The 53,716-nt window shown below is 60.2% G+C and carries 60 protein-coding genes and 1 pseudogene (1 of these 61 cut by a window edge); 23 read left to right on the top strand and 38 right to left on the bottom strand.

The window, feature by feature from the left end; genetic code table 11:
- Nucleotides 1-8, bottom strand: partial view of an RsmB/NOP family class I SAM-dependent RNA methyltransferase gene (locus B9Z49_RS00295; RefSeq protein ID WP_108351452.1) — the 5' end (the start) only. The gene continues 1,291 nt to the left of window position 1, outside the view; 8 of the gene's 1,299 nt are visible here — the first part of the coding sequence; its start codon is at nt 6-8; its stop codon lies beyond the left edge, outside the window.
- A gap of 54 nt (nt 9-62) precedes the next feature.
- Between B9Z49_RS00295 and B9Z49_RS00290 the strand changes: the two genes are divergently transcribed.
- Nucleotides 63-299 carry a DUF1653 domain-containing protein gene (locus B9Z49_RS00290; protein ID WP_108351451.1) on the top strand — a complete coding sequence of 79 codons (237 nt, stop codon included), beginning with the start codon at nt 63-65 and terminating at the stop codon, nt 297-299.
- Here B9Z49_RS00290 and purN read toward each other — a convergent pair.
- A complete protein-coding gene (purN, locus tag B9Z49_RS00285) occupies nt 269-871 on the bottom strand; it encodes a phosphoribosylglycinamide formyltransferase (RefSeq protein WP_108351450.1) in 603 nt (200 codons plus the stop codon). The genes B9Z49_RS00290 and purN overlap by 31 nt on opposite strands.
- A 153-nt stretch (nt 872-1,024) precedes the next feature.
- On the opposite strand from purN, the gene B9Z49_RS00280 reads away from it, so the two are divergent.
- Both B9Z49_RS00280 and B9Z49_RS00275 read left to right on the top strand, forming a co-directional pair.
- On the top strand, nt 1,025-2,206 hold the full coding sequence (locus B9Z49_RS00280) for an acyl-CoA dehydrogenase family protein (protein WP_108351449.1): 1,182 nt from the start codon (nt 1,025-1,027) through the stop codon (nt 2,204-2,206).
- A 10-nt stretch (nt 2,207-2,216) separates the two neighbouring features.
- On the top strand, nt 2,217-3,332 hold the full coding sequence (locus tag B9Z49_RS00275; protein WP_108351448.1) for an acyl-CoA dehydrogenase family protein: 1,116 nt from the start codon (nt 2,217-2,219) through the stop codon (nt 3,330-3,332).
- Between the two features lie 188 nt (nt 3,333-3,520).
- Here the strand turns inward: B9Z49_RS00275 and B9Z49_RS00270 are convergent, their stop codons facing one another.
- From B9Z49_RS00270 to B9Z49_RS00255, 5 genes are all read right to left on the bottom strand, one after another.
- Complete coding sequence (locus B9Z49_RS00270; RefSeq protein WP_108351447.1) at nt 3,521-3,814, bottom strand: BrnA antitoxin family protein; 294 nt, start codon at nt 3,812-3,814, stop codon at nt 3,521-3,523.
- Entirely contained in the window at nt 3,783-3,923 is a 141-nt protein-coding gene (locus tag B9Z49_RS22430) for a BrnT family toxin (protein WP_304598581.1), read from the bottom strand. Before B9Z49_RS22430 ends, B9Z49_RS00270 begins: the two co-directional genes overlap by 32 nt.
- A gap of 6 nt (nt 3,924-3,929) precedes the next feature.
- The gene (locus tag B9Z49_RS22115) at nt 3,930-4,070 is read right to left on the bottom strand and encodes a hypothetical protein (protein ID WP_233254446.1); all 141 of its coding nucleotides are present in this window, start codon (nt 4,068-4,070) and stop codon (nt 3,930-3,932) included.
- A gap of 63 nt (nt 4,071-4,133) precedes the next feature.
- Nucleotides 4,134-5,051, bottom strand: coding sequence for a DNA ligase (locus B9Z49_RS00260; RefSeq protein ID WP_233254445.1), 918 nt, complete (start codon nt 5,049-5,051; stop codon nt 4,134-4,136).
- Nucleotides 5,052-5,183: 132 nt separating this feature from the next.
- Nucleotides 5,184-5,741, bottom strand: coding sequence for an HNH endonuclease (locus tag B9Z49_RS00255; RefSeq protein WP_108351682.1), 558 nt, complete (start codon nt 5,739-5,741; stop codon nt 5,184-5,186).
- A 180-nt stretch (nt 5,742-5,921) separates the two neighbouring features.
- On the opposite strand from B9Z49_RS00255, the gene B9Z49_RS00250 reads away from it, so the two are divergent.
- From B9Z49_RS00250 to B9Z49_RS00235, 4 genes are all read left to right on the top strand, one after another.
- Entirely contained in the window at nt 5,922-6,959 is a 1,038-nt protein-coding gene (locus B9Z49_RS00250) for a bifunctional riboflavin kinase/FAD synthetase (RefSeq protein WP_108351446.1), read from the top strand.
- A gap of 133 nt (nt 6,960-7,092) precedes the next feature.
- Nucleotides 7,093-9,984, top strand: coding sequence for an isoleucine--tRNA ligase (ileS, locus tag B9Z49_RS00245; RefSeq protein WP_108351445.1), 2,892 nt, complete (start codon nt 7,093-7,095; stop codon nt 9,982-9,984).
- Between the two features lie 28 nt (nt 9,985-10,012).
- Nucleotides 10,013-10,513 carry a signal peptidase II gene (gene lspA / locus B9Z49_RS00240; protein ID WP_108351681.1) on the top strand — a complete coding sequence of 167 codons (501 nt, stop codon included), beginning with the start codon at nt 10,013-10,015 and terminating at the stop codon, nt 10,511-10,513.
- Nucleotides 10,514-10,639: 126 nt separating this feature from the next.
- Nucleotides 10,640-11,788 carry an aminotransferase class V-fold PLP-dependent enzyme gene (locus B9Z49_RS00235; RefSeq protein ID WP_108351444.1) on the top strand — a complete coding sequence of 383 codons (1,149 nt, stop codon included), beginning with the start codon at nt 10,640-10,642 and terminating at the stop codon, nt 11,786-11,788.
- Between the two features lie 111 nt (nt 11,789-11,899).
- Here B9Z49_RS00235 and B9Z49_RS00230 read toward each other — a convergent pair whose 3' ends face one another.
- The gene (locus B9Z49_RS00230; protein WP_108351443.1) at nt 11,900-12,883 is read right to left on the bottom strand and encodes a quinone oxidoreductase; all 984 of its coding nucleotides are present in this window, start codon (nt 12,881-12,883) and stop codon (nt 11,900-11,902) included.
- 132 nt (nt 12,884-13,015) lie between these two features.
- On the opposite strand from B9Z49_RS00230, the gene B9Z49_RS00225 reads away from it, so the two are divergent.
- The 5 genes and pseudogenes from B9Z49_RS00225 (at nt 13,016) to B9Z49_RS00205 (ending at nt 16,450) form a co-directional block, all read left to right on the top strand.
- Entirely contained in the window at nt 13,016-13,915 is a 900-nt protein-coding gene (locus tag B9Z49_RS00225; protein WP_108351442.1) for a DMT family transporter, read from the top strand.
- Between the two features lie 63 nt (nt 13,916-13,978).
- Nucleotides 13,979-14,074: pseudogene (locus tag B9Z49_RS22110) on the top strand (integrase); the annotation flags it as partial.
- A 100-nt stretch (nt 14,075-14,174) separates the two neighbouring features.
- On the top strand, nt 14,175-14,552 hold the full coding sequence (locus B9Z49_RS00215; RefSeq protein ID WP_108351441.1) for a type II toxin-antitoxin system RelE/ParE family toxin: 378 nt from the start codon (nt 14,175-14,177) through the stop codon (nt 14,550-14,552).
- Nucleotides 14,542-14,865, top strand: coding sequence for a DNA-binding transcriptional regulator (locus B9Z49_RS00210; RefSeq protein ID WP_108351440.1), 324 nt, complete (start codon nt 14,542-14,544; stop codon nt 14,863-14,865). Before B9Z49_RS00215 ends, B9Z49_RS00210 begins: the two co-directional genes overlap by 11 nt.
- Nucleotides 14,866-15,124: 259 nt before the next feature.
- Nucleotides 15,125-16,450 carry an NAD(P)/FAD-dependent oxidoreductase gene (locus B9Z49_RS00205; protein WP_108351439.1) on the top strand — a complete coding sequence of 442 codons (1,326 nt, stop codon included), beginning with the start codon at nt 15,125-15,127 and terminating at the stop codon, nt 16,448-16,450.
- Between the two features lie 16 nt (nt 16,451-16,466).
- On the opposite strand, the gene B9Z49_RS00200 is transcribed toward B9Z49_RS00205, so the two are convergent.
- The 10 genes from B9Z49_RS00200 to B9Z49_RS00155 all read right to left on the bottom strand — a co-directional run bounded on the left by B9Z49_RS00200 (nt 16,467) and on the right by B9Z49_RS00155 (nt 26,755).
- Nucleotides 16,467-17,267, bottom strand: coding sequence for an SDR family oxidoreductase (locus B9Z49_RS00200; RefSeq protein WP_108351438.1), 801 nt, complete (start codon nt 17,265-17,267; stop codon nt 16,467-16,469).
- 68 nt (nt 17,268-17,335) lie between these two features.
- Nucleotides 17,336-18,241 carry a DMT family transporter gene (locus B9Z49_RS00195; protein WP_108351437.1) on the bottom strand — a complete coding sequence of 302 codons (906 nt, stop codon included), beginning with the start codon at nt 18,239-18,241 and terminating at the stop codon, nt 17,336-17,338.
- Entirely contained in the window at nt 18,241-19,863 is a 1,623-nt protein-coding gene (locus B9Z49_RS00190; protein WP_108351436.1) for a gamma-glutamyltransferase family protein, read from the bottom strand. The genes B9Z49_RS00195 and B9Z49_RS00190 overlap by 1 nt, the downstream gene beginning before the upstream one ends.
- Before the next feature lies 1 nt (nt 19,864).
- Complete coding sequence (locus B9Z49_RS00185; RefSeq protein WP_108351435.1) at nt 19,865-20,839, bottom strand: tripartite tricarboxylate transporter substrate binding protein; 975 nt, start codon at nt 20,837-20,839, stop codon at nt 19,865-19,867.
- Nucleotides 20,840-21,026: 187 nt separating this feature from the next.
- Nucleotides 21,027-22,538 carry a tripartite tricarboxylate transporter permease gene (locus tag B9Z49_RS00180; RefSeq protein ID WP_108351434.1) on the bottom strand — a complete coding sequence of 504 codons (1,512 nt, stop codon included), beginning with the start codon at nt 22,536-22,538 and terminating at the stop codon, nt 21,027-21,029.
- A gap of 12 nt (nt 22,539-22,550) precedes the next feature.
- Nucleotides 22,551-23,039, bottom strand: a complete 489-nt coding sequence (locus tag B9Z49_RS00175; RefSeq protein ID WP_108351433.1) for a tripartite tricarboxylate transporter TctB family protein — start codon at nt 23,037-23,039, stop codon at nt 22,551-22,553.
- A gap of 146 nt (nt 23,040-23,185) precedes the next feature.
- A complete protein-coding gene (locus B9Z49_RS00170) occupies nt 23,186-23,944 on the bottom strand; it encodes a spermidine synthase (protein WP_108351432.1) in 759 nt (252 codons plus the stop codon).
- Nucleotides 23,941-24,780, bottom strand: a complete 840-nt coding sequence (locus B9Z49_RS00165; RefSeq protein WP_108351431.1) for a TatD family hydrolase — start codon at nt 24,778-24,780, stop codon at nt 23,941-23,943. Before B9Z49_RS00165 ends, B9Z49_RS00170 begins: the two co-directional genes overlap by 4 nt.
- Nucleotides 24,781-24,795: 15 nt before the next feature.
- Nucleotides 24,796-25,494, bottom strand: coding sequence for a lipoprotein-releasing ABC transporter ATP-binding protein LolD (gene lolD / locus B9Z49_RS00160; RefSeq protein ID WP_108351430.1), 699 nt, complete (start codon nt 25,492-25,494; stop codon nt 24,796-24,798).
- On the bottom strand, nt 25,487-26,755 hold the full coding sequence (locus tag B9Z49_RS00155) for a lipoprotein-releasing ABC transporter permease subunit (RefSeq protein ID WP_108351429.1): 1,269 nt from the start codon (nt 26,753-26,755) through the stop codon (nt 25,487-25,489). The genes lolD and B9Z49_RS00155 overlap by 8 nt, the downstream gene beginning before the upstream one ends.
- Nucleotides 26,756-26,942: 187 nt before the next feature.
- Between B9Z49_RS00155 and B9Z49_RS00150 the strand changes: the two genes are divergently transcribed.
- Genes B9Z49_RS00150 through recJ form a run of 3 tightly spaced genes read left to right on the top strand, consistent with a single transcriptional unit; the run spans nt 26,943 to nt 30,425 of the window.
- Nucleotides 26,943-27,641, top strand: a complete 699-nt coding sequence (locus tag B9Z49_RS00150; RefSeq protein WP_108351428.1) for a DUF2076 domain-containing protein — start codon at nt 26,943-26,945, stop codon at nt 27,639-27,641.
- Nucleotides 27,642-27,662: 21 nt separating this feature from the next.
- A complete protein-coding gene (locus tag B9Z49_RS00145; protein WP_108351427.1) occupies nt 27,663-28,613 on the top strand; it encodes a hypothetical protein in 951 nt (316 codons plus the stop codon).
- Between the two features lie 18 nt (nt 28,614-28,631).
- On the top strand, nt 28,632-30,425 hold the full coding sequence (gene recJ / locus B9Z49_RS00140) for a single-stranded-DNA-specific exonuclease RecJ (protein WP_108351426.1): 1,794 nt from the start codon (nt 28,632-28,634) through the stop codon (nt 30,423-30,425).
- A 3-nt stretch (nt 30,426-30,428) separates the two neighbouring features.
- Here the strand turns inward: recJ and coaD are convergent, their stop codons facing one another.
- Nucleotides 30,429-30,947 carry a pantetheine-phosphate adenylyltransferase gene (gene coaD, locus B9Z49_RS00135; RefSeq protein WP_108351425.1) on the bottom strand — a complete coding sequence of 173 codons (519 nt, stop codon included), beginning with the start codon at nt 30,945-30,947 and terminating at the stop codon, nt 30,429-30,431.
- Nucleotides 30,944-31,642: a 16S rRNA (guanine(966)-N(2))-methyltransferase RsmD gene (rsmD, locus tag B9Z49_RS00130; protein WP_108351424.1), complete on the bottom strand. Its 699-nt coding sequence runs from the start codon at nt 31,640-31,642 to the stop codon at nt 30,944-30,946. The genes coaD and rsmD overlap by 4 nt, the downstream gene beginning before the upstream one ends.
- A 240-nt stretch (nt 31,643-31,882) precedes the next feature.
- On the opposite strand from rsmD, the gene B9Z49_RS00125 reads away from it, so the two are divergent.
- Nucleotides 31,883-32,419, top strand: a complete 537-nt coding sequence (locus B9Z49_RS00125; RefSeq protein ID WP_108351423.1) for a hemerythrin domain-containing protein — start codon at nt 31,883-31,885, stop codon at nt 32,417-32,419.
- 18 nt (nt 32,420-32,437) lie between these two features.
- Here the strand turns inward: B9Z49_RS00125 and B9Z49_RS00120 are convergent, their stop codons facing one another.
- Nucleotides 32,438-33,832 carry a pitrilysin family protein gene (locus B9Z49_RS00120; protein ID WP_199224948.1) on the bottom strand — a complete coding sequence of 465 codons (1,395 nt, stop codon included), beginning with the start codon at nt 33,830-33,832 and terminating at the stop codon, nt 32,438-32,440.
- 14 nt (nt 33,833-33,846) lie between these two features.
- A complete protein-coding gene (locus B9Z49_RS00115) occupies nt 33,847-35,289 on the bottom strand; it encodes a pitrilysin family protein (protein ID WP_108351422.1) in 1,443 nt (480 codons plus the stop codon).
- A gap of 28 nt (nt 35,290-35,317) precedes the next feature.
- Here B9Z49_RS00115 and ftsY point away from each other — a divergent pair, with 28 nt between their 5' ends.
- From ftsY to B9Z49_RS00100, 3 genes are all read left to right on the top strand, one after another.
- On the top strand, nt 35,318-36,376 hold the full coding sequence (gene ftsY, locus B9Z49_RS00110) for a signal recognition particle-docking protein FtsY (RefSeq protein WP_108351679.1): 1,059 nt from the start codon (nt 35,318-35,320) through the stop codon (nt 36,374-36,376).
- Nucleotides 36,377-36,532: 156 nt separating this feature from the next.
- Nucleotides 36,533-37,465 (top strand): RNA polymerase sigma factor RpoH, encoded by a 933-nt coding sequence (rpoH, locus tag B9Z49_RS00105; protein ID WP_108351421.1) that lies wholly within the window; start codon nt 36,533-36,535, stop codon nt 37,463-37,465.
- Nucleotides 37,466-37,573: 108 nt separating this feature from the next.
- Nucleotides 37,574-38,602, top strand: coding sequence for a tripartite tricarboxylate transporter substrate binding protein (locus B9Z49_RS00100; protein WP_108351420.1), 1,029 nt, complete (start codon nt 37,574-37,576; stop codon nt 38,600-38,602).
- 56 nt (nt 38,603-38,658) lie between these two features.
- Here the strand turns inward: B9Z49_RS00100 and B9Z49_RS00095 are convergent, their stop codons facing one another.
- From B9Z49_RS00095 to B9Z49_RS00075, 5 genes are read right to left on the bottom strand one after another with little or no spacing between them, the layout of a single operon-like run.
- Nucleotides 38,659-39,267 (bottom strand): SCO family protein, encoded by a 609-nt coding sequence (locus B9Z49_RS00095; RefSeq protein ID WP_108351419.1) that lies wholly within the window; start codon nt 39,265-39,267, stop codon nt 38,659-38,661.
- Between the two features lie 10 nt (nt 39,268-39,277).
- Nucleotides 39,278-40,174 (bottom strand): heme o synthase, encoded by an 897-nt coding sequence (gene cyoE, locus B9Z49_RS00090; protein WP_108351418.1) that lies wholly within the window; start codon nt 40,172-40,174, stop codon nt 39,278-39,280.
- Nucleotides 40,171-41,301: a heme A synthase gene (locus B9Z49_RS00085; RefSeq protein WP_108351417.1), complete on the bottom strand. Its 1,131-nt coding sequence runs from the start codon at nt 41,299-41,301 to the stop codon at nt 40,171-40,173. Before B9Z49_RS00085 ends, cyoE begins: the two co-directional genes overlap by 4 nt.
- 3 nt (nt 41,302-41,304) lie before the next feature.
- Nucleotides 41,305-42,018: a hypothetical protein gene (locus B9Z49_RS00080; protein ID WP_108351416.1), complete on the bottom strand. Its 714-nt coding sequence runs from the start codon at nt 42,016-42,018 to the stop codon at nt 41,305-41,307.
- Nucleotides 41,969-42,712 carry an SURF1 family protein gene (locus B9Z49_RS00075; protein WP_108351415.1) on the bottom strand — a complete coding sequence of 248 codons (744 nt, stop codon included), beginning with the start codon at nt 42,710-42,712 and terminating at the stop codon, nt 41,969-41,971. The genes B9Z49_RS00080 and B9Z49_RS00075 overlap by 50 nt, the downstream gene beginning before the upstream one ends.
- A 14-nt stretch (nt 42,713-42,726) precedes the next feature.
- On the opposite strand from B9Z49_RS00075, the gene B9Z49_RS00070 reads away from it, so the two are divergent.
- On the top strand, nt 42,727-42,960 hold the full coding sequence (locus B9Z49_RS00070; RefSeq protein WP_108351414.1) for a twin transmembrane helix small protein: 234 nt from the start codon (nt 42,727-42,729) through the stop codon (nt 42,958-42,960).
- A 116-nt stretch (nt 42,961-43,076) separates the two neighbouring features.
- Here the strand turns inward: B9Z49_RS00070 and B9Z49_RS00065 are convergent, their stop codons facing one another.
- The 8 genes from B9Z49_RS00065 to B9Z49_RS00035 form a co-directional block, all read right to left on the bottom strand.
- On the bottom strand, nt 43,077-43,958 hold the full coding sequence (locus B9Z49_RS00065) for a cytochrome c oxidase subunit 3 (protein ID WP_108351413.1): 882 nt from the start codon (nt 43,956-43,958) through the stop codon (nt 43,077-43,079).
- A 42-nt stretch (nt 43,959-44,000) separates the two neighbouring features.
- Nucleotides 44,001-44,216, bottom strand: coding sequence for a DUF2970 domain-containing protein (locus B9Z49_RS00060; RefSeq protein ID WP_108351412.1), 216 nt, complete (start codon nt 44,214-44,216; stop codon nt 44,001-44,003).
- The gene (locus B9Z49_RS00055) at nt 44,213-44,842 is read right to left on the bottom strand and encodes a cytochrome c oxidase assembly protein (RefSeq protein ID WP_108351411.1); all 630 of its coding nucleotides are present in this window, start codon (nt 44,840-44,842) and stop codon (nt 44,213-44,215) included. Before B9Z49_RS00055 ends, B9Z49_RS00060 begins: the two co-directional genes overlap by 4 nt.
- A gap of 10 nt (nt 44,843-44,852) precedes the next feature.
- Nucleotides 44,853-44,963 carry a cytochrome oxidase small assembly protein gene (locus B9Z49_RS22105; protein WP_233254444.1) on the bottom strand — a complete coding sequence of 37 codons (111 nt, stop codon included), beginning with the start codon at nt 44,961-44,963 and terminating at the stop codon, nt 44,853-44,855.
- Nucleotides 44,964-44,974: 11 nt separating this feature from the next.
- Nucleotides 44,975-46,591, bottom strand: coding sequence for a cytochrome c oxidase subunit I (gene ctaD / locus B9Z49_RS00050; protein ID WP_108351410.1), 1,617 nt, complete (start codon nt 46,589-46,591; stop codon nt 44,975-44,977).
- A gap of 32 nt (nt 46,592-46,623) precedes the next feature.
- Nucleotides 46,624-47,796: a cytochrome c oxidase subunit II gene (gene coxB / locus B9Z49_RS00045; protein WP_108351409.1), complete on the bottom strand. Its 1,173-nt coding sequence runs from the start codon at nt 47,794-47,796 to the stop codon at nt 46,624-46,626.
- A gap of 75 nt (nt 47,797-47,871) precedes the next feature.
- The gene (locus B9Z49_RS00040; protein WP_108351408.1) at nt 47,872-48,348 is read right to left on the bottom strand and encodes a DUF2244 domain-containing protein; all 477 of its coding nucleotides are present in this window, start codon (nt 48,346-48,348) and stop codon (nt 47,872-47,874) included.
- 96 nt (nt 48,349-48,444) lie between these two features.
- Nucleotides 48,445-49,362 (bottom strand): biotin synthase, encoded by a 918-nt coding sequence (locus tag B9Z49_RS00035; protein ID WP_108351407.1) that lies wholly within the window; start codon nt 49,360-49,362, stop codon nt 48,445-48,447.
- Between the two features lie 89 nt (nt 49,363-49,451).
- Here B9Z49_RS00035 and B9Z49_RS00030 point away from each other — a divergent pair, with 89 nt between their 5' ends.
- Both B9Z49_RS00030 and trmL read left to right on the top strand, forming a co-directional pair.
- Nucleotides 49,452-50,198, top strand: coding sequence for a ComF family protein (locus B9Z49_RS00030; protein ID WP_108351406.1), 747 nt, complete (start codon nt 49,452-49,454; stop codon nt 50,196-50,198).
- Nucleotides 50,199-50,220: 22 nt separating this feature from the next.
- Nucleotides 50,221-50,718, top strand: coding sequence for a tRNA (uridine(34)/cytosine(34)/5-carboxymethylaminomethyluridine(34)-2'-O)-methyltransferase TrmL (gene trmL / locus B9Z49_RS00025; protein ID WP_108351405.1), 498 nt, complete (start codon nt 50,221-50,223; stop codon nt 50,716-50,718).
- On the opposite strand, the gene B9Z49_RS00020 is transcribed toward trmL, so the two are convergent.
- Together B9Z49_RS00020 and B9Z49_RS00015 are read right to left on the bottom strand one after the other, a co-directional pair.
- The gene (locus B9Z49_RS00020; protein WP_108351404.1) at nt 50,709-51,164 is read right to left on the bottom strand and encodes a MaoC family dehydratase; all 456 of its coding nucleotides are present in this window, start codon (nt 51,162-51,164) and stop codon (nt 50,709-50,711) included. The genes trmL and B9Z49_RS00020 overlap by 10 nt on opposite strands.
- 70 nt (nt 51,165-51,234) lie before the next feature.
- Entirely contained in the window at nt 51,235-51,846 is a 612-nt protein-coding gene (locus B9Z49_RS00015; RefSeq protein ID WP_108351403.1) for a hypothetical protein, read from the bottom strand.
- A gap of 386 nt (nt 51,847-52,232) precedes the next feature.
- Between B9Z49_RS00015 and uppS the strand changes: the two genes are divergently transcribed.
- The gene (gene uppS / locus B9Z49_RS00010; protein ID WP_108351402.1) at nt 52,233-52,952 is read left to right on the top strand and encodes a polyprenyl diphosphate synthase; all 720 of its coding nucleotides are present in this window, start codon (nt 52,233-52,235) and stop codon (nt 52,950-52,952) included.
- A 19-nt stretch (nt 52,953-52,971) separates the two neighbouring features.
- On the opposite strand, the gene B9Z49_RS00005 is transcribed toward uppS, so the two are convergent.
- Nucleotides 52,972-53,520, bottom strand: a complete 549-nt coding sequence (locus B9Z49_RS00005) for a transcription termination/antitermination protein NusG (protein WP_108351401.1) — start codon at nt 53,518-53,520, stop codon at nt 52,972-52,974.
- Between the last annotated feature and the right edge of the window lie 196 nt (nt 53,521-53,716).

The raw sequence follows: 53,716 nt of genomic DNA, 5'->3' as shown, positions 1-53,716 counted from the left end.
GGATGCATAGGGGTGCATTGTCCCATCCCCGACCCTTGTGACAGACACACATCAGGAAAGACATGTCAGAACCACTGCCACCGATGATCGAAACACCCAAAGGCCTTTACCGCCACTACAAGGGTGGTCAATACCGCGTGCTGGGCACTGTGCGCCACAGCGAAGATTTGCAGCCCATGACGCTTTACCAGGCCTTGTATGGCGAGCAAGGCCTGTGGGTGCGCCCCGCCGCCATGTTTGCCGATGTGGCCGAATTCAACGGAAAATTTCAGCCCCGATTTGAACGCATTGGCGATTGAGCCAAAAACTCAGCGACCGCTTGCGGGTAAATCAAGTGCTCCTGAGTGAGCACCCGAGCTGCCAGTGACTCGGCGGTGTCTTTCGGCAGCACAGGCACCACGGCCTGCGCCAAGATGGCGCCATGGTCGAGCTCGGCCGTGACCTGGTGCACCGTGGCCCCTGCAAAACGGCAACCGGCATCGATCGCCCGCTGGTGGGTATTCAAGCCGGGAAAAGCGGGCAACAAAGACGGATGGATGTTGAGCAAGCGCCCGGCATAGTGCGCCACAAACCCGGGGGTCAGGATGCGCATGAAGCCCGCCAGCACCACCACAGCAGGCGCGTAGCGGTCGATTTCAGCCATCAGGGCCGCATCAAACGCTTCGCGGCTGGCAAAGGTCTTGTGGTCCAGCACCTGCGTCGCGATGCCGTGGTCTTGGGCAAAAGCCAGGCCTTGGGCATCGGCCCGGTTGCTCAGCACGGCGGCCACTCGGGCGTTCAAGAGTTGGCCCCAGCGGCCCTGCTCTGCCGCTCGCACGATGGCGGCCAAGTTGGAGCCCGAGCCCGAAATCAAAATGACAATGTTTCTCATGAAGGGCAGGATTATCCCTGCTCACTAAAAGTCTCTTGGCTTTTGTCGCACCAAGGACAAGCCGAATCGGTCTGCGCATGATAAAAAGCACGGTCGTTTGATTTTGCTTGAACTGCACTCAAAAATACCCACCCCCAACGGAGAGATTTCCCCATGGATTTGGCATTCACCCCCGACGAACTCGCGTTCCGCGACGAGATCCGCACCTGGGTCAAGGGCAACTTGCCCGCCGACATTTCGCAAAAAGTGCACGCCGCCATGCGCCTGACCCGCGAGGACATGCAGCGCTGGGCCAAGATTTTGGGCAAAAAAGGCTGGCTGGGCTGGGGCTGGCCCACAGAGTTTGGCGGCCCCGGCTGGACCGCCGTGCAAAAGCATTTGTTCGAAGAAGAATGCGCCTTGGCGGGTGCCCCCCGCGTGGTGCCTTTTGGCCCGGTGATGGTGGCCCCGGTGATCATGGCTTTTGGCAATGCCGAACAGCAACAACGCTTTTTGCCCGGCATCGCCAGCGGCGAAGTCTGGTGGAGCCAGGGCTACAGCGAGCCGGGCTCCGGCTCTGACCTCGCGTCGCTGAAGACCCGCGCTGAGCGCGTGGGCGACAAATACATCGTGAACGGCCAGAAAACCTGGACCACCCTCGGCCAATACGGCGAGTGGATCTTCTGCCTGGTGCGCACCAGCACCGAGGGCAAGCCCCAAACCGGCATCTCGTTCCTGTTGATCGACATGAAGTCGCCCGGCATCACCGTGCGCCCCATCAAGCTGCTGGACGGCGAGTGCGAAGTCAACGAAGTCTGGTTTGACAACGTCGAAGTGCCCGCCGAGAACCTGGTGGGCGAGGAAAACAAGGGGTGGAACTACGCCAAGCACCTGCTGGCCCACGAGCGCACCAACATCGCTGACGTGAACCGTGCCAAACGCGAGCTCGAGCGCTTGAAGCGCATCGCCAAAGCCGAAGGCGTGTACGACGACATGCGCTTCCGCGACGAAATCGCCAAGCTCGAAGTGGACATCGTGGCCCTCGAAATGCTGGTCCTGCGTGTCCTGTCCGCCGAAAAGTCCGGCAAGAACTCGCTCGACATTGCGGGTCTTTTGAAGATCAAAGGCAGCGAAATTCAGCAGCGCTACACCGAGCTGATGATGCAGGCCGCAGGTCCTTTTGCCCTGCCCTTCATCTTCGAAGCCATGGACGCCGGCTGGCAAGGCAACTTCCCTGGCGGCGTGGTGGCCAATGCGCCCCTGGCGGCCAACTACTTCAACATGCGCAAGACCACCATTTATGGCGGCAGCAACGAAGTGCAACGCAACATCGTCGCCCAGACAGTTCTGGGTTAAGGAGACACACATGGATTTCGATTTTTCTGACGACCAAGAACAACTGCGCGACGCGGTGCGCAAATGGGTGGACAAGGGCTATGACTTTGACCGCCGCCGCGCCATCGTGGCCGCTGGCGGTTTTGACAGAGCCGCTTACGGCGAAATGGCCGAGTTGGGCCTGACGGGCCTTTATGTGAGCGAAGAGCACGGCGGTATGGGCATGGGCCCCACCGAAGCCATGGTCACCATGGAAGAACTCGGACGCGGCATCGTGCTCGAACCCCTGACCCAGACCCTGATCTGCAGCGCCACCCTGCAAACCCACGCCCCTGCAGCCCTGCAAGCGGCCTGGTTGCCCCGCATGGCCGCAGGCGAAGCCATCGTCGTGTTGGCGCAGCAAGAGCGCGGTGCCCGTTACCAACTGAACCGCTGCGCCGCTCAGGCCAGCGAATCTGGCGGCACATGGACCGTGAGCGGTACCAAGAGCGTTGTGGCCGTGGGCGACCAGGCCGACGCCTTCGTGGTGCCCGCCACCGTGAACGGCCAGATCGCCCTGTTTTTGGTCGAGCGCAGCGCCAGCGGCGTGAGCACCCAGGCCTACGGCACACAAGACGGCTCACGCGCCGCCGAAGTGGTGATGAGCCAAGCCCCCGCGCAGCTGATCACCCTGAACGGCCTGACCGCTTTGGAAGAGGCCGTGGACATCGGCATCGCCTGCACCTGCGCCGAAGCCGTTGGGGTGATGGACAAAACCCTGGCCATCACCGTGGACTACATGAACACCCGCAAGCAGTTCGGTGTGAACATCGCCAGCTTCCAGGCCCTGCGCCACCGCGTGGCCGACATGAAGATGCAGCTGGAGCTGGGCCGCTCGATGAGCTACTACGCCAGCCTGAAGTTGCACGCGCCCGCCGACGAGCGCCGCCGCGCCTTGGCGCGCGCCAAGTACCAGCTGGGCGTGTCCATGCGCTTCATCGGCCAGCAAGCGGTGCAGCTGCACGGCGGCATTGCCGTCACGGACGAGTACATCGTGAGCCACTACTTCAAGAAATTGACGCAGCTGGACATGAGCTTTGGCGACACCCTGCACCAGTTGGGCGAAGTGTCAGCCCGCATGCAGGAGACGGCAGGCGTGTTCGCCTGAGGCGAACCAGGAACCCAAGCAAGGCGGGAGGGCGGCGCGGGTCGGGCGATGTGGCAAAGCGAAGCGCCTCTGAGCCCGAAACGCGCCGCCCTCTCGCCTGGTGGCTCAACACCAGAATCGTCTGAATGAGCAGCCCAACAAGAAGGCCCCGAGAGGGGCCTTTTTTGTTGCTCAAAACTTCCTGCTGGTTACACCGCAGAGTGGGCTCGCACCCAGTCACGCATGGCGTCATTCATTCGGGTCTGCCAGCCCTTGCCGGTGGACCGGAAAGCTTCCAGCACATCGGCATCAAAGCGGATGGTGATGCGTTCTTTGACGACCTCAGATCGTGGTCGCCCGCGTGGCTTGAGCATCGCCTGTGCGGCCTGGGTTCCAAACAGCTCGGGCAACACTTCTGATGCAGGGCGGGCGCGGGCAAAGTCTGCATCCGTCCATTCGGGGTTGTCGGAATCAACCCGTTCTGGATTTGGGCGTTTTGGCATATCTCTTGACCTCTCTCGAATTGGCCTTGCGCAGACTGATGACATGCACCTTGCCTTCGCGCGGCGTAAATACAACGGCGTGCAACCGCCCCCCAATGAACCCCAGCACCTGAAATCACCGCTCTCCGTAGGCTTTTCGGGTGTCTTCCTCCATCAGCGCATGGGCCCAGTCAAGCTGCTCGACAAGCTCAAACGGCAAACCACGGCTTGCCATATTGGCGGCATTTTTGGCTGGATCGAATCCAATCTTCACCATTTTATTGTATGCACATTAAATCAAGGTTGCAAGTTCTTAGAAGTTCCGAATACCCTTGATGGCTCACTCCAACTCGCGCACCCGCAAGAAAGACGCAAAACGCGGCAAGCCCGAGGGCGTGCGATCGCGGTAACGGTAAGTAACCCACGCCCCCAAGGGTGGCGGGTTGCGGCGCTGGGCATCGCTCAGGCCAGATCCCAGGGCAAAACGCTGGCCCGACGGCATTTGAACCAGCAAAGCCCCTGTCATGCCCAGCAAACGCCCTTTGCCCGGCTGGTGGCCCACCACCAGACCCTCTTCGTCCTGCTCGGGTTTGTGCTTGAACAGCGCGTCGGTGCGGCCGGGCTGCCACAGGGCATCGGCGCGGTGCAGCATCAGCCCCTCGCCGCCTTGGCGCACCGTCTCCTGCAACAAAGCCTGCAAAGCGCGGGCGTCGTTCACCTCGCGCTGCGCGACCGGCATCAGCCAAGGCTGCTGCGCTTGCGCCAACGTGGTTTGCACAAAAGCCACCCGCTGCGCAAACGGGGCGGAATGACCGGGGGCGTCAAACACCAGGTACTTCACAGCCCGCCAGGCCTCGTCGTCGGGCTCGGCTTGCCGCACCACGCCAGAGAGCCGGTCAAAAGCCCCCCGCGCCGTCCACAACTCACCGTCAAGCGCGACCCGGGGCAATGCCGACAAAAACCAGGCAGGGGCTGCGATGGCGCGGCCACTGCGAAAGCGCAAAACGCGCCCATCCCAAACGGCCCTGACGCCGTCGAATTTTTCGCTGACCCAAAAACCTTGTGGGGATCGGCCAGCGGGCCACGGCATGGCCAGCTGAACGCCGCTGTGCCCGCCGGAGTCCACGGGCTGCACGACCTGAGCGCCAACACGTGGCATCAGCCAAGGCGACAAAAGCAGCGCCGACACACTGGCGCGTCGGCTCAGGCCTGGCGTGCTTGCAAGGTACTGGCGCAAGGCCAGGGGTGGGTGAGGCATGGCGGGTCTCCCTGATGGCCCCATCACCGAATCCATGCCTTAAAGGCATGCCGATATGGGTTCTTTTGTTTTCAGGGATGGATGATGCAGCGCTTTGCTGGCCAGCGCAAGCGGCGTCGCGAGGCTGCCAGCTCAGGCCATCAATCGCGAGCTCTTGGGCACATGTGCCATCAAAAACGCCATCTGGTCACTCAAAATGCGGCGGTTGCGCAAGATGAAGTCTTCCCACAGGCTGGGCACATAGGGCGCGTAGAGCAGCGGCATGTTGGCTTGCTCTGGCGTACGGCTGCTTTTGCGGTGGTTGCAGGAGCGGCAGGCCGTGACCACGTTCATCCAATGGTCGGGCCCTTTTTGACTCACGGGAACAATGTGCTCACGGGTGAGCACCGATTCGTGAAAATGCCCGCCGCAATACGCGCAGACGTTGCGGTCCCGCACAAACAATTTTGGATTGGTCAAGCCCGAAACCAGGTCAAACGGGTTGATGCGGGGCACGCCCTGGGTGCCAATGATGCTGTTGACGGTGATGATGGATTGCTGGCCGGTGAGCGCGTTGTGCCCCCCATGGAACACGGCCAGTTGCTGGCCCGCTTCCCAACGCACCTCGTCGGCGGCGTAATGGGTCACGGCTTGCTCCAGCGTGATCCACGATTGCGGCAAGCCTTGGGCCGAGAGTTTCAAAACCTTCACAGACGCCTCCATCCAACAGTTCAAAAACCACTGACACGAAAAGTTCCGTCTCGATCGGACCTTATGCCTTGGGGTACAAGGATGAAGGGATCGGGCTCGGTCACAATATACCCTCTTACATTGACAATACCGTGAAAGCTGGCGCTTGAGTCAGATCAGCGGCAGGACATCACGAGCGACATGAAGGTTTACCGAGGCTTCCACCATCCCGATCTGGCCCCCGCTTGCGCTTTGACCATCGGCAACTTTGACGGCGTGCACCGGGGTCACCAGGCCATGCTGGCCCTGCTGCGCAGCGAAGCGGCCCATCGGGGCGTGCCCAGCTGTGTGATGACCTTCGAACCCCACCCGCGCGACTACTTTGCCAAGGCCCTCCACCAGCCCGATTTGGCCCCGGCCCGCATCGCCACGATGCGCGACAAACTGCAAGAGCTTGAGCGCTGCGGCGTGGACCAAGTGGTGGTGGTGCCCTTTGACGCCCGGCTGGCCAGCCAATCGCCCCAAGACTTCATTGAGCAGGTGCTGGTGCGCGGCCTGGGCGTGCGCTATGTGCTGGTGGGTGACGATTTCCGCTTTGGCGCCAAGCGCGCGGGCGACTACGCCATGCTTGACACTGCCGGACAAAGTCTCGGCTTTGATGTGGCTCGCATGAACAGCTACGAGGTGCGCGGCCTGCGCGTGTCCAGCTCGGCCGTGCGCGAGGCGCTGGCCAAAGGCGACCTGCCCGCAGTGCAGGCCCTGCTCGGCCGCCCCTACAGCATCAGTGGCCATGTGGTGCACGGGCGCAAGCTGGGCCGCGAGTTGGCGGCCACTGCCCAAGGCGCAGGAGACGGCTTTCGCACGCTGAATTTGCGCTTTACGCACCACAAGCCTGCCGCCAGCGGCATTTTTGTCGTCCAAGTGCATGGCCTGGCCGATCAGCCCTTGAGGGGCGTGGCCAATCTGGGCATCCGCCCCTCTTTGGACCCTCATGATGTCAACGGCGGGCGCGTGCTGCTGGAGACGCACGCCTTCGACTGGCCTGCCCATCTGGGGGCCGAGGGGGGCTACGGTAAAATCATCCGGGTGGACTTGCTGCATAAATTACACGACGAGCTCAAATACGACGGTCTGGACGCCCTGACAAAGGGCATTGCCAAAGACTGCGACGACGCACAAGCGTGGTTTGCGTCCCGCCATGGTGAAACCAGCCGCCAAACCACCCGCGACCGAATTTGACGCTCTGGCCCTCGTTTGCTGCCCTTCGACAGGCTCAGGGCGAACGACCTCAACGGCCCACCCCCTCTTGATCTCTCCGAACGGCTCAGCCGCTCGGGCTGAGCTTGTCGAAGCCCTCTCGACTTGACGCACCATGACAGACAAAACCCAAAACCCCGACACCCGCATCAACATGATGGACACCCCGTTTCCGATGCGCGGCGACCTGCCCAAGCGCGAGCCGGGCTGGGTGAGCGAGTGGAACGACGGCGGCCTCTACAAAAAACTGCGCGCCGCCCGCCAAGGCGCCCCGCTGTTCGTGCTGCACGACGGCCCGCCTTACGCCAACGGCAAACTGCACATCGGCCACGCACTGAACAAAGTTCTCAAAGACATGATCGTCAAGTCCAAGCAATTGGCGGGCTTTGACGCGCAATACATTCCCGGCTGGGACTGCCACGGCCTGCCGATCGAAAACGCGATCGAAAAACTGCATGGCCGCAAGCTGTCCAGAGACGACATGCAAGCCAAGAGCCGCGCCTTTGCCACCGAGCAAATCGGCCAACAGCGCGAAGACTTCAAGCGCCTGGGCGTGCTGGGCGACTGGGAGCGCCCTTACCGCACCATGGACTTCGCCAACGAAGCCGGTGAAATCCGCGCCTTTAAGCGCGTGATTGAGCGTGGCTTTGTTTACCGCGGCCTCAAACCCGTTTACTGGTGCTTTGACTGCGGCTCGTCGCTGGCCGAATTCGAGATCGAATACGCCGACAAAAAGAGCGACACGCTGGACGTGGCCTTTGAAGCCGACAACACCGCCGCACTGGCTGCCGCCTTTGGCCTGCCCAAACTGCCTGGCGAGGGCAGCAAGAAAGCATTTGCCGTCATCTGGACCACCACCGCTTGGACGATTCCCGCCAACCAAGCGCTCAACGCCCACCCCGAGTTGGAATATGCCCTGGTGGACACGCCCCGTGGCGTGCTGCTGCTGGCTGCCAGTTTGGTCGAAAAATGCCTGGAGCGCTACCAATTGCAAGGCACCGTGATCGCCACCGCAGTGGGCGAGAAGTTGCGCGGCTTGGTTTTCCGCCACCCGCTGCACGACACCGTGAGCGCTGACGAAGGTGGCCCATACAGCTACCGCCGCCCATCGCCCCTGTATCTGGCCGAGTACGTGACCGCCACCGACGGCACCGGCATCGTGCACTCGTCCCCCGCCTACGGCGTGGACGACTTCAACTCCTGCATCGCCAACGGCCTGGCCTATGACGACATCCTGAACCCGGTGCAAGGCAATGGCGTGTACGCCGAAGAGCTGCCTTTCTTCGGCGGCCAGCACATCTGGAAAGCCTGTGCCCGCGTGATCGAGGTGCTGGGCCAAAGCGACCGCCTGATGGCCACGGTGGAAATCACCCACAGCTACCCGCACTGCTGGCGTCATAAAACCCCCGTCATCTACCGTGCTGCCGCTCAGTGGTTTGTGCGGATGGACGAGGGCGAGGGCGTGTTCACTCAAGACAAAGCGCCCAAGACCCTGCGCCAGTTGGCGCTCGACGCGATCGAGCAAACGCAGTTCTACCCCGAGAACGGCAAGACCCGCCTGCGCGACATGATCGCCAACCGGCCCGACTGGTGCATCTCGCGCCAGCGCTCTTGGGGCGTGCCGGTGCCGTTCTTCCTGCACAAGGACTCGGGCGAACTGCACCCCAACACCATGGCAATCCTTGACCAAGCCGCTGACATTGTTGAAAAAGGCGGCATCGAAGCCTGGAGCCGCGTGACAGTGGAAGAAATCTTGGGCGCATCCGACGCCCCCAGCTACACCAAAAGCACCGACATTCTGGAAGTCTGGTTCGACTCGGGCTCCACCTTTCAGCATGTGCTGCGCGGCAGCCACAAAGACGCTTACGGCGTGCCGCCCTTCCATGCCGAAGGTCCTGAGGCAGACCTGTATTTGGAAGGCCACGACCAGCACCGCGGCTGGTTCCACAGCTCGCTGCTGCTGGGCTGCGCCTTGTATGGCCGCGCACCTTACCGGGGTCTGCTGACCCACGGCTTTGCCACCGACGGCCAAGGCCGCAAGATGAGCAAGTCGCTGGGCAACACGGTGGACCCGCAAACCATCACCTCCAAAATGGGCGCAGAAATTGTGCGCCTGTGGGTGGCCAGCACCGACTACTCGGGCGACCTTAACATCGACGAAAAAATCCTGGCCCGCGTGGTGGACTCGTACCGCCGCATCCGCAACACACTGCGCTTCTTGATGGCCAACGTGAGCGACTTTGACCCGGCCACAGACACTGTGTCCGACGACCAACTGCTGGAGATCGACCGTTTTGCGCTGGCCCGCGCGGCGCAGCTGCAAGCAGATATCCGCGCTCACTTTGACGTCTACGAATTCCACCCTGTCGTCAGCAAGCTGCAAATTTATTGCTCGGAAGACCTGGGCGCGTTTTATCTGGACGTGCTCAAAGACCGCCTGTACACCACAGCGCCCAAATCCTTGGCTCGCCGCAGCGCCCAAACCGCTTTGTGGCGCATCACCCATGGCATGCTGCGCTGGATGGCGCCGTTCCTGTCGTTCACGGCCGAAGAAGCTTGGGGCACTTTCGGCACGTCGGAATCCATCTTCCTGGAAACCTTCAGCGACTTCGGCTCGGCCGATGCAGCACAAAACATCGCCCTTTTGGCCAAGTGGAGCCGCATCCGCGAAATCCGCGATCTGGTGAACAAAGACATCGAAAACCTGCGTGCAGACGGCCAAGTGGGCGCGTCGTTGCAAGCCGAGATCACCTTGACCGCGCCATCTGCTGACCACGCCCTGCTGGAAAGTTTGGGGGTGGACATCAAGTTCGTATTCATCACTTCCAAAGTGACTTTGCAAGCAGGCGACACCCTGGCCGTGCAAGTGACCGCCAGCCAGGCAACCAAATGCGAGCGCTGCTGGCACTACGCAGACGACGTGGGCCACAACGCCAACCACCCCACCATTTGTGGCCGCTGCGTGAGCAACCTGCATGGCCCTGGCGAAACACGCCAAGTGGCCTGAACCCGCCGCACCCACAGGACGCACACCCATGGCCAACAAATTCAAAACCAGCAACCGCCCCAGCCTGTGGGTCTGGCTGGGCATTGCCCTCTTGGTGCTGCTGATCGACCAGTTCACCAAGGTGCTGGTACTGGGCGCTTTTCAGTTGGGCGACAGCACGCCCATCACCTCGTTTTTCAATTTGGTGCGGGTGCACAACCACGGCGCGGCCTTCTCCTTCCTGGCGGGTGCGGGCGGTTGGCAGCGCTGGTTTTTCACAGGCATCGGCGTGGCAGCGGCCATTTTCATGGTCTGGATGCTGCGCTCGCACGCCGGTCAAAAACTCTTCAGCCTGGCCATTTCCCTCATCCTGGGCGGTGCCATTGGCAACGTGGTGGACCGTCTGCTGCACGGCTACGTGGTCGACTTTCTCGACTTTTACTGGGGTGCTTGGCACTTCCCGGCCTTCAACGTGGCCGATGCGGGCATCAGCGTTGGCGCGGCCTTGCTGATCCTGGACGAAATATTACGGGTCCGGCGCGGACGCTGAAACCTTCAATCACCACCAACAGGGGCATGGGCTGGGTGTGATACGCACCCGGCCTATGCCCCTAACCCACAGAACCGCCATCTCGGTTATGCTCTCGCCCCTGACTCAAAAACAAGGAGACACCCCATGCCCGGCTTGTTACCCCACATTGACCCCGATGGTCTGCTCGAATTTTCGGTGGTCTACACCGACCGCGCCCTGAACCACATGTCCAAGCGTTTTGGGGGCGTGATGACCGACATCTCGCGCATGCTCAAAACCGTCTATGGTGCTCACTCGGTCGCTTTGGTCCCGGGCAGCGGCACCTTTGGCATGGAGTCGGTGGCACGCCAGTTCGCCACCCACCAACATGTCATGGTGATTCGCAATGGCTGGTTCAGCTACCGCTGGACACAAATTTTTGACATGGGCCAGATCCCCAAGAGCCACAGCGTGCTCAAGGCCCGCCGTGTCTCCGCGGGCTCCCAAGCTGCGTGGGCGCCTGCCCCGATCGAAGAAGTCAAAGCTGCCATTGCTGCAGAAAAACCTGCGCTGGTGTTTGCTCCGCACGTCGAAACGTCCGCTGGCATGATCCTGCCCGACGACTACTTGAAAGCCGTGTCCGATGCCGTACACGCGGTGGGTGGCTTGTTTGTGCTGGACTGCATCGCCTCGGGCGCCATGTGGGTCGACATGAAAGCCACAGGCGTGGATGTACTGATCAGCGCCCCCCAAAAAGGCTGGAGCAGCTCGCCTTGCTGCGCCATGGTCATGCTGAGCGAGCGCGCCCGCCAAGCGATCGACAGCACCACCAGCACCACCTTCGCCATGGACCTGAAAAAGTGGCTGCAAGTGATGGAGACCTATGAAGGCAATGGTCACATGTACCACACCACTTTGCCCACCGATGCGCTGCAGCGCTTGCAAGAGACCATGCTGGAGACCGAGGCCTATGGTTTTGACAAAGTGCGCGACGAACAAATGGCGCTGGGTCGCCAAGTGCGCGATCTGCTGCTGACGCACGGTTTTCCCAGTGTGGCAGCACCCGGCTTTGAAGCCCCCGGCGTGGTGGTCAGCTACACCACCGACCCCGAGATCCAAAGCAGCAAGAAATTCTTGGCGCTGGGCCTGCAAACCGCCGCCGGCGTGCCCCTACAGTGCGACGAGCCTGCCGACTTCCGCACCTTCCGCATGGGCTTGTTTGGTCTGGACAAATGGCATCAAGTGCCCCGCACTTTGCAGCACCTGAGCGATGCGCTGGAGACCATCGCGCCCAAGGCCAAGCTGGCGGCCTGAGAAGTTATTTAAATTAGGAGCCCACCCCGTGGGGGATGGGCGTGGCTCACTCCCTTGAAATCCATCGCCCACAGGGTGGGCTCCTACGAAATCAGCCCAATCAACTGGCTGTTACAAAGTGATGATGGTGCAACCCGTGGTCTTGCGTGCTTCCAGCGCGGTGTGGGCGTCTTGGATGCTGGCCAACGGGAAAGTTTGCTCGATGTGGATCTTGACCTTGCCGCTGGTCACGGCCTCGAACAAATCGTCGGCCATTTCCTGCGTGTTTTCACGCGTGGTGATGTGGCTGAAAAGGGTCTGTCTGGTCACATAGATGGAGCCCTTGTTACCCAGCATTCCAGGCGCAAACGGGGGCACAGGACCGGAGGCATTGCCAAAGCTGGCCAGCAGTCCAAACGGTGCCAGGCAGTCGAGTGACTTGTCCCAAGTGTCTTTGCCCACCGAGTCGTAAACCACCTTCACGCCTTTGCCGCCGGTGATTTCTTTGACCTTGACCTGGAAATCATCGGTGGAGTAGTTGATGCAGAACTCCGCGCCATTGGCCAGGGCCAAAGCGCACTTGGCATCGCTGCCAGCCGTGCCGATCAAGCGAAGGCCCAAGGCCTTGGCCCACTGGCAAGCGATCAGGCCCACACCACCGGCTGCGGCGTGGAAAAGTACGAAGTCACCGGCCTTCAGGCCACCTTGGGGCTGCGTGCGCTTGAGCAGGTACTGCGCCGTCAAGCCCTTGAGCATCATGGCAGCGCCGGTCTCAAAGGAGATCGCATCGGGCAGTTTGCACACGCACTTGGCGGGCATCACGCGCACTTCGCAGTAGCTACCGGGAGGCTGGCTGGCATAGGCAGCGCGGTCGCCCACCTTGAGGTGCGTCACGCCCTCGCCCACGGCTTCGACCACACCCGAGGCTTCCATGCCCAACTTGAGCGGCATGGGCAGCTGGTACAGGCCGCTGCGCTGGTACACGTCAATGAAGTTCAGGCCGATGGCCTTGTGGCGGATACGGATCTCACCGGAGCCGGGTTCGCCCACGGCGACATCCACCAGTTTCATAACTTCGGGACCACCGTGTTGGTCAATCTGGACTGCAAGGCTCATGGAAATCTCCTGTGGGTATGATATTTTGGAACCTGCCACTTTGCCACGAATCTTGTCCCCCAGCCGGGAACAGGGACGGTGGCGGGACAGTTTGGCGACAGCGGGAAAACCCGAGTGCCGCTACATTGCCGCATGACCCAAAAACTCTCGCCTGTGACCGCTTTGCTGCTGACGGTCCCACCTTTGCTGTGGGCGGGCAATGCCGTGGTGGGTCGTCTGGTCAGCGATTTGGTGCCGCCCATCACGCTCAACTTTTTACGTTGGGCCGTGGCCTTGTTCATTTTGTTGCCACTGGCGGGCTGGGTTTTGCGGCGCAGCAGCGGAATGTGGCAGCACTGGCAGCGTTTTGCCCTGCTCAGTTTGCTGGGCGTGGGCTGCTACAACGCGCTGCAATACCTGGCGCTGCAAACCTCCACCCCGCTGAATGTGACCTTGGTGGCGGCCAGTGGCCCGGTCTGGATGCTGGGCATTGGGGCGCTGTTTTTTCAGGCGCCGGTGCGGCGCGCCCAGGTGTATGGGGCGGTGCTCTCGATTCTTGGCGTGCTGGTGGTGTTGTCGCGGGGCGACTGGGCACAGCTCATGGCGGTGCGTTTGGTGGTGGGCGATTTGTTCATCTTATTGGCCACCGCTTGTTGGTCTTGGTACAGCTGGTTGCTCAGCAGACGTGACGAGCCCGAAGCCATCCGCAACGACTGGGCAGCCTTTTTGCTTGCGCAGGTGGTGTTCGGTCTGGCCTGGTCGGGCTTGTTTGCGGGCATGGAATGGGGCTTGACCGATGCCCACATCCGCTGGGGCTGGCCCCTGATCGCTGCGCTGGCCTTTGTGGCCGTGGGCCCGGCGGTGCTGGCCTACCGCTGCTGGGGCCTGGGCATCCAAAGGGCGGGGCCTGCGGTGGCTGGCTTTTTTGCCAACCTCACCCCGCTGTTTGCGGCCATCTTCTCAGCCGCCTTTTTGGGCGAGCTGCCGCAGCTGTACCACGTGGCAGCGTTCGCGCTGATTGTGGGTGGGATTGTGGTGTCGGCCAGGCCATAAGCCACAAGGGTTAAGCGCAGCTGCTAAGGAAACTGCTTAAATTGATGCAGGCTACGAGCATGGGTCCGGGTCTGGTTTCAGCTTGAGCATCGCACCAGGGAGTTGGCGTTGTTTGATTTGGGTTTAGACATCAAACTGCGCTCATGCGACCTGGCCTCCTCGAACATGGGCAACACTTAGACTGCGGATCAGAGGCTATCTGACCCAAATCAATGGCAGCACCATTGACAATTTATGCCACCAAGTGGCACAATTTTCCATGAGACGTGTTTTTAAAACCCGCTACTTCGCTCGTTGGATGCGCAAAACTGAGCTCAGCGATGAAACGCTCTGCTCTGCAGTGGACGAAATGGCTCAAGGATTGATCGATGCAGACCTTGGCGGTGGGGTCGTCAAAAAACGCGTGGGACTTTCTGGTCGTGGCAAACGAGGGGGAGCCAGAATACTGGTCGCGACCAACAAGGGAAACCGATGGTTTTTTGTGTTCGGATTCGAAAAAAATGAACGTGCCAGCCTATCGGATGATGAATTAGAAGCATTGAAAGACCTGGCCGAGCAGCTATTGGCGAGGACTGGAAAACAATTGGCTGAGGCGTTGAATGATGGATCCATAAGTGAGATATGCCATGACCACTAAATCTAAGGCCAAAAGCCAAATTTTTGAAGCCGTCCACGAAACAGCCAGCGATCTTCATCGCCTTGGCTTCATTGATAAACGCAAAATGCGCAAATTTGACGTGCTTTGTCTGGACCCCATACCCGCATACGACAGTGAAAAAATTCGCGCTCTGAGGGATCATCTTCAGTTGAGCCAAGCTGTTTTGGCTTCGGTGTTGAACACCAGTATTTCGACCGTGCGAAAGTGGGAGATTGGCGACAAGCACCCAAGCGGCCCCTCACTGAAATTGCTTAACCTGCTTGATCGCAAAGGCTTGGAAGCGCTGATTTGATGGGTTGGGATGAACTAACTAAGAGGGGAATTTGTAACTGAAGGCCCCAACGCGGTCGCTGCGCTGACTCTTTCAACTTAAGAAGCCGTGGCAACCGATAAGAAATGCCCCTTTCATGGAAATTCTGGACATTCCAGGCGCTGTCTTATTTTTTTCCTTCAAAATAATAGGAATGACCTTTCATTGAATGTTTCTCAGCAGTGGCTTTGCGGCGTTTGAATGGGCGAACTGAACTTATTGCAAAAACGCGGGCTGAAACATGAGCAAACAACACAAAATCGTCATCGTCGGCGGCGGCGCTGGGGGACTGGAACTCGCGACCCGACTGGGACATGCCTATGGCCGAAACCAGCGTGCAGTTGTCACCCTGGTCGATAAAAACCGCACGCACATTTGGAAACCCAAGCTGCATGAAATCGCATCGGGCAGCATGGACCTCGGCGACCACGAAGTGGATTACATGGCCCAAGCCCATTGGCATCACTTTACTTTTCGCATTGGTGAACTCGCGGGGCTTGACCGGTCTCATAAAACCATTGAACTTGCGCCTTATTTGGACGAGGATGGCATCGCCGTCACACCCACTCAGCGCATCAACTACGACACGCTGGTGATTTGCATCGGCAGCTTGAGCAATGACTTTGGCACCCAGGGCGTCAAAGAGTACGCGCTGAAGTTGGAAACACAACACGACGCCAAGTCATTCCATTCCAAGATGGTCAATGCGTGCATCCGCGCGCACCACCAATCAGAAGTCATCCACAAACGTCAATTGCATGTGGCCATCATCGGCGCGGGTGCCACGGGCGTCGAGTTGGCCGCAGAGCTGCACCGCACCACGCGCGAGGTGGTGGCGTTTGGCTTGGACCGCATTGACGTGGACAAGGACATCAAAGTCAGCTTGATCGAGGCGGCCGACCGAATATTGCCGGCTTTGCAGCCACGCATGTCTCAAGCCACAGAGAAACTCCTCTCCCATTTGGGTGTCCAAGTACTCACCAGTTCCAAGGTGATGGAAGTCACGCCCACCGGCATTCGCTTGGCCGATGGACGCGAGATCGAATCTGAATTGGTAGTGTGGGCCGCAGGCGTGAAAGCACCTGATTTTTTGAAAGACTTCAGCGGTCTTGAAACCAACCGCATCAACCAGTTGGTCGTCTTCGATACGCTGCAAACCACGCGCGACCCCGATGTTTTTGCGTTGGGTGACTGCGCCGCTTGCCCCTGCTCTGATGCCGATGGCGGCCGGGCTGGCTTTGTGCCCCCGCGTGCGCAAGCAGCGCATCAGCAGGCTACGCACATGTTTCAGCAAATCAAACGCCGCATGGCCCATCAGCCTCTGAAAGCCTACCGTTACAGAGACTTTGGCTCATTGGTGTCGCTGGGCAAGTTCACAACGGTAGGCAACATGATGGGCGGCTTGACAGGCAAGAGTCTGATGATCGAAGGCTACTTTGCCAAGCTCATGTACCTGTCTTTGTACAAATTGCATGAGCTGGCCATTCACGGCTTCATCAAAACCACACTCTTTACCCTGTCGCGCTTGATCACCAAACAAACCAACCCGACGGTGAAGCTGCATTGAGCCCACCTGACCCGCATCAATACGTGCCCGGATAAGCCCCACCGTCGGCCAACACGTTTTGGCCGGTCATGTACGCCGCATGCTGGCTGCACAAAAAGGCGCAAATCGCTCCAAACTCTTGCGGATTGCCGTAGCGACCAGCGGGAATTTGCGCTTGCTGGATCACGCGCAGCTCTTCCACCGTCTTGCCGACTTTTTGCGCCATGGCCGGCAAGGTCGAGCGGATGCGGTCGGTGTCGAATTTGCCGGGTAATAAGTTGTTGATGGTCACGCCCTGCCCCGCGATTTTGCTGCGCGATGTGCCGGCCACAAAACCGGTCAGTCCACTGCGGGCGCCATTGGACAAGCCCAGCACATCGATGGGCGATTTCACCGAGCTGGAGGTGATGTTGACGATGCGGCCAAAGCCGCGTGCGGCCATGCGGTCCACGGTGGCCTTGATGAGTTCAATGGGCGTGAGCATGTTGGCGTCAATGGCCTTGATCCAGGCGTCGCGGTCCCAGTCACGGAAATCGCCAGGGGGCGGGCCGCCGGCATTGGTGACCACGATGTCGTAATCTTTGCCGGGGCCACCGGGCACGTTCCAGATGGCTTCGCGCCCGGCTTCGGTGGTGATGTCTTGCGCCACAGCGATCAATTTCACCTTGCCGCCTGTTTCGGCGCGCAAATCGTCAACAGCCTTGTTTAGCACCTCGGCACCGCGTGCCACCATGACCACGTTCACGCCGTCGAGCGCCAAGGCCCGTGCGCAACCCCAGCCCAAGCCTTTGCTCGCGCCACCCACCAATGCCCATTTGCCTGCAATGCCCAAGTCCATGTCAATCTCCTAAAGTTGATGCGATGTGGCCCTTTGGCCGCATCACGATGTACGGCCCCATGGCCGCGCTACGTGGCACGGCCCACCGGCCGCGTGACCCAAAACACACCGCTCAAAACCAGAGCGGTTCCCGCGATGACCCATGCGTTAAAAGGTTCGCCCAAAATCCACACGCCCATCAGCAAGGTGGACATGGGGCCGATCATGCCGGTTTGCGCCGTCAGGCCAGGCCCGATGCGCTCAATGGCCATCATGACCAGAAGCACCGGCAAAGCCGTACACGCCACCGCATTGAGCAGCGACAGCCAAAGCACCTGTTCGTGCACATGCGATACATCCAAAGGCCTGAGCAAGGCAAATTGAAGCAGGCAAAAACCACAAGCGGCCGTGCTGGCCCAACCCGCCAAGCGCAAAGAGCCCAAACGCTTGACCAGCTGGCCGCTATAGGTCAGGTACACCGCGTAGGTCACGGCGCTCAAAAACACCAAGAGCGCGCCCAAAGCGGCATTCGTGCCCGCCAGACTCAGCTCGTGTCCAAATACCACCAACACACCCGAGTAGCTGATGGCCATGGCCACCGCTTGCCGTTGTGCAATGCGCTTTTTGTACAGAAACCAACCCAGCACCAGCACCAGCGTGGGGTTGAGGTAAAGGATCAATCGCTCGAGCGAAGCGCTGATGTACTCCAGCCCCCAAAAGTCCAGAAAGCTCGACAGGTAATAACCACAAAACCCCAAACCCAGCACCCCCAGCCAATCCTGCCGCTCCAGGGGCGCTTTGTCCCGGCCTGCCCACCAGGCCATCAGCGCAAACATGGGCAGCGCCATCAGCATGCGCAGCATGAGCAAGGTCACGGCGTCCACGCCATAGCGGTAAGCCAGCTTGACGATGATGGCTTTGCCGCTGAAGGCAATCGAGCCTGCAGCGGCCAGCAAAAGACCTGCGGTGAGTTGCGACGGGGGATTGCCCGACATCAAAAGCCGACAGCTTGGCCGTCACGGCGCGGGTCGCTGGCGGCTTGGTAGCCCTCTACAGCGGGATCGCCCATGCGCCAAATGAACTGGCCTGCGCCAAAGTCCTGGTAAGAATCGTTGATGACGTCCAACTGATGGCCGCGTGCGATCAACTCTTGCACGGTCTGGCCATTCATCGCGGCTTCGACGTTGATGTTCAGACCCGTGTTGAAGCGCCAGCGCGGTGCATCGCAGGCGGTTTGTGGGTTCTGGCCGTAGTCGAGCATGCGCACCAGGGTTTGCATGTGGCCCTGAGGTTGCATGTTGCCGCCCATCACGCCGTAGCTCATCACAGGCTGACCGTCTTTGGTGAGGAAAGCCGGGATGATGGTCTGAAACGGCCGCTTGCCGGGCAGGACCAGGTTGGCGGGGTTGGGGCCCTGCAAGTCGGTGCTGAAACCATGGCCCCGGTTTTGCAGGCTGATGCCATAAGTGGGCTCGACCACGCCCGAGCCAAAACCCATGTAGTTGCTCTGGATGAAGCTGATCATCATGCCGTTTTCATCGGCGGCCGTCAGGTAAATCGTGCCACCCTTGACCGGGTTGCCCGCCTTGAAGTCTTGCGCCTTTTTCATGTCAATCAGTTTGGCGCGGCTGGCCAGATAGGCCGGGTCCAGCATCTGCTCAGGTGGCAACTCCATGAAGCGCGGGTCGGCCACATAACGGTACACATCGGCAAAGGCCAGCTTCATGGCCTCGATCTGCAGGTGCTGCGAATCGGCGCTGTCCACCTTGTGGCTGGCCAGGTCAAAGTTGGACAAAATGCCCAAAGCGATCAATGCGGCAATGCCTTGGCCGTTGGGTGGGATCTCGTGCAGGGTGTAGCCCCGATAGTCTTGCGCCATGGGCTTGACCCACTCGGGCTTGTAATCGGCCAGGTCTTTGGCGGTGATGCTGCCGCCGTTGTTCTTGGCAAACTTTTCAATGGCTTCGGCAATTTCGCCGCCATACAGTGCCTGGCCTTTGGTGGCAGCAATGGCCCTGAGGCCACGCGCTGCGTTTTTGAACTGAAACAACTCGCCCACCTGCGGCGCACGTCCCCAGGGCAAAAAGCTCTGCGCAAATCCCGGTTCCGACTGCAGCTCGGGCGTGGCGGCTTCCCATTTTTGCTGCACCACCACCGGAATCAAATAACCGCGCTCGGCCACCTCGATCGCAGGCTCCAGCAAATCGGCGAAGGGCAGCTTGCCAAAACGCTCACTCAAGGCCACCCAACCCGCGACCGCGCCGGGCACGCTGACCGAGTCAAAGCCGCGCTTGGGCGGTGTTTTGGCATCGGCCCCGTACTTGCGGTGGAAGTAATCGGGCGTCCAGGTGGCCGGGGCCGGGCCGGAAGCGTTCAGGCCATGCAGCGCTTTGCCGTCCCAAAGGATGGCAAAGGCGTCGGAGCCCAGGCCATTGCTGACCGGCTCGGTCAAGGTGATGACGGCCGCAGCGGCAATGGCGGCATCGACCGCATTGCCCCCCTTGAGCATCATGCGCAGGCCTGCCTGCGCAGCCAAGGGGTGCGAAGTGGACACAATGTTGCGTGCAAACAGCGGCAGGCGGGTGCTGGTGTAGGGGAATTGGTAGTCGAAGTTCATGTCAGTCCAATGTGATTTTTCGCTCGGTGATGATTTTTTTCCATTTGGCCGATTCACTGGCCAGCATGGTGGTGAACTGGGCGGGCGTGCCGCCCACTGGCTCGATGCCAAAGCGCTGGAGCTTGTCCATCACCTCAGGGTCTTGCAGCACCTGGTTGGCTGCGGTGTTGACACGACTGACCACCTCGGGCGGCAAGCCTTTGGGGCCAAACAAACCGAACCAGGTGTTGGACTCGTAGCCGGGCAAGACATCGGCGATGGCGGGGATGCCCGGTGCGAGCGCCGTGGGCTTGAGGGTGGTCACGCCCAGGGCACGCAAGCGGCCGTCGCGCACATGCGGCATGCCCGTGGGCAGGCTGTCAAACAGCACGTCCACTTTGCCCGTGATCAGATCGGGGATGGCCAGCGCCGTGCCTTTGTAGGGGATGTGCACCACAAACACATCGGCCTGCGCCTTGAACAGCTCGGCCGACAACTGCACGATGGTGCCGTTGCCACTTGAGGCGTAGTTCAAACGGCCGGGGTTCTTTTTGGCGTAGTCGATCCATTCTTTGACGGTTTTGGCGGGCGAATTGTTGGGCACCAACATGATGCTGGGCGCATTACCCAGCTGGCCAATGGGCGTGAAGTCGCGCACCGCGTCGTAGGGCATGCGAGGGTTCAGGTTGGGGCCAATCGAGTGCGTGCTGGAGGTCGACAGCAGCAAGGTGTAGCCGTCGGGTGTGGCCTTGGCTGCCAGGTCCGAGCCCAAGGTGCCGCCTGCACCCGGGCGGTTTTCAACCACCACAGTTTGGCCCAGTTTTTCGCTGATTTTTTGGGACAAGGTGCGGGCAAACAGATCGGTCGCGCCACCGGCTGGAAAGGGCACGATCAGGCGCACGGCTTTGCTGGGGTAGGTCTGCGCTTGGGCCAAGCCCAGGCTGGCCACGGCCAGGGTGGCGGCGCACAGGCCACGCAAGAGTTGTCGTTTTTTCATGGTGATGTTCCTCAACCCAAGTCAGACGCAAAAATCAATAAAACAATTGTGTCAGAGGCCATGCGCCGCTGCAGCACCCAAGTGACAAGACCTCGGTAATCACAAAAAAGAAAAGCCCCAACGACAACGGCCTCCGAGGAGGCCGTTGCAAAAGGGGCACCAGGCCCGCCTCAAAACCAAAAAAGCGTTACTCTTCGACAAAAGCCTCTTTGCGCTTGGACTTGATGGAGGGCAAAGCCACAATGATGAGCAGCAGCACCGCCATCGCCAGCAAACTGGCCGACAAGGGGCGCGTGACGAACACGCTCCAGTCACCGCGCGACAAGAGCATGGCACGGCGCAGGTTTTCTTCCATCATCGGGCCCAAAATGAAGCCCAGCAGCAAAGGCGCAGGCTCCATGCCGAGTTTGATGAAGGTGTAGCCCACCACACCGAACATGCCCACCATCCAGATGTCCCAAGTGTTGTTGTTGGTCGAGTAGACGCCAATCGCGCAGAACAGCACGATGGCCGGGAACAACCAGCGGTAAGGCACCGACAGCAACTTGATCCAAATGCCAATCAAGGGCAGGTTCAAGATGATCAGCATGGCGTTGCCGATCCACATCGACGCGATCAGGCCCCAGAACAACTCGGGGTTGCTGGTCATGACCTGAGGGCCAGGCTGGATGTTGTGGATCGTCATCGCACCGACCATCAAAGCCATCACGGCATTGGGCGGAATGCCCAGCGTGAGCAAAGGAATGAACGAGGTTTGCGAAGCGGCATTGTTGGCCGACTCGGGGGAGGCCACGCCGCGGATGTTGCCTTGACCAAAAGGCACCTCGCCAGGAGCGAGCTTGGTTTTCTTCTCGATGGTGTAGGCCGCAAAAGCTGCCAACAAGGCTCCGCCGCCGGGCAAGATGCCCAAAGCCGAACCCAAAGCAGTGCCGCGCAACACCGCAGGTGCCAAGTTCTTGAAGTCTTGTGCCGTGGGCATCAAGCCTGTCACTTTGGCCGTGAAGACTTCGCGGTCTTCTTCGGGTTTGGACAGGTTGGAGATGATCTCGCCATAACCGAACACGCCCATAGCGATCACGATGAAGCCCACACCGTCGGTCAATTCCGGAATATCGAAGCTGAAACGCGCCACGCCCGAATTCACGTCGGTGCCAATCAGGCCCATCAACAAACCCAACACGATCATGCCGACCGCTTTGATGAGTGAGCCCGAGGCCAAGACCACGGCACCGATCAAGCCCAACACCATCAGCGAGAAGTATTCGGCAGGTCCAAACTTGAAGGCGACTTCGGTCAATGGAGCAGCGAAGGCAGCCAAGACCAAAGTGCCCACACAACCGGCAAAGAAAGAACCCAAACCGGCCGCCGCCAAAGCGGGGCCAGCCCGCCCTTTGCGGGCCATTTGGTAACCATCGATCATGGTCACGACCGACGAAGCTTCTCCGGGTAAGTTGACCAAAATCGCGGTGGTCGAGCCACCGTATTGAGCGCCGTAATAAATACCGGCCAACATGATCAAAGCCGCAATGGGCGGCAGTGCGTAAGTGGCCGGCAGCAGCATGGCGATGGTGGCCACAGGGCCCACACCCGGCAACACACCAATCAAAGTACCCAGCAAACAGCCAATGAACGCGTACATCAGGTTTTGAAAGGTGAACGCCACCCCAAAACCGAGCGCGAGGTTATCAAACAGTTCCATGAATTTCTCTCCTCAACCGGTAATGAATGTGGGCCAGACGGGGAACTGCAAATTCAACAGCTTCACGAATGCACCGTAACTGCCGATAGACAGGATAGTGGCGAGAATCAAAACCTCCTTGAGTTTGTAAGTGTCTCCCGCCAGACTGACCACCAAGGTCGTGCCGAAAATCGCCACGATCAAACCCATGGCCGGTACGCCCATTTTGGGCAAGCCCCCCAGCAAAATACCAAACAACAAGTTACCGGCGATGATGAAGAGCAAAGGCTTCCAAGCCCATGAACCAATCTTGTCGCCGTCTTGGGTTTCCACGGTGAGGGCCTTGAACATGACGAAGGCCCCGATGATGGCCAGCAAGATGCCCAGCAGCAGCGGGAAGTAGCCCGGCCCCATGCGGGCACCGGTGCCCACGTTGTAGCTGGTGGCGCCATAGGCAAAGGCTGCACCGGTGACGGTGTAGAACAGCCCTGCGAAAAAGTCTTTCTGACTTTTGATGTTCACGAGATATCTCCTCTGTTTTGAGTTGTGCTGATTTTGCGTGAAACTGACGTCTTTGAGGATGTGGGTTACACCTATGTCCCCGGAGTGACGAAGCCATGGTTAACCCTGATGCAGACCCCGTAAAAGCATGGATATAGGCGAGGCATTCACTTGGTCAGGGGCTTGAAGACCTTGAGCCATTTCGGTGCGGGCAGGCCCCATTTTTCTTCAATGGCAATGGCGATTTGCTCCAGTGCATCGCGCGATGGACGGCTGGCGGTTCGCTGCGCCAGCACGATGGCGTTGCCCTCGCGCGTGGGCTTGAATACCCACACCGCATCTTCGCCAAAGGCGGCGCATATCTTTTCCACACTCTCGGCATAACTCGACGAGCGGCCAAACAGGTTGACCGTCATGCAGCCTTGCTGGGTCAGCAGTTCGCGGCAGTGGCGGTAAAAATCGGGCGTGTCCAGCACCGGGGCGGCCGCCTCTTCGTCGTACAGATCCACCTGCAGCGCATCCACGGTGCCGCGCCATTCGTCCTTCTGGATTTCCAGCGACGCGTCGGCCAGCACCACGCGCAAGCGCTCATCGTCAGGCGGCAGGCGAAACCAACCTCGGCAAGCGTGCAGCACGCCGGGGTTCAGCTCCACAGCGGTGCAGGCCATCTTGAGTTTTTTGTGGCAAAACTTGGTGATGGTGCCCGCGCCCAGTCCCAACTGCATGGCGTGCGCCCCCTTAACTTCGACCGGCGGCAAAAACAGCAACCACGCGAACATGCGCTGCACATATTCCAGCTCGATGTCGTAGGGCCGGTCCAGAAACATCGAGCCCTGAATCCACTCGGTGCCCAGGTGCAGGTAACGGATCTCGCCGTCTTCGGAAAAATTGACTTCAGGCAGTTCGATGGGTTTTTTTCGGGTCATGGGGCTTGATGGTACAGAGCGGCCAGTTGGGGCAACACGCGGCTGGCATTGGCGCTGGTGACTGCTGCCAGATCGGTGAACGGCAGGCACCGCAACCCGGCCAGCACCTGGGCGATGCGGGGCAACTCGGCCGGGCTGTTGCGGCCCTGTGCTGCACCCAGCGCCCGCTGCTCGGCGGTTTGGTAGAGCCACTGCGGCGGAATGTCGGGCGCGTCGGTCTCCAGTACCAGTGCGCTCAGTGGCAACTCGCAGGCCAGGCGGCGCAGCTGCAACGAGCGTTCGTACGTCAAGGTGCCACCAAAGCCCAGCGCAAAGCCCATGTCCACAAAAGCCTGCGCCTGCTGGGTGCTGCCATTGAAGGCGTGGGCAATGCCTGAGACCACCGGGCTCTGGCGCAAGCCTTTGAGCAAGAGATCGGCTGAGCGGCGCAAATGCAGAATCACGGGCAGGCCGTGTTGTTGGGCCAGCTTCAGTTGCGCGGTGTAAAAGAACCATTGGCGCTCGCGCATCTCAGGTGTGCACAACTCAGGCACAAAAAAGTCCAGTCCGATTTCACCGACCGCCACCAAGCACGGGTCAGCGCGGCGTTCGGTCAAGGCCAGGTCCAGCGCCAGCAAGTCAGCCTCTTGGGCCTTCGGCACATACAGCGGGTGAATGCCCAATGCGTAAGCGTCGCCATGCCGCTCGGCCAGCCGCGCCACCTCGGCCCAGTGAGCGGCGTGCACCGCCGGGATCACGCAACGCGCCACGCCGGCTTGGCGGGCCGCTTGGCGCACCGCGTCGCGGTCGGCATCAAACTCGGCCGCGTCCAGGTGGCAGTGCGTGTCGATCCACATGGCGTTGCAAACCGATCAAGCAGGCGCTTGCAACACGCCCTTGACCAAATGCAATTGCCGGTCACAACGCGACGCCAAGGCGGGGTCGTGCGTGACCACCACGAAAGCGGTGCCACGTTCGCGGGCCAGTTGCAGCATCAGCGCAAACACGCCGTCGGCGGTTTCGCGGTCCAGGTTGCCGGTGGGTTCATCGGCCAAAACACAGGCCGGGTCGTTCACCAAAGCGCGGGCCAGGGCCACACGCTGGCGCTCACCGCCCGACAACTCCGATGGCCGGTGGTGCACGCGCTCACCCAAACCCACGCGCTGCAACCAGCCCGTGGCCACAGCGGCAGCTTCAGCGCGGTCTTGCCGCCGAATCCACAGCGGCATGGCCACGTTGTCCAGCGCGCTGAACTCGGGCAGCAAATGGTGGAACTGGTAGACAAAGCCCAAATAACGGTTGCGCCACTGGCCTTGCTCGGCCGCGCTCAAGGCCGACAACAACTGGCCTTTGAGCTGCACCGAGCCCTGAGTCGGAGCATCGAGGCCACCGAGCAAATGCAGCAAGGTGCTCTTGCCCGAGCCGGAAGCGCCCACGATGGCCAAGGTCTCCCCAGCCTGCACCTGCAGGTCCACGCCTTGCAGGACCGTCACGTCCAAGCGACCTTCGGTGAAGCGCTTGGTCAGGCCCTGGGCCTGCAGCACTGCGCCCACGTTTTTCGTGTCATTCATAACGCAGTGCCTCCGCCGGGTTGACCTGGCTGGCGCGCCAGCTGGGGTAGAGCGTGGCCACAAAAGCCAGCACCAGGGAGATGATGGCCACAGGCCAGATGTCACTGGCCAGCGGCTCGCTGGGCATGCGGCTGATCAGGTAAATGTCGCGCGGCAAAAAGCTGGCGTTGAACAAGGTTTCCAGAGCGGGCACGATCACATCGATGTTGAAAGCCACCAACAGACCCAAGAGCAATCCGCTCATCGTGCCGATCACGCCCACCGTGGCGCCCTGCACCACAAAAATGCCCATGATGCTGCGCGGGCTGGCCCCCAGTGTGCGCAAGATGGCGATGTCGGCACGCTTGTCGGTCACCGTCATCACCAAGGTGCTGACCAAATTGAAAGCGGCCACTGCCACGATCAGGGTGAGGATGATGAACATCATGCGTTTTTCAACCTGTACAGCGGCAAACCAGGTTCGGTTTTGCTGCGTCCAGTCGCGCACAAAAAACTGTGGGCCCAGCGCCAACTGCAGGTCACGCGCCACCTCCCGTGCTTGGTGCAAATCACGCAGCTTCAGGCGCACGCCGCTGGGGCCATCCAGTCGGAACATGCGGGCAGCGTCATCGACATGCATCAGCGCCAGCGCCGAGTCGTATTCATAGTGCCCTGAAGAAAACGTGCCCACCACGCCCATTTGCTTCATGCGCGGCAACACGCCCGCAGGGGTCACTTGGCCCGAAGGCGAGACCAGCGTCACCGGATCGCCGCTTTGCAAAAACAGGTTGTTGGCCAGATCGCGGCCCAGCACCAGGCTGAACTCCCCCGGCTGCAGGCGCTGCAGCACCCCGGCTTGCGTGTCGTTTGACAGATCGCTGACTTCGGGCTCCAGCGCCGGGTCGATGCCGCGCACCAGCACGCCCTTCATGTCCTCGCCCCGCGCCAGCAAAGCCTGCGCGGTGATGAAGGGCGCAGCGCCCAGCACCTGCGGGTTGGCCTTCAGGCGGGCCAGCAAGGCGGGCAAGTCGGCCACGGCCGCGCCGTCGGCGGCATAAACCTCGATGTGTGAGACCACGCCCAACATGCGGTCACGCACCTCTTTTTGAAAGCCGTTCATCACGCTCAGTACGATGATGAGCGCGGCCACGCCCAGGCCAATGCCCATCATGGACACGCCCGAAATGAAGGAAATAAAGCCGTTTCGCCGGGTGGCGCGGCCGGCACGCGTGTAGCGCCAGCCCAGCGCCAGCTCGTAGGGGATGTTTTTGAAAAAAGACATAGCTCGCTATTGTGACCAATCGACCGCGCCCGATACCGCACCCGATAAAAAGGCAGGCCCACCACCCCTCATGGGGTCTTCGGTTTTTTGGAGGTGGCCGTCGTTGTGCCTTTGAATCTGAACGCCTGGATCGGTTTGTCTGTTTGTTTGTCCATAATGCCCCATCCATGCTTGAAAGGTTCCCCAGATGAACGCCACTGACCGTGACCAGCTGCAGCAATTTTTGAGCGCTTTGCGCCAGACGCGTGCCGACCCCAAAGACCCCACGGCAGACGGTCTTATCAGCGATGCGTTCAGGGCGCAAGCTGACGCTCCGTATTTGCTGGTGCAGCGGACCATGGGTTTGGGCATGGCGCTGGAAGCGGCCCAAACCCGCATTGAGCAATTGGAGGCGCAAAACGCGCAACAGTTGGCTCAGCTGGCCCAATGGCGAGCGACCCAAGCCACTCCAGCAACCGCGCCAGCCAATAGCGGTTCTTGGATGTCGGGCGCGCAGGCTTGGGGCCGTGGGCCAGAAACACCTGCGAAAGCCATGCCAGTCCACACGTCCACGGCCCAATTCTCTTCAAACCCACCTATGGCCACGCGCCCAGTAGCCATGCCTGCGCAGGCCCCCACGAGTGCCTGGGGTGGCGGCATGATGGCCCAAGTGGCCACCACCGCAGCGGGCGTGGTGGCAGGCGGCTTGTTGTTTCAGGGCGTGCAAAACCTCATGGGGCACAACAAGCCTGCTCCCGCATCCAACGCCGACGCATCCTCTGCGAACTCACTGGCATCGCCTTCGGGCAACGCCCAGGATGAAAACTTGCCCGGTCTGGTGTCGCCACAGGCATCGGCAGACGAGGCAGGTGACAGCTCTTGGGACTCTGGGGAAGACTGGGCTTGAAACCCAAGTTTCATCTGGCCCATGCACTTGATCATTCCCTACGCCGCCAGCCAAGCCCTCAACAGCCCTGAGATTTGGGCCGATTTGCAGCTGCCGAATTTGCAAGCCTTGCTGGGCCTGATGCAGCGCCAGCAAGTGCTGCAAGACCATGAAACCGCACCGCTGCACTTGCCGCACGAACGCCTGCACGCCCAGGCTCTGGGATGGCCCCCTGCGGCCTCGGCCCTACCTTGGGCCGCTTGGCACCAAACGCAACAAGGCCACCCACGCAATGCGCCCCAAGCCTGGATGACGCCCTGCCACTGGCAAGTCGGCATGGACCAAGTGGTCATGGCCGACCCAGCGCATTTGCATCTGTCGGACGAAGAGTCGCAGCAACTGTTGCAGGCCATGCAACCGTTTTTGCAAGAAGACGGCTTGCAAGTGACTTGGCACAGCGCCTTGCTGTGGCACGCCCAAGGGGCGATGCTGGCCGATTTGCCCACCCCATCGCTTGACCGGGTGATCGGCCAAAACGTCAAAGACTGGCTGCCCGACCACCCCGCTGCCCGGCCGCTGCAACGCCTGCAAAGCGAGATGCAGATGCTGCTGTACAACCACCCGGTCAACGACGCCCGCGATGCGCGCAAGCAATACACCGTCAACGCCTTTTGGCTGCACGGTGCGGGCACGCTGCCCGTCACTGGCCCGGTGCCGGCTTCGCCCTCAGTGACCGTTTCAATAGCCTTGCGATCAGCCGCCTTGCACGGTCAAGCGCAGGCCTGGCAGCAAGCTTGGCAACAACTCGATGCCAGTGCCGTGGCCGACTTGTTGCAGCACGTCAAAGCCACCGGCCAAGGCACGCTCAGCCTGTGCAGCGAACACACGGCCCACACTTACACGGCCGCACCTTTGGCTTGGCACCAGCGGATCAGCCGCCTGTTCAACAAACCCACCCCTGCAACGGCACTCCAAGCCCTCATTGCATCCTGAACTCTCCTTGAAACCCCCATGAATTTGTTCACCCGAGATGTGCCCCCCCGCAGCGCCTGGGCGCTGGAACAAGCGGGCATCCACCCGCTGCTGGCCCGCCTGTATGCCGCCCGTGGCGTGTTGTCTAAAGACGAACTCGACGACGCACTGAACCTGCTGCTGCCCCCGGCAAGCATGTTGGGCACGCACGAAGCAGCGAAGATGTTGGCCGACGCCATCGCGCAAAACAAGCGCCTGTGCATCGTGGCCGATTACGACTGCGATGGGGCGACCGCCTGCGCCGTGGGCGTGCGCGGTTTGCGCATGTTGGGGGCACAGAACGTGAGTTACCTGGTGCCCGACCGGGTAGTGGACGGCTACGGCCTGACCCCACCCATTGCCGAACGGGTGCACGCGCAAGGCGCCGATGTGTTGATCACCGTGGACAACGGCATCGCCAGCGTGGCGGGCGTGCAAGCGGCCCAATCCCTGGGTTTGCAGGTGCTGGTGACCGACCACCATTTGCCGGGCAGCGAACTGCCCACAGCAGAGGTCATCGTCAACCCCAACCAACCCGGCTGCAGCTTCACCAGCAAATCCATCGCCGGTGTGGGCGTGATGTTTTATGTGCTGCTGGCCCTGCGCGCTGAGCTGCGCCAGCGCGGCGTGTTTGACGCCACCGAGCCAGCGCCGGGCCGCCCCAAGCTGGCGAGCACCCCCTCGGGGGGCAGCGAACCACACGAAGTGGGGAGCGTGGGGGCACGTCCTCAGCCGCGCCTCGACGCCCTGCTGCCCCTGGTGGCTTTGGGCACCGTGGCCGACGTGGTGAAGCTCGATGCGAACAACCGCCGCCTGGTGGCGCAAGGCCTGCGCCGCGTGCGTGCAGGCGCGCTGCCCCCCGGCATGTCGGCGCTGATGCGCGCCGCCAGCCGCGAAACCGCCAAGGCCACCACGTTTGACTTTGGTTTTGCCTTGGGGCCGCGCATCAATGCCGCAGGCCGCTTGGCCGACATGACACTGGGCATCGAATGTCTGTTGACCGACGACGCAGGCCGCGCCGACGAGCTGGCCAAACAGCTGGACGCCATCAACCGCGAGCGCCGCGTGATTGAGGGCGACATGCGCGAAATGGCCATGGAAATGGCTGAGTCATTGTTTGACGAAGGCGACGAGCCGCCGCCCGCCATTTGTGTGTTCGACCCGGATTTTCACGAAGGTGTGGTCGGCATCGTGGCCTCGCGCATCAAGGACAAGCTGCACCGCCCCACCTTTGTGTTCGCGGCCAGCAGCGCACCGGGCAAAGAGCACGAACTCAAAGGTTCAGGCCGCTCGATTGCGGGATTCCATTTGCGCGATGCGCTCGACCTCGTGGCCAAACGCGCCCCGGGTGTGCTGCTGCGTTTTGGCGGTCACGCCATGGCGGCAGGTTGCACCATCGCCGAAGAACACCTCGATGTGTTTGAGGAAACGCTGAACCAGGTGGCCATGGAATGGCTGGACGCCTCCACGCTGCAACGCCGCCTGGAAACCGACGGCCCGCTGCCTGCCGAATACCGCCGGGTGGACCTGGTGGAGATGCTGCACCACGAGGTCTGGGGCCAAGGCTTTGCGCCACCCGTGTTTTGCGAAGAGATCGAGATCGTGTCGCAGCGCTTGGTGGGTGAGAAACACCTGTCGCTCAAGATGAAGCACCAAGGCCAGCCGGTCGACGGCATCTGGTTTGGCCGCACCGAGCCACTGCCTGCACGGGTGAAATTGGCCTACCGCCTGGATGCCGATGAATGGCAAGGGCAAAAGCGGGTGCGCTTTCTGGTGGAAGGCGCGGAGATTTGAGTCTCAATGCTTGGTGGCGACCTTGGCCTGCAAGGCGTTGAGCACCGGGGCCGATACCAAACCCGACACATCGCCGCCGAGCTTGGCGATTTCGCGCACCAAGGTGCTGCTGATGTGCTGCACGCCTGCGCTGGTGTGCAGAAAAACCGTGTCGATTTCAGGCGCCAGATGACGGTTCATGCCCGACATTTGGGTTTCGTAGTCGTAGTCGGTCACTGAACGCAGACCACGCACGATCACCTGCGCATGTTGCGCCCGCACAAACTCGACGATCAGGCCATCAAACGGCAGCGCCTTGACGTTCGGGCAATCGGCCAGCGCGGCTTGCGCCAGGGACACGCGCTCGTCCAAGCTGAACACGGTTTTTTTGTGGTGCGCCACGGCCACGGCAATGATGACCTTGTCAAACATTTGCGCGGCACGGCGGATCGCGTCTTCATGGCCCAGCGTGAGAGGGTCAAAGGTGCCCGAATAAACGGCTGTGACAACAGCGGTCACAGGGTTGTTGGCAGATCGGCTCATGGCGTGTCTCCTTCAGCAGGGATGGCAATACAGGTGGGGGCAGATTCAGGGCTGACCCGTTGCAACAAGTGCGCATGCACCGCACCCGCTTTGAGGTGGCGCTCGCACTGCAGGCCCAAAGCCGCCAGCGCCTCGGCAGGCCAGGCCACAGGCGCTTCCAGGTAAATCCAACCGCCCACAGGCACGGCCCGGGCGGCGGCTTTCAAAGCAGGCTCAAACCAGGGTCCATCAAAAGGCGGGTCGATGAAGACCAGATCCACACTGCCCGCAGGCAAACGGCCCAAAGTGCTCACCGCGTCGCCGCGCTGCACGCTCACCATGTTGGCTTTCAGGCGGGTGGCGTTGTCTTGCAAATCGCGCACCAAAACCGCGTCTTGCTCGACCATCAGCACATGGGCCGAGCCACGCGAAGCGGCCTCCAGACCCAACACGCCGGTGCCTGCAAAAGCGTCTACGCAGCGCCAGCCACTCAGATCCTGACCCAGCCAATTGAACAAGGTTTCGCGCACCCGGTCGGGCGTGGGGCGCAAGCCGGGTTTGTCCAGCACCTTCAGTCGGGTACGCCGCCACTGCCCGCCGATGATGCGGATCTCGTGCGAGGGCGGGCCTTTGGGCACCGGGTTTTGGGGCTTTTTGGCGGCGGCGTGGCGGGCAGCGCCGTCTTTCGATGCGCGTTTGGAAGGGGATGAGGGCATAGGCTGCAAGTGTAAAGGCGCGCACAGGGGCTGAGCAGATCCCAATACGATGCGCACCCAGCGCTGCCCAAGGCACTGACCTCAGCCCTGCGCTATGACCTGGTTTTCAACCGTTTAAACCGGGTTTGATTTGGGTCAATAGCCCAGCATGACGCACATCAATTTCGGATCAGATCGCACTGGGTAATGCGCATGTAGCCCCTTAAAGTGAAGCCTACCTTTTCAAGAGGAACACACCCCATGCACAGCAGCGACAAAGACACCAACGCCCCGATCACGCATTTCGCCAACTGTCACTTGAGCATCTTTGCGCAGTTGTCGCGCTTGGGCGATTTGCCTGCTTTGCTGGGGCCTGCGACCCAGGCACGAAAAATTGCCAACGAATCCTTGGCCTTTTTTGACAAGGCCTTGCACAGCCACCACAGCGAGGAAGAAAAAGACCTCTTTCCGGCGGTGGCCCACAGCGCACAAGCCGGTGCCGAACGCCTTCAGGTGGATACGCTGATCGAGCAACTGACCCACGACCACCGGACTTTGGAAAAACTCTGGGCCTCGCTGGCGTCAGGCTTGCGCAAAGTAGCCAAGGGCCAGGACACAGCACTCGATGTGCTGGCACTGCAGGCCATGGTGCAGCGCTACCAGGCCCACGCCCAGTTGGAAGAGCAGGCTTTTTTGCCCTTGGCGCAAACGGTTTTGGGACGCAACGGCAACCACATGGCGGCTTTGGGCCTGAGCCTGCACATGCGGCATGTGCCGCAATTTGCTGCGCACATCTGACCCGGCCAAAGGCCCCGATCAGGGCGCTGCGCCCACCACCACGGTGACCATGCGCTCGGGCTGCAACACCCGGGCCATAGCGCGTTGAATATCGGCGGCGCTGACGCGCTCGATTTGCCGAGTCCAGTTGCTCAGGTAGTCCAGCGGCAGCCGATTCCAGGCGATGTTGGCCACGTTGTCCAGCAGCTTGCGGTTGCTGTCGATGCGCAACGCAAAGCCGCCCACCAGGTTGGATTTGGCCGCTTGCAGCTCGGCCTCGGTCGGGCCTTGGCGCACAAAGTCTTGCACCACCTCTTGCGCCACAGCCACGGCTTGCGTGGCTTGGTCAGGGCGGGTTTGCAGCCCCACCGTGAAAGCCCCGGCGTGCAAGCCAGGCGCAAAACCGCTGTAGACGCTGTAGCTCAGGCCGCGTTTTTCACGCACCTGCTCGGTCAGGCGCGAGACAAAGCCCCCACCGCCCAAAATGTGGTTGCCCACCAGCAGGGCAAAGAAGTCGGGGTCGGTGCGTTTGTAGCCGGGCTGGCCGATCAGCACATGGGCCTGGGCCGAGTCAAAGGGCAGGTTCAGGTTTTGCGGTGCCGCCAAAGGGGCCACTTCGGGCACGGGTGGCAAGCTGGGGCAGCCTGATTCACGGGGCCACTGCGCCAGCAGGCGCTGCACCAAGGCGTCGGCTTGGGCGCGGGTCAAAGCCCCCACGACACTCACCGTGGCGCGGCAAGCGCGCAAAGCTTGGGCGTGCAGATTTTTAAGGTCTTGCACGCCGATGCGTGAGAGGGTCTCGGGTGTGGCCCGAAAACCGTAGGGGTGCGCGCCGTATACCGCCTGCGCAAAGCGCTGCTGCACCACGGTGCCGGGCTTGGTCAGCGATTCGCGGATGGACGCGCTGGTGCGTTCACGGTCCCGCAGCCACATGGCTTCAGGAAAAGCCGGGTGCGCCATTTGACGTGCGGCCAAGGCGACCGCTTTGTCCAGCAGGTCCGGGTAGCTCAGGCTGCGCAGGCCAAAGCTCATGCGGTCACCGCCCGCACTGCCCCCAAAACTGGCACCCAAATCAGCCCAGGCTTCGCCAATCTGGTTTTCATCCAGGGCCTGGGGGTACGGGCCTTGGCCTTGCGGATCGGCACGGGTGCCATTGGCCATTTGCCCCGACATGACCGAGGCCAGGCCCGCCTGCGCGGCCGGGTCGCGGCGGCTGCCCGCGTCGATGTCGATTTGCACATCGACCATGGGAATGGCGTGGCTCTCGACCAAGAACACGCGCGCACCGCTGGGCTGGGTCCAGTGTTGGATGGGCAAGGACGCGTGTGCCCAGCCCACCGCGCCCCAGCAGGCCAGCACCAAAGCTGAACGCCGCAAAGCCCGTGTGGTCATGGACAAGGATGGCATCAAGAACATGGGGTGTGGGACTTTCATGGGATGAGCGCGGATCAATGGCGGGCACCCGGCGCGGCGCGACGTGCTCGGGGCTGGCCCGACGAAGGCTGAGGCAGCAAGGTGGCCACGGTGAGGCTGTCGTCACCAAAATATTTTTGCGCCACGGCCTGCACCTGAGCCGGCGTGACTTGGCGCAAGCGGGCGATCAGTTGCGCCCCGTAATCGGGCGGCAAACCCAGCGTCCAGGCCACGCCCAGTTCACGGGCCTGGTTGAACACCGAGTCCAGTTTGTAGATTTCGCTGGCCACCCATTGGGTTTTCACGCGCTGCAGCTCAGCCTCGTTCACGCCTTCGGTGGCCACGCGCTGCACTTGTGCGCGCAAGGCAGCTTCGAGTGCTTGTGGTGTTTGGCCTTTGGCGGGCACACCTTCGAGGTAAAAGAACTGCGGACCCCGGCCCATGAGGCCGTTGTAGGCCCCGGCGCTGTCGGCCAGGCGGTTGTCGCCCTGGGTCAGGGCACGGTCCAGACGCGCGCCACTGTAACCATCGAGCACAGCCGCCAACACCGTCAAAGCCAAGGCGTCGTCGTGCTCAGGCGTGACCGCCAAGCTGGACAGGCGCGGCACTTTGAAGGCGAGCGCCACATATGACTGCTCGGCAGGGGCTTTGAATTCGAGGCGGCGCAGGCCTTGCTGCGCGGGCTCGTCCCGGGGTTTGCGATCGGGCACGGCGCGGGTCGGGATGCTGCCGTAATACTTTTCAGCCAGCGCCTTGACTTGCAGCGGGTCGACATCACCGGCCACCACCACCACCGCGTTGGCCGGGGTGTACCACTTGCGGTAAAAGTCGCGGGCGTCTTGCGCCGTCATGGCCTCCAGATCGCTCATCCAGCCCACGATGGGGCGGCGGTAGGGCGAAGCCGACAAAGCGGTGGCCGAGAGCATTTCGTGCAACTGGGCACGGGGGTTGTCGTCGGTGCGCAGGCGGCGCTCTTCCTTCACCACCTCCAGCTCTTTGGCGAACTCGGCATCGGGCCACTGGTTGTTGGCAAAGCGGTCCGACTCCAGGCGCATCACGGCTTCGAGTTGGTTGGAAGGGATTTGCTGGTAGTAACCGGTGTAGTCCTTGGCGGTGAAGGCGTTTTCTCGCCCACCCAAAGCGGCCACGCGTCTTGAAAACTCCCCCACAGCCAGAGTGGGCGTGCCTTTGAATAGCATGTGCTCCAGCACATGGGCCACGCCGCTGGTGCCGTCCACCTCGTCCATGGAACCCACACGCAACCAAACCATGTGCACCGCCGTGGGGGCGCGCCGGTCGGGCTTGACCCACAGCACCATGCCATTGGCCAGGGTGAAGGTGTGAACTTGGGCCTGCGCGGGTTGGCCAGACGGTGCTAAGGCGCTGGGCAACCCTTGGGAGGCCTGCGCTGAGGCGTTCCAAGCCGTGGCCAGCAAGGCGGTGGCCAAAGAAAGTGCCAAGAGAAAGTTTGGTTTCATAGAATGCATGATCCTTGAAATCCACGCCATGTTCAGTTTCTTCAAAAAAAAATCCCCCCCGGTCGAGGTGCCATCGCCTCCCGTGACGCCTGCGCCCCCTTTGGCACAGCCTGTTGCAGTAACGACCACGCCCACGCCAGCGCCCACGTCTTCGCCATTGCCCACGCAACCTGAACCCGCCCCAGCCACCCGCCAGGGCTGGCTGGGGCGCCTGAAAGCGGGCCTGCGCAAAACCGGCTCCAGCATCACCACCGTCTTCACCGGCACGCGCATTGACGATGACCTGTACGAAGAACTGGAAACCGCGTTGCTGTTGGCCGATACCGGCGTCAAAGCCACCGAGCATTTGCTGCAAGACCTCAAACGCCGCGTCAAAGAGTCCAAAGCCACCGAGCCGTCGCAGGTCAAAACCCTGCTGGCCGACGCCATCACCGACTTACTGCAACCCCTGCAAAAACCCTTGACCATTGGTGACCACAAGCCCACCGTGATCATGGTGGCGGGCGTGAACGGCGCAGGCAAAACCACTTCCATTGGCAAACTGACCAAGCACCTGGCCGACGAAGGCCTGACCGTGCTGCTGGCCGCCGCCGACACCTTCCGCGCTGCGGCCAAGGAGCAACTGGCTGTTTGGGCCACCCGCAACACGGTCGAGATCATCAGCCAGCAAGGCGGCGACCCGGCCGCCGTGAGCTTTGACGCGGTGAGCGCGGGCCGCGCCCGGGGCCGCGATGTGGTGCTGGTCGACACCGCAGGCCGCCTGCCCACCCAAACGCACCTGATGGAAGAGCTGAAAAAGATCAAGCGCGTGGTGCAAAAGGCCGATGGCACGGCGCCGCACGAGGTGCTGCTGGTGATCGACGGCAACACCGGCCAAAACGCCTTGGCCCAGGTCAAGGCCTTTGACGACACACTGGGCCTCACGGGCCTGATCGTCACCAAGCTGGACGGCACCGCCAAGGGCGGCGTGCTGTGCGCCATTGCCCGCGAAAAGCCGATTCCTGTCTATTTCATCGGCGTGGGTGAGAAGCTGGAAGACCTGGAAACCTTCAATGCCCGCGAGTTTGCCCAGGCCCTTTTGAGCTGAATACCCCAGCCAGCGCCGTGGCCCAGCGCACAGACGGACCCAGTTCCTCCTCTTAAAATCAGGGAAAACCCGAGGATCCTCAGGCACCCGAGGCCGTCCTTTAGCACTCCTCACCAGAGAGTGCTAATATTGGGGTATTCTGAAAGGAGTTCTGGTATGAACGTTCAAACTGGTTCCCCCGCCACAGCCATCGCGCTGAGCAACCCCTGGGCGGTCGTGCCCTCGCTCGGCCACCTCGACGCCTACATTTCTGCGGTCAACCGCATGCCCATGCTTACCCTTGAGGAAGAGCAAGAGGCCGCTCGCCAACTCAAAGCCAACGACGACCTCGAAGCCGCGCGCAAGCTGGTGCTCTCGCACTTGCGCTTGGTGGTGTCGGTGTCGCGCCAATACCTGGGTTACGGCCTGCCGCACGGCGACCTGATCCAAGAAGGCAATGTGGGCCTGATGAAGGCCGTCAAGCGCTTCGACCCCGATCAAGGCGTGCGTCTGGTGAGCTACGCACTGCACTGGATCAAGGCTGAAATCCACGAGTACATCCTGAAAAACTGGCGCATGGTCAAAGTGGCCACCACCAAGGCCCAGCGCAAGCTGTTCTTTAACCTGCGCTCGATGAAGCAAGGCTACAAAGCCGATGCCGACGAAGGCACGCACCGCGACACCTTGACACCCGACCAGGTGGATTCGATGGCGCACAGCCTGAACGTCAAACACGAGGAAGTGCGCGAGATGGAAATGCGCATGTCCGGCGGCGACGTGTTGCTGGACCCGGCTCCATCGGACGACGGCGAGCAGGCCTTTGGCCCCATCGCCTACTTGGCCGATGTGAACCATGAACCCACTGCCATGATTGAGGCGCACCAGCGCGACATGATGGCCAGCGATGGCTTGGCCAGCGCCTTGAATGTGCTGGATGAACGCAGCCGCCGCATCGTGGAAGAGCGCTGGCTCAAGGTCAACGACAACGGCTCGGGCGGCATGACCCTGCACGACCTGGCCGACGAATACGGCGTGAGTGCCGAGCGCATCCGCCAAATCGAGGTGGCGGCCATGAAGAAAATGAAAAAGGCGCTGGTCGAGTTCGCTTGAGCGAGGGGCCTGTGGGCCACCATGATTTCGGATACCCGGCACAGGCCGGGTATTTTTTCGCCTGCTGTGCGCTAAAGTCACAGCAGTTTTGTTTTGAAAGGCTCCGCCATGACCACTCGTACCCCCACAGGTTTTTCTCGCCGCCATGTGGCCCAAGCCCTTGGCGCTGCTTTGGCTTTGGGACTGACACCTTCTTGGGCCAACCCCTCGAACACTGCATCGACAGCAACTTGGCCCACCCAAACAGTGCGTCTGGTGGTCGGTTTCCCTGCCGGCTCCAGCCCCGACCTGACGGCCCGCGCCTTGGCCGAACCCCTGGCCAAAGCGCTGGGGCAAAACGTGATTGTTGAGAACAAAGTGGGCGCAGGCGGCAACATCGCCGCGGACTTCGTGGCCAAGTCCACCGACGGCCACACACTGGGCCTGATGATCAACGGCAACATGACGATTGCCCGCATCCTGAACCCCAAGGTGCCTTATGACCCGCTCAAAGACCTCGCGCCCATCAGCCTGATCGGCAAAGCCCCCCTGGTGCTGACTGTCCCCGCGTCAGGACCCGGAGTGGCACCCGGTCAAACTGCTGCTGAATGGTTGAGCCAGGCCCAAAAGGCCGGCGACAAACTCAGCTACGCATCGCCCGGTGTCGGCACCGTGGCGCACTTGGGCATGGAACTGCTCAAAACCAAAGCCGGCATTGCGCCGGTGCATGTGCCCTACCCCGGCAACCCGCAAATCATCACGGCCATGCTCGGTGGCCAAGTGCAACTGGCTTTGTTGCCACCCGCCATGGCAGCAGCCCAGGTGCGCGGAGGCAAACTTCGGGCGATTGGGGCTTCGAGCACAGGGCGCAGCCCGGTGGCCGCCGAGGTGCCTAGCCTCAGTGAGATTGGCGTGAAGGATTACCAGTTGGAGATCTGGAACGCGGTGGCCGCCCCCGCCTCGATGCCAGCGGCTGTGGCCATCAAGCTGTCGTCCGTGGTCAGCGACATCGTGCGTGCGCCGGAGATGCGTGCGCGTTTGTTCCAGCAGGGCTGGCAAGTGGTGGGCTCATCGCCTGAAGGCTTGCGCAATCGGATTGAGTCCGACACCAAAGCGCTGGGTGACATCATCCGCAGCCAGAAGATCGAGGTGAATTGAAGCCCTGAAACGGGCATTGCAGCGGCGTATGCAGCCCTGGGCCCGGTGGCCCGGACTCACTTGCCGCTGAGCAAGATTTTTACGTCGGCAGCCAGCGTTTCGGCACCGCTGGCGTGGCGGTTGTATAGCCGGATGCGGCCCTGTGGGTCAAAGGTGAAACTACCCGCCGAGTGGTCCATGGTGTAGCTGGTGGCAGTTTTGCCTTCGACCTTTTTGTAATAGATCTTGAAGTCCTTGGTCACCTTGGGCAGCTGCTCGGCCGTGGGGCGCAAGGCCACAAAATCCGGCCCGAAATTGGCCATATAGGCCTTGAGCAATTCGGGCGTGTCTCGCTCGGGGTCTACGGTGATGAAGATGCCCTGGAGCTTGGCCCCATCGGCACCCAGCAACTGTTTGGCCTGGGCCATTTCCTGTAAGGCGGTTGGACAGACGTCGGGGCATTGGGTGAAACCAAAAAACACCACCACGGCCTTGCCCGCAAAGTCCTTCAGCGTGCGCACTTGCCCGTCTTGATCGCTCAACTCCCAGCCCTGGGCGTAGTCGGCTCCAGTGATGTCCACGCCGCGAAATGAAGCTTTGTCCGCGCCGCAGCCGCTCAAGCCCCACAACGCGCCTGCCAAACCCATGGCCAAGGCCGTACTTGTCAATACTCTGCGTTGCAACATGCCTTGGGCCTCAAAAAATATAGTGGTCCAGCAGCAAAGCGGCAAACAAGGCGCTCAGATGGATCAGTGAAAAACGGAAAGTCTTGCGGGCCAGCTCGTCCGAATAGACGCGAAACAAAGCCACCGCGTAGCCGATGAAGCCGATGCTCAGCACCACTGCGGTGGACAAGTAAAGCCAAGAGCTCATGCCGTAGACAAAAGGCATCAGACAAGAAGCCATCAGCACGATGGTGTAGAGCAAGATTTGTAGACGGGTGAACTCATTGCCATGCGTCACGGGCAGCATGGGAAGGCCCGACTTGCGATAGTCCTCGACCCGGTAAAGCGCCAGCGCCCAAAAGTGCGGTGGGGTCCACAGAAAAATGATCAGAAACAAGATCAGCGCCTCAGGCCCAACCTGACCGGTCATCGCAGCCCAACCCAGAACGGGCGGCATGGCCCCGCTTGCCCCACCGATCACAATATTCTGTGGCGTGAGTGGCTTCAGGATCACGGTGTAGACAATGGCGTAACCCACAAAGGTGGCAAAGGTGAGCCACATCGTGAGGGGGTTAACAAACACATAAAGCACCAATGATCCCAAGGCGCACAAAGCAGCAGAAAACACCAAGGCCTGGCGGTCGCTCAACTCGCCTTTGGCGGTGGGCCGCCAAGAGGTACGCTTCATCTTGGAATCGATGGTTTTTTCAACCAGGCAGTTGAAGGCCGCCGCTGCCCCCGACACCAGCCAGATGCCAATGCAGGCCCACAAACCCAGCTTCAACTCGGCCAGACTTGGCACACCAGGCACGGCCAGCACCATGCCGATCAGGGCACAGAAAACGATCAATTGCACCACGCGCGGTTTGGTCAGCGCGTAATACTGTTGCCAGACATTCATGGGCAAACGGGCGGTGGCGACGGTCATTCGGCAAACTTTTTGGAAAGGGGAAAAGGCCCTGAATTATCAGCTCGGCTGACACACAGCGCCCAAGTCAGGGTCAAGGCCATGGCCGCAGCACCACCGGTGTGCATCACGGCGGCCAATAAGGGCCAGCCCAGAACCACGTTGCTCAAGCCGGTGGCGAACTGTAAGGCACACAGGCCCAACAACCAATGCCCCCCTAAGGCCAAGCCCGGCTGCACCCGCAAACGCCAGCCCAGCCACAGCAGCACCGCCAACACCAGCCAGGCGGCCGAGCGGTGAACGAAATGGATAGAAACCAGCGAGGCGAACGGCAAGAGTTCGCCTGTTGGGGTGTAGCCCAATTCACGCCAGACGCCGAAACCTTGCCAGTTCATCTCGGGCACCCACTGGCCGTGGCAGGTGGGAAAGTCGGGGCAGGCCAGCACCGCGTAATTGGTGCTGACCCAGCCCCCCAATGCAATCTGCAGCCAAAGCAAAGCAAAGCCCAACCACAGGCCCAAGCGCAAAACCGATGGCAGGGGCCGAAAGCCAACGCCGTCGTAACGCACCGCCTGCGCCATTAACAAAGCCAACAGACCAATGCCGCCCATCAAGTGCAAGGTGACGATGGCCGGAAACAGCTTCATGGTCACCGTGAGTGCGCCGAACGCCCCTTGCATGCACACCCACACCAGCGTGAACGTAGGCAACCAGGGGCTCACCTCACGGCTTTGGCGGCGCAGCCACCAGGTCATTGCCGCCAAAGTCAGGATCAAGACCCCCACCCCGGTGGCCAAGTAACGGTGCACCATCTCGATCCAGGCTTTGCTGTGCGTGACCGGTCCGGTGGGCATGGCCGTTTGAGCAGCCGTGATTTCGACCTTGGCCCCCATGGGCGTGGCACTGCCGTAGCAGCCCGGCCAATCGGGGCACCCCAGGCCAGAATCGGTTAGCCGGGTGAACGCCCCAAACAGCACCAAATCGAAGGTCAAAAACAAGGTGATCAGGGTCAAGGCCTTGAGCCGCCCCGATGGTGTGGTGCTGCGCTGGCGCCACAGCCACCAGCCCAAGGGCAGTGCTGCCACTGCCAGGCCCACGGCCATCAGCTCCAAAATCGGTTCCAGGTTGTACAGGTCCACTTCTGTCATGACTCAGCGGCCCGCATTGTCCCAAGACGAAGAGGCCTTGAGCAATCGCTCCAGATCACGTTTGGCTTTGGAGGCACTGGCCACGTCCATGTTGGCCGGGAAGCGCATCATGAAGTTGCCCATAGGATCGACGACGTACAAATGATCGTGCAACTGCTGCCCTTGGGCCGGGCTGATCCAGTTTTGCACCGAGGCCGCATCCAGGCGCAGCACATGCGCCATGTTCAGGGCAGGCAAGAGACTGGGGGACACAGGCGCATCGTCAGTGACCAACCAGACGCGGTCAACCCGGTCCTTTTCGCGGGCCAGAATTTCGCGCAATTGGCGCTGAAAATAAAGGTTTTGCTGACAACGCTCGTCGCAACTGCCGGATGCGACAGTCACCAGCAACCACTGGCCTTTCAGGCTGGCCAGCGTGACCGATTCGCCCTGCAGGTTTTTTGCGCTGAGCTGAGGCATGTCTTTTTGCGGCTGGATCAGCTCGCCATATACACGACGGCCTTCGGGTCGGATCACGTAGTAGGTGAAGTACGAGGCGATGACCGGTGAGGCGCAAACCAGCATCATGAGGATCATTTTCCAGCGGCCCATGCGCGTGCGCTGGGCATCGGCTTGCACCACTGAACCGGGGTTAGGCAAGTCGTGCACCGTCATGGCCAGGGGGCTGTCAGGCAGGTCGTTTTTGGCGGCGGGGTTGGACAATTTGGAACCAGACATATAGTAAAGCGATCAGGCCACTCAGGCCAAACCATTGGAAAGCGTATCCGTGGTGCTTTGCGACACCACTGGCCACCAAGGGCCATTCGCGAAGCAGGCCTTCCGAGGGCCCGCCCGATTGCAGCAAGGTGACTTCGAGCACCTTCAAACCTGTTTCTTGTCGGTAAGCATTCAAATCGAGATTTTGCCGTATTGGACCCGTCTCGGTCCCGCCGAAGTCATAGAGCCTTGAAGGCCATGGGGCCAAATGGCCTTCTATTTGCACCCGATCTTCAGACGTCTGCACAGACGGCAATGCGGCACGGTCGGTGAAAGAGCGCTGCGCCCAGCCGCGCTGCACCACCAAGACCTCGCCCGTGGCTTCGATCTGCAACGGGGTCAGCACAAAAAACCCTGGTTTGGCATTCATCTGCCGGTTGTCCAAGAACACCGTATTGTTTGGCAGCCAACGCCCTGTCACCACCAAGCGGCGGTGAATCAACGCGCTGCGCTGCGCCACACCTTCAGGCCCACCACTCAGGGTGCGGCCATCCAGCGCCTCTTTGCCCGCCTGTTGTGTTCGCGCGTCTTGCAAGGCGGTTTTCTCATCGGCGCGGCCGAGCTGCCACAGCCCCAGGGAAAAGGTGATGGCCACGCCTGCGGCAGCCACTGCCAGCACCAGCCATCTTTTCCAATGAAGGGGTTTGTCAGTCATCGGATAATGTGCCCATGAAAATTCTTGTCGCCATCGCGTTTCTCGCCATTTTGGTCAGTCTGGGCTCGGCCCTGTTGTACATGATGCGGGGCAGTGCCCCACCCGTTGAGGGCCAAGCACCCAAAAAAGGCAACATGGCCACCGCGCTGGCCTTTCGTGTCGGCTTTTCCATTGTCCTCTTCATCTGCGTTCTGGCGGCCTGGAAATTGGGCTGGATCCAGCCTACAGGCATCCCCCCAGGGACTTGATCGATTCTTCGATCTTTGTGGCCACCGCCATGTCGATTTGATCTGGCATTTTCGCGTCATCCATCACCAACAAAAAAGCGCCCTTGGGCGCTTTTTTGTTGGGGCCAAGGGCAGGCTTACATCCAATACACCAGGATGTACAAACCCAACCACACCACGTCCACAAAGTGCCAATACCACGCCGCACCCTCAAAGCCGAAGTGACGGTCTTTGGTGAAGTGGCCCTTTTGCAAACGCAGGGTAATGAACAAGAGCATCAACATGCCCACGAACACGTGAAAGCCGTGAAAACCCGTCAGCATGTAAAAGGTGGAGCCATAAATGCCGGATGACAATTTGAGGTTCAATTCACCCCAAGCGTGGGCATATTCATAACCCTGAACCAAAAGGAACGTGAGGCCCAGCAACACCGTCATCCACATGAACTTGATGGTCTTGCTGCGGTCACCCACCTGAAGGGCATGGTGCGCGATGGTCAAGGTCACGCCCGATGTCAACAGCAAAGCGGTGTTGATGGTGGGCAACCAGAAAGGACCCATGGTTTGGAAGGGCTCAACAAAGCCGGCTGGCGAGGTGGTCGCCCCGGCCACCACGCTGGGCCATGCAGCTTTGAAGTCAGGCCAAAGCAGTGCGTTTTCCAAGCTACCGAGCGCAGGAATCGAATGTGACCGGGCCCACCACAGTGCGGTGAAGAAGGCACCGAAGAACATGACTTCCGAGAAAATGAACCAGGTCATGCTCCAACGGAAAGACAAGTCGATTTTCCGACCATACAGGCCGCCTTCACTCTCTTGCACCGCTTCAGAGAACCACTGGTACAAAACGATCAACCACCATGCCATGCCGAAGAACAGGCAATACATGCCCCAGTCGGCACCGTTGACCCACTGACCAGCACCCAGAATCAGGAAAAATAGGCCGATGGCGGCCATCACCGGGTGACGCGATGGGTGCGGAACGTAGTAATAAGGCGTGGTGCCGTGTGCTGCTGAACTCATGGGGACTCCTGCTCTCTCTTATTCGAAATCAAACGATGCGGGTTAAAGGCCAGTCGGCTGTGCCACCACCCAATTGACCAGGGCGATCAGCCCCAGAACAAACAACAATGCCATCCCGATGGCCACACCGATGATGTGGAAGGGGTTGAGCTTTTCCATGTCTTGCTGCGATTCGGAATTCTTGCGAAGCCCGACAAACGACCACAGCACCACTTGAATGGTGCGCAGCCAAGAAGTTTTACGGGCAGGCGCGTTCATGAACCCCAACCTGTCTTGACCGTCACGGGCTGCACGGCAGCGGCCAATGGCGCAGTCGGTGCCGCCGGTGTCTTGCCGCCCACTTCAAAGAAGGTGTAAGACAGCGTGATGGTGGTCACGTCCTTGGACAACTTGGGGTCGATCACAAAAGCCACTGGCCAGGACTTCTTTTCACCCGGCTCCAGTGTGTACTGGTTGAAACAGAAACACTCGAGCTTGTTGAAATGGTTGGCCGCATTGCGTGGTGCGTAGCTGGGAATCGCTTGTGCCGCCATGCGGCGATTTTGTACGTTTTGAAATTCGTACATCACTGTGCTCAGCTCACCAGGATGCACCTGCATGGAACGCTTCTCCGGCTTGAAATCCCAAGGTCCGCGCACATTCGCATCGAACTCCACGGTGATCGTGCGGCTGGTGTCCACTTGGCTGTTGCGCAACACTTCGGCTGCTTTACCTGCCTTGGCGTTGCCCGGGACCTGCGTCTCGGAAATCGACAGGATGTTGATGCCGGTGATCTCGCAAATGGCCTTGTAAATGGGCACCAGCGCATAGCCGAACCCGAACATGCCAGCGGTGACGATCGCCAGCTTGCCCACCATCTTCAAATTTTCACCGCGCAGGTTCATCTTGGTTCTCTCAGGAGGCCAAGATCAATATCTTGGCCACAAAACCAGCCAACACAACGCAGGCCACCGAGGCCAGGATCAAGCCCAGGCGCACGTTGCTTTTTCTTTGTTCAGGAGTCATGGCCATGATCATTAACCGATCACGCGGGTTGCTGTAGCGTCCAGCTTGGGTGGATTTTCAAAGGTGTGGAAAGGTGCTGGCGAAGGCACCTCCCACTCCAGGCCTTCAGCACCTTCCCAAGGCTTCTGCGGCACTTTTTCGCCCTTACCCAGCATACAAGGCAAGACCACGAACACGAAGAAATAAACCTGTACAAAACCGAAGAAGAAGCCACCCACCGAGGCGATCATGTTGAAGTCGGTGAACTGCATGGGGTAGTCGGCATAGCGGCGTGGCATACCCGCCAGACCCAGGAAGTGCATCGGGAAGAAGGTCACGTTGAAGGAAATCAGCGACCACCAGAAGTGGATCTTGCCGCGTGATTCGTTGTACATCACACCGGTCCACTTGGGAATCCAGAAATAAACACCAGCGAACAGCGCAAACAAGGAGCCGGCGACCAGCACGTAGTGGAAGTGGGCCACCACGTAATAAGTGTCTTGCAACTGGATGTCGATCGGGGCCATGGCCAGGATCAATCCGGTGAAACCACCCATGGTGAACACAAAGATGAAGCCCACCGCAAACAACATCGGGGTTTCAAACGTCATGGAGCCGCGCCACATGGTGGCAATCCAGTTGAAGATCTTCACGGCGGTCGGCACGGCGATCAGCATCGTGGCGTACATGAAGAACAACTGACCCGTGACCGGCATGCCGGTCGTGAACATGTGGTGCGCCCAAACGATGAAAGACAAAATCGCGATGGACGATGTGGCATACACCATGGAGGCGTATCCGAACAGTTTTTTGCGCGAGAAGGCAGGCACGATGTGACTGATGATGCCGAAAGCCGGCAAGATCATGATGTACACCTCGGGGTGACCGAAGAACCAGAAAATGTGCTGATACATGACCGGATCGCCGCCACCAGCAGGATTGAAGAAGCTGGTGCCGAAGTGTCGGTCTGTCAAAGTCATGGTGATCGCGCCAGCCAACACAGGCATCACGGCAATCAGCAAGTAAGCAGTGATCAGCCATGTCCAAGCGAACATGGGCATCTTCATCAAGGTCATGCCAGGGGCGCGCATGTTCAAGATGGTCACGATGATGTTGATCGAACCCATGATGGACGAAGCACCCAGGATATGCAACGCAAAAATACCTGCGTCCATGGATGGGCCCATTTGCAGAGTCAAAGGTGCGTACAGTGTCCAACCGGCAGCAGGTGCGCCACCAGGCATGAAGAACGAGCCCACCAACATCAATGCGGCAGGAATCATCAGCCAGAAGCTGAAGTTGTTCATGCGGGCAAAGGCCATGTCAGCGGCGCCAATTTGCAAAGGGATCATCCAGTTTGCAAAGCCCACAAAGGCCGGCATGATCGCACCGAACACCATGATGATGCCGTGCATGGTGGTGAACTGGTTGAACAACTCGGGGTTGACGATTTGCAAGCCTGGCTGGAACAACTCGGCACGGATACCCAGGGCCAGCACACCGCCCACCATCAGCATGGTAAAGCTGAACAACAGGTACAAGGTACCAATGTCTTTGTGGTTGGTGGCATACACCCAACGACGCCAGCCCGCAGGCGCGTGACCGTGGTCGTCATGGGCGTGATCGTGATGGTCGAGAACGGCACTCATCTTGATTTCCTTTGATTTGAATACGGTAAGGATTATTTGCGAGCGGCCAGCACTTCAGCTGGCTGCACAATTTGCCCGGTCTTGTTGGACCAGTTGTTTTTGGTGTAAGTGATCACAGCGGCAATTTCGGTATCAGACAATTGCTTCCATGCTGGCATGGCGCCGTTGTTTTGACCGTTCAGCAACACGGCAATCTGCTTGGATTTGTCTGCATCCAAGACAAGAGCAGAACCGTCGATGGCCTTGATGGCCCCCGCGCCTTTGCCGGTGGCTTGGTGACAAGCCGCACAGTTGGCTGCATACACTTTTTCACCGCGCTTGGACAAATCGTCCATAGCCCAGACTTTGGCTGGATCATCGGCTTTGGCCGCTTGCTTTTTCTTTTCTTCCACCACCCATGCAGCATAGTCTTGTGCAGACAACACTTTCACATGAATGGGCATGTAAGCGTGTTCTTTGCCGCAGAGCTCTTGGCACTGGCCGTAAAAGTCACCGGTTTTTTCGGCACGGAACCAGGTGTCGCGCACGAATCCCGGGATCGCATCTTGTTTGATGCCGAAAGCGGGCACTGCAAATGCGTGGATCACGTCGTTGGCCGTGGTGATCACGCGCACTTTTTGGCCCACCGGAACCACCAACGGGTAGTCCACTTTGAGCAAATAGTTATCGCCTTCGGGCTTGCCCGCATTGGACATGGCGCGATGGCCGGAATCCAGGGTTGAGATGTAACTCAGACCTTCGCCCTCACCCTTGATGTAGTCGTAGCCCCACTTCCACTGGTAACCGGTGGCTTTGATGGTCAGATCGGCATTGGTGGTGTCTTTTTGAGCGACCAGAACTTTGGTGGCGGGCAAAGCCATCAAAATCACAATCACAAAGGGCACTGCCGTCCAAATCACTTCCACCGTGATGGATTCCGTGAATTTAGCTGGCTTGTGGCCGACCGATTTGCGGTGCTTCCAGATGGAATAGAACATGACCGCGAACACGGCAATGAAAATCACCGTGCAAAGGATCAGCATGAACCAGTGCAGCCATTGCTGCTCTTCGGCAATTTTGGTGGCAGCAGGGTGCAAATTAAGCTGATTGACCGCAGGGCCACCCGGCAAATCATTGACCGCATAAGCTGCCGTGATTGCCCACGCGCCTGCAAAGATGCCCGCGCGGGACAGCAAAGAAGCCAATTGGTTGGAAATATTCTTCATGGTTCTCACTAACTTCCAAGACTCTGTTGAACTCACACCTTTGGCCAAGCCGGACGTCCCGTTTGGCCAGTGGCATCACGCTGAGCGCAATGCCCTCCTGATTTCTCGCGCCAGCACTTGCCGAAGCTCGGGCCTGACAAATCGGCCCACTTCGATGGATCGACCTTGACCCGACAACTCGATCAGGCTTTGGTCGCCGGACTTGGGCTCAACCCGCACCCACTGGCGCTCAAATTCAGCCCGTTCCAGTCGGCCCGCCGTTTCCAGCTCGACCACCAAGTTACTGCCTTGCAGAGAAATCATCTCTCCATCCGCGGCATGTCGGGCGTAGGCCAAAAAAGCCAACCCCACCACCGCCACCTCGACGCCTGCAAAGGCCAACACCAAAGTGGCCCCTTGCATCCAGAAGAACATCCCGATGCCCAAGGACAGCGTGCACAACGACAGGTACATCCAGCCCAACTGGGCCGGCGTGACCGAACAATTGCGTTTAAGCCGCCATTGAACGGCAGGGCCCGACACTTGCGCGAATTGGTAAGCCTGATTTGACATCCGTCAACTTTCAATAACCCTACACCCTGTCAAGCCAGTTCTGTGGTTAAAAAACCTGTGGATTTTACCTGAGATCAAATCATCTTTTGACAGATCTCAAACTTTGTCCTGTATACCCCCACCTGACTCCAGCATAAGCCGCATCTGATCCAGGCCGATTTCGGTTTTTGCGGCCACTTTCAAGCGCGGTTGAGGCTTCAGGGCGTGACCGTAAACAATCTCGAAGCCCAAGGACAAGCGTCCGCCTTCTTCGGGACGCGCCAGCGTCAGCAAGGCCTCTGACAAGCGTGCACGCCATTGGCGCGAACGCAAGCCCTGAAATCGCTGGACATGCAAATTGCGCCCCAGCCCCCGCAACTCGGCCAACAAAGTATCAGCGCTGGCATAGGTCAAGGTGATTCGTTCCATGTCCATGACCGGCTCGGCAAAACCGGCTTCCACCAGCATGTCCCCCCAGTCGTGCATGTCGGTGAACTCGTGCGCGGGCTCGGACCAGCCCGCCTGGGCATACACCTGGCGCAAATCACGCAGGGTATCGGGGCCCAGACAAGAAAACATCAAAAAACCATCGACCGCCAAGGCCCGGTGCCAGATTTGCAGCAATGCCTGGGGCTCAGCACTGGCATGCAGGTGCATGTTGGCCCACAGCATTTGCACCGTGTGCTCGGGTGGCAAACCGTCACTCCTCTTGGGTCCACGCCAGTGCTGCACTTGCCACCACGGCGTTTGAAGTGCCTGTCGGGTGGCCTGTGCGTGCGTTGGAGGCTCTCCGGCCAGCCACACCTGCGCCTTGGGGTAACGCTGCTCTAGGGCACGTTGCGCCGCCAGGCCGCCGCGCAGTGGACCCCAATGCACCCACTGTTTCGGATGCAGTTTGATGAAGTCCAGCCGCTCCTGCATGCGTGATGCCACCTCTTCGTGCAGCCAGGGCGACTGCGCATCCAACACGGGCAGGCCCTGCCAGCGGGCAGCAGCCACGGGGTCCAAAGAAGGGGGGCGGAGGGCTTGGGGCATATGGGAGGGGTATTGGTGGTGCTGGGCACGCACAAGCTCAAACAGGAGTTGTGCTTGTTCAGTCAGCCCGGGCTGAGTATATTGACTGCATGAGAACCGCTTGGCTTCAAGGCTTGTTTGACACATCGACCGCCACGCGTCCCGGTGGGTTTTGGCGCTGGCTACCCAGCCGCTGTTCCATATGCCAAAGCTGGCCCCATTCGCCGCTGTGCGAGACGTGCATCAGCCGCTTTGCCCAACCCCAGCAGCGCTGCCCCAGTTGCGCCCTGCCCTTGCCCTACCCTGCCAGGCGCTGCGGCGCTTGCCTGAAATCACCGCCCCCGCTGGACCTGTGCCTGACGGCCACCGCCTACGCCTGGCCCTGGGTGGACCTGATCGCCCGCTACAAGTTTCACCAGCAACCCGGTTGGGCCGAGGCTTTGGCCACCCTGATGCTGAGCACCCCTTTGGCGGAAGACGCACTGGACGAGGCCGACTGGGTACTGCCGATTCCGCTGTCGGCCCAGCGCCTGGCCGAGCGCGGCTACAACCAGTCCTGGTTGCTGGCACGCCAACTCAGTCCGCACAAAGCCGACGCCCGTTTGCTGCTGCGCACCCGCGACACGCCCTCGCAGCGCACCTTGCCACGGGCCGAGCGGCTGGCCAATTTGGTGGGGGCTTTTGCGGTAGAGCCTTTGCGGGCTGCGCAGTTGCGTGGCAAAAAGGTGGTACTGATCGACGATGTGATGACCAGCGGTGCCTCGTTGCACACGGCAGCCCGGGTGCTGCGCGAGGCCGGGGCCGAGCAGGTCAGCGCCTTGGTGCTGGCACGCACCGAAGCGGGCAGCGACGCCTGAAGGCCAATGCACAATACAGGCCATGTTCCATATTGTCCTGGTTGAGCCTGAAATCCCGCCCAACACCGGCAACGTCATTCGACTGGCGGCCAACACCGGCTGCACGCTTCACCTGATCGAGCCCTTGGGTTTTTCAATGGACGACAAACACATGCGCCGGGCAGGTCTTGACTACCACGAGTACGCTGACCTGCGGCGCCATGCCGACTGGCAGGCATTTTTGGCCCAAGAACAACCGGACCCCGAGCGTATGTTTGCCCTGACCACGCGCGGCAGCCGATCCGCCCACTGCGTGGTTTTTGCGCCAGGCGACTGGTTGGTGTTTGGCTCGGAAACGCGGGGCCTGTCGCCCGAGTTGCGCGAACAGTTCGCCCCAGCCCAGCGCATCAAGCTGCCCATGCGCGACGGCCAACGCAGCTTGAACCTTTCGAACGCGGTGGCCGTCACCGTGTTTGAGGCCTGGCGGCAAAACGGCTTTGCCGGGGCCAGCCCAGCGCCAGGCCTGCCGCCTCAGGCGTAAATGCGCACCAGCGATTCGGCGGCACACACCGGTTTGTCACTGCCCTCGCGCTCCACCGTCACGTTCCACTGAAGCTGCAAGCCGTTCACCTCAATAGGTGTGGCCGAATGCAAATGCAGATGGGCACGTAAACGGCTGCCCACCGGCACTGGGGCCATGAAGCGCACCTTGTTCAGGCCGTAATTGACACCCATGCGGGCCGATGTGACCACGATGGTTTTGTCAAAGAACTGCGACAGCAAGGACAAGGTCAAAAAACCGTGCGCAATCGGTGCACCAAAGGGACCTTGTTTGGCCCGCTCCACGTCGACGTGAATCCACTGGTGATCGCCCGTGGCCTCGGCGAACTGGTTGACCTGTTGTTGGGTGATGGTCACCCATTCGGTCGCGGCCACATCCTGACCGACACAAGCGGCCAACTCGGCCAAGTTTGCAAATGTTTTCATAGGCTTGACTTTATTCACCTGCGCGTCTTCAGGCTGTCGGTGACGTGACACCACCCAATGGACCTTGGGCTCAGGCAGGGGGAGCGAACTCCTTGGCACTGATCTGCCGGAGCTCTTCACGCAAACGGGCCAATTCGGCACGGTAATTTTCAGCATCGCCGTAATCGGCAAAGCCGTGGTAATGCGCATGCGCTTGCATCCTGCGTCGAGCGTGCTTGATCGGGCACCAGTATTTCTCAGTCAGGGCCACCACCTCGCGGCCATAAGCCATCAGGCCGTTGCCATACGAACAATAAGCGCAGTTGATTTTTTCCAACCAATTCAAATAAGCCAGGTGCGTTCGGTCGTATACAAAATACGAAGAGCGCTTGACTTGGGGAATGCCACACAAGGGGAAACACACCCATTGGTACAGCGTGATAAAGGCATCGAGCAGCAGCATGGGCACCAGCACCGGGTAAATGAAGGGCACGCACAGCACATGGCGCCAATCGGCCGTGAGCACATAACCGAGCAAGCCCTCCTTGAAGCGCTTTTGCTGGGCCAGCACCTCTTTTTCAAAGCGAACTTTATGCTCTTCAAAGTCGGCCTGCCACTGCTGTCGATGGCTTTTAGCCTCTTCCTCAATGGCCGCTTCCAGCTGCTGGATACGGTCCAGAAATTCCTGAATTTGAGATTTCATGAGGGTCTCCTTGGAGGTGCACGGTCAGACAAAGCGCCAGTTCATCAACTTCAATTGAAGCTCGTCAAAACTTAACGGCATCGGCGCCCGCAAACTGAGCAATACCCATGGCTCCCGATCACCCGACTGATCACCTTAACACCGCCCTAAGTATGACAACAACACAAGCCTGCGCACGTCTGACAAAAGACGACCCCAACGAGGTGAGCGAGGCACACTTCGGTCCTTGCGGTAACTCCTGCACCGCATGTTTCGCCAAACCCTGTTCGCTTTGATGGCCTTATTGGCCTTTTCACGGGCTGAAACATGGATTACGCTGACCCGGCTGGATCCGCCAGGCCCAAGAGCTACTAAAATCACGATCCGTACCCTAGCGAGTCCCCCTGTTGCACCTTTCACCCACTGCCCCTCTGCCACGGCACATTGCCATCATCATGGACGGCAACCGACGTTGGGCCAAAAAACGCTTCATGCCTGCGGCTTTGGGCCATGCAGCGGGCGCACAACGGGTGCGGGACATCGTTAAAACCTGCGGTGAAATCGGCATCTCCCAACTGAGCCTGTTTGCCTTCAGCACCGAGAACTGGAAACGCCCCGAAGAGGAAATCAGCAGCCTCATGGGCTTGTTCACGACTTACCTGAAAAAGGAAATTCGCAACATGAACACCAACGGGGTGCGGTTGAAGGTGCTGGGTGACACGAGCCGGTTTTCTCCCGCCCTTCAAACACTGATTTCAGATGCCCAGACCCAAACGGCGAACAATCAAGTCATCACCTTGAACGTTTGCGCCAATTACGGGGGCCGATGGGACATGCTCCAGGCCACCAAAGCTTGGCAAAAAGCGCATCCGGACAAGCGTCTGGACACCTTGACTGAAGAAGCCCTGGCCCCGTACCTGAGCACGGCCGACGCACCGGAAGTGGATTTGCTGATCCGCACAGGCGGGGAGTCACGGGTGAGCAACTTTCTGCTTTGGCAAGCGGCTTATGCCGAATTGTTTTTCTGCGACGAGCTCTGGCCGGACTTTTCGCCCGAAACCCTGAAACAGGCGCTGGCCTGGTTTTCCACGCGTGACCGTCGCTTTGGCTCTTCTGCCCCACTGTGAAGCCCGGGTAGCCCCAACTTCAAACGCTGGCTTCGACCTGGTGGTGATCCACCTGCACCACCATGGGACGTCCCAAAATCTCTAACAGCACAGCCACCCTTTTGCTCGACACGTTGTGCACTAGACCCTCGATGGCACCCAATGCGGTGTGCTTCAGACGCACTTTTTGACCCACCTTCAGTTGGTTGAGCACCTCGATGGTGGCCTGAAGGCGCAATTGCTCCATCAGGCGAATCCGCTGCACCACATCCTCCTGCAGCAGGGCGGGCTCAAACCCAAATCTAACGATTGTGGTCACCCCTTTGGTGCTGCGCACGGCTGAAATGCTTTGCCCTAAACGGCCCGGTCGAAACAGGATGTAGCGTGGGAACATGGGCTCAAAAAGCGCCACTGGACCTTGTTCGGTTTTTTTGAATTTTTTGAACAAGGGCAAATACGCTTCAAACCCCTGTTGTTCCAGATTGGAATGCGCCACGGTCTCTTGCCTAGGTTTGGTATAGGCCAAATACCAACGGTCTGAGGCCTTATTTTCAAGGTCGCCGTGTTCCAAATTGTTAAGTCCGCTCATTCAAAATCTGAAGTTTTCTTATAAAAATGAATTGTATCGCCAGCCCGAAGAAGCACCTTAGATGACCCAAATCGGCATAGGGGGGCCGCAATTATTGCAGCCACCCCTGCCACACCACCGGGCATGCGGGTCCGCACCCGGCGGTTCGAGAGCTTGAGGTCATGACAGCCTTGGCACTCCCAACCTATCAAAGTAC

It is taken from the genome of Limnohabitans sp. 2KL-51, from assembly GCF_003063645.1.
Classification (GTDB): domain Bacteria; phylum Pseudomonadota; class Gammaproteobacteria; order Burkholderiales; family Burkholderiaceae_C; genus Limnohabitans_A.
This window is presented reverse-complemented; position numbering and strand designations above follow the sequence as displayed.

Excerpts from the sequence above, each read along its gene's own strand:
- B9Z49_RS00120 (WP_199224948.1), bottom strand. The coding sequence starts at position 33,832 with ATGAAAGTCCCACACCCCATGTTCTTGATGCCATCCTTGTCCATGACC.
- rpoH (WP_108351421.1), top strand. The coding sequence starts at position 36,533 with ATGAACGTTCAAACTGGTTCCCCCGCCACAGCCATCGCGCTGAGCAAC.
- B9Z49_RS00205 (WP_108351439.1), top strand. The coding sequence starts at position 15,125 with ATGAGCAAACAACACAAAATCGTCATCGTCGGCGGCGGCGCTGGGGGA.
- B9Z49_RS00020 (WP_108351404.1), bottom strand. The coding sequence starts at position 51,164 with ATGAAAACATTTGCAAACTTGGCCGAGTTGGCCGCTTGTGTCGGTCAG.
- B9Z49_RS00235 (WP_108351444.1), top strand. The coding sequence starts at position 10,640 with ATGCCCGGCTTGTTACCCCACATTGACCCCGATGGTCTGCTCGAATTT.
- trmL (WP_108351405.1), top strand. The coding sequence starts at position 50,221 with ATGTTCCATATTGTCCTGGTTGAGCCTGAAATCCCGCCCAACACCGGC.
- B9Z49_RS22105 (WP_233254444.1), bottom strand. The coding sequence starts at position 44,963 with ATGACTCCTGAACAAAGAAAAAGCAACGTGCGCCTGGGCTTGATCCTG.
- B9Z49_RS22115 (WP_233254446.1), bottom strand. The coding sequence starts at position 4,070 with ATGGTGAAGATTGGATTCGATCCAGCCAAAAATGCCGCCAATATGGCA.
- B9Z49_RS00035 (WP_108351407.1), bottom strand. The coding sequence starts at position 49,362 with ATGCCCCAAGCCCTCCGCCCCCCTTCTTTGGACCCCGTGGCTGCTGCC.
- B9Z49_RS00095 (WP_108351419.1), bottom strand. The coding sequence starts at position 39,267 with ATGTTGCAACGCAGAGTATTGACAAGTACGGCCTTGGCCATGGGTTTG.
- B9Z49_RS00065 (WP_108351413.1), bottom strand. The coding sequence starts at position 43,958 with ATGAGTTCAGCAGCACACGGCACCACGCCTTATTACTACGTTCCGCAC.
- B9Z49_RS00145 (WP_108351427.1), top strand. The coding sequence starts at position 27,663 with ATGCACTTGATCATTCCCTACGCCGCCAGCCAAGCCCTCAACAGCCCT.
- B9Z49_RS00180 (WP_108351434.1), bottom strand. The coding sequence starts at position 22,538 with ATGGAACTGTTTGATAACCTCGCGCTCGGTTTTGGGGTGGCGTTCACC.
- B9Z49_RS00080 (WP_108351416.1), bottom strand. The coding sequence starts at position 42,018 with ATGTCTGGTTCCAAATTGTCCAACCCCGCCGCCAAAAACGACCTGCCT.
- B9Z49_RS00165 (WP_108351431.1), bottom strand. The coding sequence starts at position 24,780 with ATGTGGATCGACACGCACTGCCACCTGGACGCGGCCGAGTTTGATGCC.
- lolD (WP_108351430.1), bottom strand. The coding sequence starts at position 25,494 with ATGAATGACACGAAAAACGTGGGCGCAGTGCTGCAGGCCCAGGGCCTG.
- B9Z49_RS00040 (WP_108351408.1), bottom strand. The coding sequence starts at position 48,348 with ATGTCAAATCAGGCTTACCAATTCGCGCAAGTGTCGGGCCCTGCCGTT.
- B9Z49_RS00185 (WP_108351435.1), bottom strand. The coding sequence starts at position 20,839 with ATGAAAAAACGACAACTCTTGCGTGGCCTGTGCGCCGCCACCCTGGCC.
- B9Z49_RS00270 (WP_108351447.1), bottom strand. The coding sequence starts at position 3,814 with ATGCCAAAACGCCCAAATCCAGAACGGGTTGATTCCGACAACCCCGAA.
- B9Z49_RS00060 (WP_108351412.1), bottom strand. The coding sequence starts at position 44,216 with ATGAACGCGCCTGCCCGTAAAACTTCTTGGCTGCGCACCATTCAAGTG.
- B9Z49_RS00230 (WP_108351443.1), bottom strand. The coding sequence starts at position 12,883 with ATGAGCCTTGCAGTCCAGATTGACCAACACGGTGGTCCCGAAGTTATG.
- B9Z49_RS00290 (WP_108351451.1), top strand. The coding sequence starts at position 63 with ATGTCAGAACCACTGCCACCGATGATCGAAACACCCAAAGGCCTTTAC.
- B9Z49_RS00195 (WP_108351437.1), bottom strand. The coding sequence starts at position 18,241 with ATGTCGGGCAATCCCCCGTCGCAACTCACCGCAGGTCTTTTGCTGGCC.
- B9Z49_RS00005 (WP_108351401.1), bottom strand. The coding sequence starts at position 53,520 with ATGAGCGGACTTAACAATTTGGAACACGGCGACCTTGAAAATAAGGCC.
- B9Z49_RS00100 (WP_108351420.1), top strand. The coding sequence starts at position 37,574 with ATGACCACTCGTACCCCCACAGGTTTTTCTCGCCGCCATGTGGCCCAA.
- ileS (WP_108351445.1), top strand. The coding sequence starts at position 7,093 with ATGACAGACAAAACCCAAAACCCCGACACCCGCATCAACATGATGGAC.
- B9Z49_RS00155 (WP_108351429.1), bottom strand. The coding sequence starts at position 26,755 with ATGTCTTTTTTCAAAAACATCCCCTACGAGCTGGCGCTGGGCTGGCGC.
- B9Z49_RS00115 (WP_108351422.1), bottom strand. The coding sequence starts at position 35,289 with ATGAAACCAAACTTTCTCTTGGCACTTTCTTTGGCCACCGCCTTGCTG.
- B9Z49_RS00150 (WP_108351428.1), top strand. The coding sequence starts at position 26,943 with ATGAACGCCACTGACCGTGACCAGCTGCAGCAATTTTTGAGCGCTTTG.
- B9Z49_RS00250 (WP_108351446.1), top strand. The coding sequence starts at position 5,922 with ATGAAGGTTTACCGAGGCTTCCACCATCCCGATCTGGCCCCCGCTTGC.
- B9Z49_RS00275 (WP_108351448.1), top strand. The coding sequence starts at position 2,217 with ATGGATTTCGATTTTTCTGACGACCAAGAACAACTGCGCGACGCGGTG.
- B9Z49_RS00015 (WP_108351403.1), bottom strand. The coding sequence starts at position 51,846 with ATGAAATCTCAAATTCAGGAATTTCTGGACCGTATCCAGCAGCTGGAA.
- rsmD (WP_108351424.1), bottom strand. The coding sequence starts at position 31,642 with ATGCCCTCATCCCCTTCCAAACGCGCATCGAAAGACGGCGCTGCCCGC.
- B9Z49_RS00085 (WP_108351417.1), bottom strand. The coding sequence starts at position 41,301 with ATGACAGAAGTGGACCTGTACAACCTGGAACCGATTTTGGAGCTGATG.
- B9Z49_RS00210 (WP_108351440.1), top strand. The coding sequence starts at position 14,542 with ATGACCACTAAATCTAAGGCCAAAAGCCAAATTTTTGAAGCCGTCCAC.
- recJ (WP_108351426.1), top strand. The coding sequence starts at position 28,632 with ATGAATTTGTTCACCCGAGATGTGCCCCCCCGCAGCGCCTGGGCGCTG.
- B9Z49_RS00200 (WP_108351438.1), bottom strand. The coding sequence starts at position 17,267 with ATGGACTTGGGCATTGCAGGCAAATGGGCATTGGTGGGTGGCGCGAGC.
- B9Z49_RS00170 (WP_108351432.1), bottom strand. The coding sequence starts at position 23,944 with ATGACCCGAAAAAAACCCATCGAACTGCCTGAAGTCAATTTTTCCGAA.
- ftsY (WP_108351679.1), top strand. The coding sequence starts at position 35,318 with ATGTTCAGTTTCTTCAAAAAAAAATCCCCCCCGGTCGAGGTGCCATCG.
- B9Z49_RS00280 (WP_108351449.1), top strand. The coding sequence starts at position 1,025 with ATGGATTTGGCATTCACCCCCGACGAACTCGCGTTCCGCGACGAGATC.
- B9Z49_RS00030 (WP_108351406.1), top strand. The coding sequence starts at position 49,452 with ATGAGAACCGCTTGGCTTCAAGGCTTGTTTGACACATCGACCGCCACG.
- cyoE (WP_108351418.1), bottom strand. The coding sequence starts at position 40,174 with ATGACCGTCGCCACCGCCCGTTTGCCCATGAATGTCTGGCAACAGTAT.
- purN (WP_108351450.1), bottom strand. The coding sequence starts at position 871 with ATGAGAAACATTGTCATTTTGATTTCGGGCTCGGGCTCCAACTTGGCC.
- B9Z49_RS00215 (WP_108351441.1), top strand. The coding sequence starts at position 14,175 with ATGAGACGTGTTTTTAAAACCCGCTACTTCGCTCGTTGGATGCGCAAA.
- B9Z49_RS00260 (WP_233254445.1), bottom strand. The coding sequence starts at position 5,051 with ATGCCTCACCCACCCCTGGCCTTGCGCCAGTACCTTGCAAGCACGCCA.
- ctaD (WP_108351410.1), bottom strand. The coding sequence starts at position 46,591 with ATGAGTGCCGTTCTCGACCATCACGATCACGCCCATGACGACCACGGT.
- B9Z49_RS00070 (WP_108351414.1), top strand. The coding sequence starts at position 42,727 with ATGAAAATTCTTGTCGCCATCGCGTTTCTCGCCATTTTGGTCAGTCTG.
- coxB (WP_108351409.1), bottom strand. The coding sequence starts at position 47,796 with ATGAAGAATATTTCCAACCAATTGGCTTCTTTGCTGTCCCGCGCGGGC.
- B9Z49_RS00190 (WP_108351436.1), bottom strand. The coding sequence starts at position 19,863 with ATGAACTTCGACTACCAATTCCCCTACACCAGCACCCGCCTGCCGCTG.
- coaD (WP_108351425.1), bottom strand. The coding sequence starts at position 30,947 with ATGAGCCGATCTGCCAACAACCCTGTGACCGCTGTTGTCACAGCCGTT.
- B9Z49_RS00075 (WP_108351415.1), bottom strand. The coding sequence starts at position 42,712 with ATGACTGACAAACCCCTTCATTGGAAAAGATGGCTGGTGCTGGCAGTG.
- B9Z49_RS00125 (WP_108351423.1), top strand. The coding sequence starts at position 31,883 with ATGCACAGCAGCGACAAAGACACCAACGCCCCGATCACGCATTTCGCC.
- lspA (WP_108351681.1), top strand. The coding sequence starts at position 10,013 with ATGGCCAACAAATTCAAAACCAGCAACCGCCCCAGCCTGTGGGTCTGG.
- B9Z49_RS00225 (WP_108351442.1), top strand. The coding sequence starts at position 13,016 with ATGACCCAAAAACTCTCGCCTGTGACCGCTTTGCTGCTGACGGTCCCA.
- B9Z49_RS00055 (WP_108351411.1), bottom strand. The coding sequence starts at position 44,842 with ATGAACCTGCGCGGTGAAAATTTGAAGATGGTGGGCAAGCTGGCGATC.